Annotated in this window: 60 protein-coding genes and 1 tRNA gene (2 of these 61 only partly in view); 19 read left to right on the top strand and 42 right to left on the bottom strand. The window is 36.2% G+C overall.

Annotation, left to right across the window (positions count from 1 at the left end):
• Positions 1-95, bottom strand: partial view of a BT0820 family HAD-type phosphatase gene (locus ACB104_RS03780; protein WP_370476943.1) — the 5' end (the start) only. Its footprint begins 313 nt before the window's first position; only the first 95 of its 408 coding nucleotides appear in the window; the start codon lies at positions 93-95; its stop codon lies beyond the left edge, outside the window.
• Between the two features lie 39 nt (positions 96-134).
• The gene (gene gpmI, locus ACB104_RS03775; protein WP_370476942.1) at positions 135-1,658 is read right to left on the bottom strand and encodes a 2,3-bisphosphoglycerate-independent phosphoglycerate mutase; all 1,524 of its coding nucleotides are present in this window, start codon (positions 1,656-1,658) and stop codon (positions 135-137) included.
• Between the two features lie 250 nt (positions 1,659-1,908).
• Between gpmI and ACB104_RS03770 the strand changes: the two genes are divergently transcribed.
• Positions 1,909-2,307, top strand: coding sequence for an ankyrin repeat domain-containing protein (locus ACB104_RS03770; protein ID WP_370476941.1), 399 nt, complete (start codon positions 1,909-1,911; stop codon positions 2,305-2,307).
• A 72-nt stretch (positions 2,308-2,379) separates the two neighbouring features.
• On the opposite strand, the gene ACB104_RS03765 is transcribed toward ACB104_RS03770, so the two are convergent.
• Together ACB104_RS03765 and ACB104_RS03760 are read right to left on the bottom strand one after the other, a co-directional pair.
• Positions 2,380-3,147 carry a M48 family metalloprotease gene (locus tag ACB104_RS03765; RefSeq protein WP_370476940.1) on the bottom strand — a complete coding sequence of 256 codons (768 nt, stop codon included), beginning with the start codon at positions 3,145-3,147 and terminating at the stop codon, positions 2,380-2,382.
• Positions 3,148-3,235: 88 nt separating this feature from the next.
• Positions 3,236-3,610: a GNAT family N-acetyltransferase gene (locus tag ACB104_RS03760; protein WP_370476939.1), complete on the bottom strand. Its 375-nt coding sequence runs from the start codon at positions 3,608-3,610 to the stop codon at positions 3,236-3,238.
• A gap of 151 nt (positions 3,611-3,761) precedes the next feature.
• Here ACB104_RS03760 and ACB104_RS03755 point away from each other — a divergent pair, with 151 nt between their 5' ends.
• Both ACB104_RS03755 and ACB104_RS03750 read left to right on the top strand, forming a co-directional pair.
• Entirely contained in the window at positions 3,762-4,190 is a 429-nt protein-coding gene (locus ACB104_RS03755) for a GNAT family N-acetyltransferase (protein ID WP_370476938.1), read from the top strand.
• 51 nt (positions 4,191-4,241) lie between these two features.
• Positions 4,242-4,314, top strand: a tRNA-Gly gene (locus tag ACB104_RS03750).
• 30 nt (positions 4,315-4,344) lie between these two features.
• Here ACB104_RS03750 and pepE read toward each other — a convergent pair.
• Positions 4,345-5,052, bottom strand: a complete 708-nt coding sequence (gene pepE, locus ACB104_RS03745; RefSeq protein ID WP_370476937.1) for a dipeptidase PepE — start codon at positions 5,050-5,052, stop codon at positions 4,345-4,347.
• 117 nt (positions 5,053-5,169) lie between these two features.
• Between pepE and ACB104_RS03740 the strand changes: the two genes are divergently transcribed.
• The 6 genes from ACB104_RS03740 (at position 5,170) to ACB104_RS03715 (ending at position 12,580) form a co-directional block, all read left to right on the top strand.
• Positions 5,170-5,970 (top strand): carboxypeptidase-like regulatory domain-containing protein, encoded by an 801-nt coding sequence (locus ACB104_RS03740; protein ID WP_370476936.1) that lies wholly within the window; start codon positions 5,170-5,172, stop codon positions 5,968-5,970.
• Positions 5,971-6,059: 89 nt separating this feature from the next.
• A complete protein-coding gene (locus ACB104_RS03735; RefSeq protein WP_370476935.1) occupies positions 6,060-6,851 on the top strand; it encodes a carboxypeptidase-like regulatory domain-containing protein in 792 nt (263 codons plus the stop codon).
• A gap of 50 nt (positions 6,852-6,901) precedes the next feature.
• The gene (locus tag ACB104_RS03730) at positions 6,902-7,405 is read left to right on the top strand and encodes a DUF6702 family protein (protein ID WP_370476934.1); all 504 of its coding nucleotides are present in this window, start codon (positions 6,902-6,904) and stop codon (positions 7,403-7,405) included.
• A 111-nt stretch (positions 7,406-7,516) separates the two neighbouring features.
• Positions 7,517-9,823, top strand: a complete 2,307-nt coding sequence (locus tag ACB104_RS03725; protein WP_370476933.1) for a M1 family metallopeptidase — start codon at positions 7,517-7,519, stop codon at positions 9,821-9,823.
• A 78-nt stretch (positions 9,824-9,901) separates the two neighbouring features.
• Complete coding sequence (locus ACB104_RS03720) at positions 9,902-10,189, top strand: Sec-independent protein translocase subunit TatA/TatB (RefSeq protein WP_370476932.1); 288 nt, start codon at positions 9,902-9,904, stop codon at positions 10,187-10,189.
• 129 nt (positions 10,190-10,318) lie between these two features.
• On the top strand, positions 10,319-12,580 hold the full coding sequence (locus tag ACB104_RS03715) for an ATP-binding protein (RefSeq protein ID WP_370476931.1): 2,262 nt from the start codon (positions 10,319-10,321) through the stop codon (positions 12,578-12,580).
• Between the two features lie 10 nt (positions 12,581-12,590).
• Here the strand turns inward: ACB104_RS03715 and ACB104_RS03710 are convergent, their stop codons facing one another.
• From ACB104_RS03710 to kynU, 8 genes are all read right to left on the bottom strand, one after another.
• Positions 12,591-13,235, bottom strand: a complete 645-nt coding sequence (locus ACB104_RS03710; protein WP_370476930.1) for an O-methyltransferase — start codon at positions 13,233-13,235, stop codon at positions 12,591-12,593.
• The gene (locus ACB104_RS03705; RefSeq protein ID WP_370476929.1) at positions 13,235-14,320 is read right to left on the bottom strand and encodes an amidohydrolase family protein; all 1,086 of its coding nucleotides are present in this window, start codon (positions 14,318-14,320) and stop codon (positions 13,235-13,237) included. Before ACB104_RS03705 ends, ACB104_RS03710 begins: the two co-directional genes overlap by 1 nt.
• Positions 14,321-14,412: 92 nt before the next feature.
• On the bottom strand, positions 14,413-14,946 hold the full coding sequence (locus ACB104_RS03700; protein WP_370476928.1) for a 3-hydroxyanthranilate 3,4-dioxygenase: 534 nt from the start codon (positions 14,944-14,946) through the stop codon (positions 14,413-14,415).
• A gap of 117 nt (positions 14,947-15,063) precedes the next feature.
• Positions 15,064-15,846: an SDR family oxidoreductase gene (locus ACB104_RS03695; RefSeq protein ID WP_370476927.1), complete on the bottom strand. Its 783-nt coding sequence runs from the start codon at positions 15,844-15,846 to the stop codon at positions 15,064-15,066.
• Between the two features lie 67 nt (positions 15,847-15,913).
• Positions 15,914-17,353, bottom strand: a complete 1,440-nt coding sequence (locus ACB104_RS03690) for an aldehyde dehydrogenase (RefSeq protein WP_370476926.1) — start codon at positions 17,351-17,353, stop codon at positions 15,914-15,916.
• Positions 17,350-17,748 (bottom strand): RidA family protein, encoded by a 399-nt coding sequence (locus ACB104_RS03685; protein WP_370476925.1) that lies wholly within the window; start codon positions 17,746-17,748, stop codon positions 17,350-17,352. Before ACB104_RS03685 ends, ACB104_RS03690 begins: the two co-directional genes overlap by 4 nt.
• A gap of 4 nt (positions 17,749-17,752) precedes the next feature.
• Positions 17,753-19,153: an FAD-dependent oxidoreductase gene (locus ACB104_RS03680; protein WP_370476924.1), complete on the bottom strand. Its 1,401-nt coding sequence runs from the start codon at positions 19,151-19,153 to the stop codon at positions 17,753-17,755.
• A 454-nt stretch (positions 19,154-19,607) separates the two neighbouring features.
• A complete protein-coding gene (kynU, locus tag ACB104_RS03675) occupies positions 19,608-20,873 on the bottom strand; it encodes a kynureninase (RefSeq protein ID WP_370476923.1) in 1,266 nt (421 codons plus the stop codon).
• Between the two features lie 122 nt (positions 20,874-20,995).
• Between kynU and ACB104_RS03670 the strand changes: the two genes are divergently transcribed.
• Positions 20,996-21,415: a (4Fe-4S)-binding protein gene (locus ACB104_RS03670; RefSeq protein WP_370476922.1), complete on the top strand. Its 420-nt coding sequence runs from the start codon at positions 20,996-20,998 to the stop codon at positions 21,413-21,415.
• A gap of 137 nt (positions 21,416-21,552) precedes the next feature.
• Here ACB104_RS03670 and ACB104_RS03665 read toward each other — a convergent pair whose 3' ends face one another.
• From ACB104_RS03665 to ACB104_RS03650, 4 genes are all read right to left on the bottom strand, one after another.
• A complete protein-coding gene (locus ACB104_RS03665) occupies positions 21,553-22,200 on the bottom strand; it encodes a hypothetical protein (RefSeq protein WP_370476921.1) in 648 nt (215 codons plus the stop codon).
• 88 nt (positions 22,201-22,288) lie between these two features.
• Positions 22,289-22,948, bottom strand: a complete 660-nt coding sequence (gene msrA / locus ACB104_RS03660; protein ID WP_370476920.1) for a peptide-methionine (S)-S-oxide reductase MsrA — start codon at positions 22,946-22,948, stop codon at positions 22,289-22,291.
• Between the two features lie 108 nt (positions 22,949-23,056).
• The gene (locus ACB104_RS03655; protein ID WP_370476919.1) at positions 23,057-23,839 is read right to left on the bottom strand and encodes a zinc ribbon domain-containing protein; all 783 of its coding nucleotides are present in this window, start codon (positions 23,837-23,839) and stop codon (positions 23,057-23,059) included.
• A 3-nt stretch (positions 23,840-23,842) separates the two neighbouring features.
• The gene (locus ACB104_RS03650) at positions 23,843-24,937 is read right to left on the bottom strand and encodes a Nif3-like dinuclear metal center hexameric protein (RefSeq protein WP_370476918.1); all 1,095 of its coding nucleotides are present in this window, start codon (positions 24,935-24,937) and stop codon (positions 23,843-23,845) included.
• Between the two features lie 47 nt (positions 24,938-24,984).
• On the opposite strand from ACB104_RS03650, the gene lpxK reads away from it, so the two are divergent.
• On the top strand, positions 24,985-25,992 hold the full coding sequence (gene lpxK / locus ACB104_RS03645) for a tetraacyldisaccharide 4'-kinase (protein WP_370476917.1): 1,008 nt from the start codon (positions 24,985-24,987) through the stop codon (positions 25,990-25,992).
• On the opposite strand, the gene ACB104_RS03640 is transcribed toward lpxK, so the two are convergent.
• The 7 genes from ACB104_RS03640 to ACB104_RS03610 are packed head-to-tail and all read right to left on the bottom strand — an operon-like array spanning position 25,979 to position 33,266.
• Positions 25,979-28,216 (bottom strand): ATP-binding protein, encoded by a 2,238-nt coding sequence (locus ACB104_RS03640; protein WP_370476916.1) that lies wholly within the window; start codon positions 28,214-28,216, stop codon positions 25,979-25,981. The genes lpxK and ACB104_RS03640 overlap by 14 nt on opposite strands.
• A 27-nt stretch (positions 28,217-28,243) precedes the next feature.
• On the bottom strand, positions 28,244-29,260 hold the full coding sequence (gene gap, locus ACB104_RS03635; RefSeq protein WP_370476915.1) for a type I glyceraldehyde-3-phosphate dehydrogenase: 1,017 nt from the start codon (positions 29,258-29,260) through the stop codon (positions 28,244-28,246).
• 2 nt (positions 29,261-29,262) lie between these two features.
• Positions 29,263-30,141, bottom strand: coding sequence for a lipoyl synthase (lipA, locus tag ACB104_RS03630; protein WP_370476914.1), 879 nt, complete (start codon positions 30,139-30,141; stop codon positions 29,263-29,265).
• Positions 30,142-30,191: 50 nt separating this feature from the next.
• Positions 30,192-31,406 (bottom strand): Nramp family divalent metal transporter, encoded by a 1,215-nt coding sequence (locus ACB104_RS03625; RefSeq protein WP_370476913.1) that lies wholly within the window; start codon positions 31,404-31,406, stop codon positions 30,192-30,194.
• Positions 31,407-31,952 carry an RNA polymerase sigma factor gene (locus ACB104_RS03620; RefSeq protein WP_370476912.1) on the bottom strand — a complete coding sequence of 182 codons (546 nt, stop codon included), beginning with the start codon at positions 31,950-31,952 and terminating at the stop codon, positions 31,407-31,409.
• The gene (locus tag ACB104_RS03615; protein WP_370476911.1) at positions 31,943-33,055 is read right to left on the bottom strand and encodes a glycosyltransferase; all 1,113 of its coding nucleotides are present in this window, start codon (positions 33,053-33,055) and stop codon (positions 31,943-31,945) included. The genes ACB104_RS03620 and ACB104_RS03615 overlap by 10 nt, the downstream gene beginning before the upstream one ends.
• 7 nt (positions 33,056-33,062) lie before the next feature.
• The gene (locus tag ACB104_RS03610; protein ID WP_370476910.1) at positions 33,063-33,266 is read right to left on the bottom strand and encodes a membrane or secreted protein; all 204 of its coding nucleotides are present in this window, start codon (positions 33,264-33,266) and stop codon (positions 33,063-33,065) included.
• Positions 33,267-33,419: 153 nt separating this feature from the next.
• On the opposite strand from ACB104_RS03610, the gene aqpZ reads away from it, so the two are divergent.
• The gene (aqpZ, locus tag ACB104_RS03605; protein ID WP_370476909.1) at positions 33,420-34,106 is read left to right on the top strand and encodes an aquaporin Z; all 687 of its coding nucleotides are present in this window, start codon (positions 33,420-33,422) and stop codon (positions 34,104-34,106) included.
• 72 nt (positions 34,107-34,178) lie between these two features.
• Here the strand turns inward: aqpZ and ACB104_RS03600 are convergent, their stop codons facing one another.
• The 4 genes from ACB104_RS03600 to ACB104_RS03585 all read right to left on the bottom strand — a co-directional run bounded on the left by ACB104_RS03600 (position 34,179) and on the right by ACB104_RS03585 (position 37,780).
• Complete coding sequence (locus ACB104_RS03600) at positions 34,179-34,967, bottom strand: anti-sigma factor (RefSeq protein WP_370476908.1); 789 nt, start codon at positions 34,965-34,967, stop codon at positions 34,179-34,181.
• Positions 34,968-34,975: 8 nt separating this feature from the next.
• On the bottom strand, positions 34,976-35,509 hold the full coding sequence (locus ACB104_RS03595; RefSeq protein WP_370476907.1) for an RNA polymerase sigma factor: 534 nt from the start codon (positions 35,507-35,509) through the stop codon (positions 34,976-34,978).
• Between the two features lie 67 nt (positions 35,510-35,576).
• Positions 35,577-36,590, bottom strand: a complete 1,014-nt coding sequence (gene murB / locus ACB104_RS03590; protein WP_370476906.1) for a UDP-N-acetylmuramate dehydrogenase — start codon at positions 36,588-36,590, stop codon at positions 35,577-35,579.
• Complete coding sequence (locus ACB104_RS03585) at positions 36,590-37,780, bottom strand: pyridoxal phosphate-dependent aminotransferase (protein ID WP_370476905.1); 1,191 nt, start codon at positions 37,778-37,780, stop codon at positions 36,590-36,592. Before ACB104_RS03585 ends, murB begins: the two co-directional genes overlap by 1 nt.
• Positions 37,781-38,072: 292 nt before the next feature.
• Here ACB104_RS03585 and ACB104_RS03580 point away from each other — a divergent pair, with 292 nt between their 5' ends.
• Positions 38,073-39,227, top strand: coding sequence for a PDZ domain-containing protein (locus ACB104_RS03580; RefSeq protein WP_370476904.1), 1,155 nt, complete (start codon positions 38,073-38,075; stop codon positions 39,225-39,227).
• 54 nt (positions 39,228-39,281) lie between these two features.
• Here ACB104_RS03580 and ACB104_RS03575 read toward each other — a convergent pair whose 3' ends face one another.
• The gene (locus ACB104_RS03575; RefSeq protein ID WP_370476903.1) at positions 39,282-39,701 is read right to left on the bottom strand and encodes a DUF1573 domain-containing protein; all 420 of its coding nucleotides are present in this window, start codon (positions 39,699-39,701) and stop codon (positions 39,282-39,284) included.
• 310 nt (positions 39,702-40,011) lie between these two features.
• On the opposite strand from ACB104_RS03575, the gene ACB104_RS03570 reads away from it, so the two are divergent.
• Positions 40,012-42,651 carry a valine--tRNA ligase gene (locus ACB104_RS03570; protein ID WP_370476902.1) on the top strand — a complete coding sequence of 880 codons (2,640 nt, stop codon included), beginning with the start codon at positions 40,012-40,014 and terminating at the stop codon, positions 42,649-42,651.
• Between the two features lie 135 nt (positions 42,652-42,786).
• On the opposite strand, the gene ACB104_RS03565 is transcribed toward ACB104_RS03570, so the two are convergent.
• From ACB104_RS03565 to rsfS, 7 genes are all read right to left on the bottom strand, one after another.
• Positions 42,787-43,575 (bottom strand): hypothetical protein, encoded by a 789-nt coding sequence (locus tag ACB104_RS03565; RefSeq protein WP_370476901.1) that lies wholly within the window; start codon positions 43,573-43,575, stop codon positions 42,787-42,789.
• A 224-nt stretch (positions 43,576-43,799) separates the two neighbouring features.
• Complete coding sequence (locus tag ACB104_RS03560; RefSeq protein WP_370476900.1) at positions 43,800-44,066, bottom strand: acyl-CoA-binding protein; 267 nt, start codon at positions 44,064-44,066, stop codon at positions 43,800-43,802.
• Positions 44,066-44,716 (bottom strand): phosphatidylserine decarboxylase family protein, encoded by a 651-nt coding sequence (locus ACB104_RS03555; RefSeq protein ID WP_370476899.1) that lies wholly within the window; start codon positions 44,714-44,716, stop codon positions 44,066-44,068. The genes ACB104_RS03560 and ACB104_RS03555 overlap by 1 nt, the downstream gene beginning before the upstream one ends.
• Entirely contained in the window at positions 44,706-45,527 is an 822-nt protein-coding gene (locus ACB104_RS03550; RefSeq protein ID WP_370476898.1) for a phosphatidate cytidylyltransferase, read from the bottom strand. The genes ACB104_RS03555 and ACB104_RS03550 overlap by 11 nt, the downstream gene beginning before the upstream one ends.
• A 1-nt stretch (position 45,528) precedes the next feature.
• Complete coding sequence (locus ACB104_RS03545) at positions 45,529-46,137, bottom strand: LUD domain-containing protein (protein ID WP_370476897.1); 609 nt, start codon at positions 46,135-46,137, stop codon at positions 45,529-45,531.
• Between the two features lie 214 nt (positions 46,138-46,351).
• Entirely contained in the window at positions 46,352-48,319 is a 1,968-nt protein-coding gene (gene ftsH, locus ACB104_RS03540) for an ATP-dependent zinc metalloprotease FtsH (protein WP_370476896.1), read from the bottom strand.
• Between the two features lie 9 nt (positions 48,320-48,328).
• The gene (gene rsfS / locus ACB104_RS03535; RefSeq protein WP_370476895.1) at positions 48,329-48,700 is read right to left on the bottom strand and encodes a ribosome silencing factor; all 372 of its coding nucleotides are present in this window, start codon (positions 48,698-48,700) and stop codon (positions 48,329-48,331) included.
• A gap of 93 nt (positions 48,701-48,793) precedes the next feature.
• On the opposite strand from rsfS, the gene ACB104_RS03530 reads away from it, so the two are divergent.
• Positions 48,794-49,525 (top strand): biotin--[acetyl-CoA-carboxylase] ligase, encoded by a 732-nt coding sequence (locus ACB104_RS03530; protein ID WP_370476894.1) that lies wholly within the window; start codon positions 48,794-48,796, stop codon positions 49,523-49,525.
• Here the strand turns inward: ACB104_RS03530 and ACB104_RS03525 are convergent.
• Together ACB104_RS03525 and pyrE are read right to left on the bottom strand one after the other, a co-directional pair.
• On the bottom strand, positions 49,522-49,917 hold the full coding sequence (locus ACB104_RS03525) for an SRPBCC family protein (protein ID WP_370476893.1): 396 nt from the start codon (positions 49,915-49,917) through the stop codon (positions 49,522-49,524). The genes ACB104_RS03530 and ACB104_RS03525 overlap by 4 nt on opposite strands.
• A 74-nt stretch (positions 49,918-49,991) precedes the next feature.
• The gene (gene pyrE, locus ACB104_RS03520; protein ID WP_370476892.1) at positions 49,992-50,636 is read right to left on the bottom strand and encodes an orotate phosphoribosyltransferase; all 645 of its coding nucleotides are present in this window, start codon (positions 50,634-50,636) and stop codon (positions 49,992-49,994) included.
• Positions 50,637-50,771: 135 nt separating this feature from the next.
• Here pyrE and ACB104_RS03515 point away from each other — a divergent pair, with 135 nt between their 5' ends.
• Together ACB104_RS03515 and ACB104_RS03510 are read left to right on the top strand one after the other, a co-directional pair.
• Complete coding sequence (locus tag ACB104_RS03515) at positions 50,772-51,353, top strand: NUDIX hydrolase (protein ID WP_370476891.1); 582 nt, start codon at positions 50,772-50,774, stop codon at positions 51,351-51,353.
• A gap of 80 nt (positions 51,354-51,433) precedes the next feature.
• Entirely contained in the window at positions 51,434-53,047 is a 1,614-nt protein-coding gene (locus ACB104_RS03510) for a SulP family inorganic anion transporter (RefSeq protein WP_370476890.1), read from the top strand.
• Positions 53,048-53,079: 32 nt separating this feature from the next.
• Here the strand turns inward: ACB104_RS03510 and ACB104_RS03505 are convergent, their stop codons facing one another.
• The 3 genes from ACB104_RS03505 to ACB104_RS03495 are packed head-to-tail and all read right to left on the bottom strand — an operon-like array spanning position 53,080 to position 55,030.
• On the bottom strand, positions 53,080-53,526 hold the full coding sequence (locus ACB104_RS03505; RefSeq protein ID WP_370476889.1) for a HEAT repeat domain-containing protein: 447 nt from the start codon (positions 53,524-53,526) through the stop codon (positions 53,080-53,082).
• Between the two features lie 58 nt (positions 53,527-53,584).
• Positions 53,585-54,040 (bottom strand): pantetheine-phosphate adenylyltransferase, encoded by a 456-nt coding sequence (gene coaD / locus ACB104_RS03500; protein WP_370476888.1) that lies wholly within the window; start codon positions 54,038-54,040, stop codon positions 53,585-53,587.
• Between the two features lie 18 nt (positions 54,041-54,058).
• A complete protein-coding gene (locus ACB104_RS03495; protein ID WP_370476887.1) occupies positions 54,059-55,030 on the bottom strand; it encodes a D-alanine--D-alanine ligase in 972 nt (323 codons plus the stop codon).
• 139 nt (positions 55,031-55,169) lie between these two features.
• Here ACB104_RS03495 and ACB104_RS03490 point away from each other — a divergent pair, with 139 nt between their 5' ends.
• A complete protein-coding gene (locus ACB104_RS03490) occupies positions 55,170-55,727 on the top strand; it encodes a PASTA domain-containing protein (protein ID WP_370476886.1) in 558 nt (185 codons plus the stop codon).
• A gap of 2 nt (positions 55,728-55,729) precedes the next feature.
• Complete coding sequence (locus ACB104_RS03485) at positions 55,730-56,770, top strand: RluA family pseudouridine synthase (RefSeq protein ID WP_370476885.1); 1,041 nt, start codon at positions 55,730-55,732, stop codon at positions 56,768-56,770.
• A gap of 12 nt (positions 56,771-56,782) precedes the next feature.
• On the opposite strand, the gene pepT is transcribed toward ACB104_RS03485, so the two are convergent.
• A protein-coding gene (pepT, locus tag ACB104_RS03480) for a peptidase T (RefSeq protein WP_370476884.1) crosses the window boundary here: on the bottom strand, positions 56,783-57,671 show its 3' portion. Its footprint extends 359 nt past the window's final position; only the last 889 of its 1,248 coding nucleotides appear in the window; the start codon falls outside the window, past its right edge; its stop codon occupies positions 56,783-56,785.

Below are 57,671 nucleotides of genomic sequence, written 5' to 3'. Positions count from 1 at the left end.
GCAAAAAGAACGGGCTTCCCTATTTTAGGGTAGGCGTCTTCAACGATGGTACCATCAAAATCGACTGCAATTATGAGTGTATCGTTAAAATTCATTTCGATTTAAGGCGTTAAATTCAATGCAAAGTTAAACTATTATGCTTTAACCAATGCATGTTGGGTCATAGCCGCAGGTTGCTCCACATTTAAAATTTTCAAAATAGTTGGTGCAACGTCACCCAAAATACCATCTTTAATCTCTTTGAGGTCTTTATCTATCAAAATAATAGGCACTGGGTTTGTTGTATGTGCTGTATTTGGAGAGCCATCAGGGTTAATCATAGTTTCGCAGTTGCCGTGGTCGGCAATAAGAAGGGTAGTGTACCCATTTTCCAAACCGGTGGTTACAACATCCTTAACACAGGCATCAACAGCTTCACAAGCTTTAATGGCTGCTTCCATTACGCCAGTGTGGCCAACCATATCACCATTTGCAAAGTTAAGGCAAACAAAATCGGCCTCACCCTTTTCAAGTTCAGGTATTAGGGCATCACGCAATTCATAGGCACTCATTTCTGGTTTTAAATCGTAGGTCGCTACTTTTGGCGAATTTCTCAGAATTCGTTGCTCACCATTAAAAGGGGCTTCGCGTCCACCAGAAAAGAAAAATGTAACATGCGGATACTTTTCAGTTTCAGCAATGCGAATTTGTTTCTTATTGTTTTTCTCTAAAACTTCGCCCAAAGTTTCGGTAAGGTTTTCTTTGTTGAAAATTACTTTGATGTTTTTGTATGTATCGTTATAATTGGTAAGCGTTACATAGTGCAAATCAAGTTTTTTCATGCCAAAATCCGGGAAATCTTCTTGAGATAATACCTCTGTAAGCTCTCTACCACGGTCGGTTCTAAAATTAAAGAAAACAATAACGTCGCCATTTTTTATTGAGGCAACTGGCTCGTTGTTATCGTCTACTGCGATTATTGGTTTTATGAACTCATCGGTAACATCATTGGCATAATTTTTCTCTATTGAGTTTACAAGGTCTTCAGATTTTTCACCAACACTGTTAACAAGTGCATCATACACCAATTTTACACGTTCCCAACGCTTGTCTCTGTCCATGGCATAATAACGTCCAGAAATTGTTGCTATTTTAGTGCTGGTACCTTCTATATGAGATTGAAGCTGTTTTACAAAACCCACTCCGGATTTTGGGTCTACGTCACGGCCATCTGTAAAGGCATGAACATAGGTTTTTTTCAATCCGAAATCATTGGCAGCATCAATTAAGCCTAAAAGGTGATTGATGTGTGAGTGAACGCCACCATCACTTAAAAGACCTAAAAAATGAACATCTTTGTTATTGGTCTTGGCATATTCGAAAGCGTCAACCAATACTTTTTCTTTGTTGAGTGTTTTATTTTGAACGGCTAAATTAACTTTTACTAAATCTTGATAAACAATTCTGCCAGCGCCCAAATTCATGTGGCCAACTTCACTATTTCCCATCTGTCCCTCGGGCAAACCAACATGTAGGCCATCCGTACGTAATGTTGCGAACGGATATTTTTTGTACAAAGAGTCTATAAAAGGTGTGTTGGCATGGTCTATGGCAGAAACTTTTGGATCTGGTGAATTTCCCCATCCATCAAGTATCATTAAAATAACTTTTTTGTTCATTTTTTGTTAAAGTTTTAAGATGTTGCAAAGATAAAGAAGTTTAGCAGAAAATGAGATAAATCGTCTTTCAAATACTACGTTAGATAAGGGTTTTTATGAATTTTTTAAAATGAAAGTGTTCCGTTAATGTTATGCTAATTAAACGTTAAAAATACGTTATAAATACTTTTTTGTGTAACGGGGTCAAAAAATTGTCGTCTCTTTAATAGATCAAAAAACGTAATCATTTAACAAATTAAAATCTTTCATCATGAAAAAAACAATCATCATTTCCGCAATCGCATTATGCTTTTCAGTAGCATTCTTAAATGCAACTCCAGAACATTCAACTAAAAATTACAATGTAGAGGCTTATTTTAAAGTGAACTCTTTTTGTGTCTCAATTGCTAAAGGCGACTTAGAAACTGTTCAAAAACTGATAGCCAGAGGAGCGGATGTAAATGCCAAATCAAATGGAATGACTCCAGTTATGTATGCTGCTAAGTTTAACAGAACCGATATTTTGAGACTTTTAATAACACATGGAGCTGACCTAAACGCAAAGTCTGACAAAAAAATGACGGCTTTGAAATATGCCGAATTACATGGAGCAAAGGATGCTGCAAAAATCATTAAAAAAACATTAGCGAAAGCTGATAAGAAAAAATAATTATAAAACCATTCCATAATTATTTCGAGTTAGTCACTCTTAAAAAGCCCTGAAATTCAGGGCTTTTTCTGTTTATTGGTTTTTATATTTTTCTATAGCTTCTTCTATTTTTTCTATTCTATTGTCCGGATCCGGATGAGTACTCTGAAATTCTGGAACTCGGTTTGGACCAGTCGCTGCTTTTAAAATTTCCATAACACCAATCATCTCCCGTGGGTTATAACCCGCTTTAATCATAAATTTTACGCCCAAGTCATCACTTTCCAACTCGTCACTTCTTCCGTTAGTCAGCAAAGTGTTTTGGCCAATGCCACTTATTAAACCACCCATATCAGCACCTACTGCACCTGCTGTTGTCAGCCCTTGCCAATATTCACTCTCTGCAATGCGTTCGGCACTATGCCGTCCTAAAACATGGCCTATTTCATGCCCCAAAATACCAGCTAGTTGATCTTCGTTCTCTAATTTTGAAAAAAGCGCATAGGTTATAAATATTTGTCCACCGGGAAGAGCATAAGCATTTATGGTATTCTGGTCGTTGAGTAAATGAAACTCATATTTATAAGGTGTTTCTCGTGCTATACTACTGTTTACCAATTTGCTGCCAACATTATCAACCAAAGCTTGATATTGATTGTTGGGATGCAAGCCACCATACTGCTCTGCCATTTGCGGTGCACTTTGTAAGCCAATGGCAATTTCATTTTCAGGCGACATAGAAATAGTTTGCGTTCTACCCGTATATGGGTTAACCTCTTGCTGGCTGCATCTTTTTATCACAAAAAACAATGCAATCACAACACCAATAAGCAGCCTATATTTTAGATTTCTTCCTCTCATTTTACTTGCATTTCAGATACTAAAATTATAAAAATATCACTTACAAATTTATGACACTAATCTATTTGAAATGTCACATTAAAAAAAATTAAAGCACTTTATACATCACAAAATGAAGGCCAATGGTTTCAATATTAAAAGGCTTTCCTGTAATTTCATAACCATTTTTCCTATAAAAGTTTATGGCTACTTCACGCGCATTGCACCAAGCAATTTTAGCGTTTTTCTTTTTTATCATTTGTTCTCCAAAAATTAATATTTGATGCCCCAAACCTTTTCCTTGAAACTCATTTAAAACAGCCATGCCCCTTAGTTGGTATTGCGGGCTTTCAGAAATATTAGGATTGTTCGCTTTAAAAAATGAACAAACACCTAATAATTTTTCTTCACTGAAAATGCCTAAATGAAAAGTGGTGTCCAAATTATCCCCGTCAAAAATGCATGTATGTTTTGGTTTTCCCATTCGTAAAACAGGATGCCTTACTTCATGGGTCTTTTCAGGTCCGATAAGTCTTATGTTATAGTTTATGGCGATGACTTAAATTTTAGAATGATGTATTTCAAACATAAAGAATATTTTATGGAAATACTTACCTTAGAACAAAACTTTTTTTATGTCTATTGAATTTAAAATAATAGAAAAGGAAAAAATTAATTTGGTCATTCCATTGGTTGAAAAATTAAACGATTACAAAGTGCCTTTTGATATTTTGGAACAGCGGTTTTCAGAAATGGTGTTCATTGAAAATTATGAATGTGCTGTTATCTATGATGCAGATAAGATTGTAGGTGTTTCAGGTTTATGGTTCTGCACCAGGCATTATTCCGGAAAGAGTTTGGAAGTTGACCATGTTGTTATACACGAAAACTATAGAGGCCAAGGTCTAGGCAAGGCTTTTTTTGATTGGATTTATGAATATGCCAAAACTAAGGGGTGTGAGGCTGTTGAGCTAAATACCTACGTGAGCAACTTTAAATCGCATAAGTTTTATTTTAATGAAGGCTTTAAAATATTGGGCTATCATTTTTTAAAAAAGTTGTAATTTTTTCTTTTAAAGGAAAGAACAGTTTGTATATATTTGCAGCATGGAAAGGCGGGAGTAGCTCAGTTGGTAGAGCGTCAGCCTTCCAAGCTGAATGTCGCCGGTTCGAACCCGGTCTCCCGCTCTAGAAACCCATCAAAATTTGATGGGTTTTTTATTTTAATTGGTTTAGTGATGTTCCAGTCTCTACCTCATATGGTACTTTGTTGTACTCGAAAATTCTAGCAGATAATTTACCTTTCAAAGTAATTGATTTTCCGGATACATGCAGCCAACTGCCTTCTCTCAATCCAACAACTGGCGGCGTATTGTAAGCATGAAACTCTTTTATTCTTGTTTCTCTAGTTTCGCCCATGTGTTTACTCGACAGATCAGGGTCCAAATAATGTGGGTTAATGTTAAATGGTATGAGCCCCAAAGCATTAAAACTTGGTGGATACACAATGGGCATATCGTTGGTTGTTTTTATGCTTAAGCCACAAATATTGCTTCCGGCGCTCGTTCCCAGATAAGGTGTTCCGCTGTTTACAGCTTCTTTAAGGGAATTTATCAAGTTGTTTTTATAAAGTTGATAAGTTAACACAAAAGTATTGCCGCCACCAACAAAAATGCCTTCAGCATTATTTATGCCTTCAACGGGATTTTCAAATTCGTGCAAACCTTTTACTACTTTACCGATTTTTGAAAAGGCTACTCTCGCTTTTTCTGTATAAGCATCAGGTGAAATTCCGCTTGGTCTTGCATAGGGTATAAAAACAATAGTTTTGGCATTTTTAAAAAACACCCTGAGTTCATCTAAAATATACGCTAAATACCCATTGCCATGAATGGTTGAGGTGCTTGCTATTATAAGGTTTTTCATCCAAATAAGGTTTAAGTGTAAAGCTAATTAAAAATATAGTTTCCGAAATATTTTAATGCCCAATTCTTTAAAAACTGAAAATAAAGTGGTATTTTCAAGAAAGAAAAAATACAAGCTTTGAAAAAAATAATTTTCTTATTGGTACTTTTAGTTTCGGTATCTTCGGTTTCCCAGAACATAAATAGAATTACGGTTTTTGGAAAAATTATAGTTGAGGATAATGATCTAGCAGGCATCACCATTTTTAATGCATCATCCAATACGGGTACGATAACTGATGACAATGGTGAGTTTACTTTACTAGTTGCCTTAAACGATGTAATTGAAGTCAGTGCTTTGCAATATCAAAACATCAGCTTCAAAATTAACGAGGACATCATACAGTCAAAAAAGATGAAGCTTTTTTTGATAGAGGAAATCAATAAATTAGACGAGATTATCATTATTACCAACGAGTTAACGGGTAATCTTAACGTGGATGCAGAAGCGGCCTCCCCATTTAAGCCTAAGTTGGATGCCCTGTATTTTGGGGTGAAAAATAGTAGGGAGTATGATTTTGAAAAAGATTACAAAACCGGAGTGAAAAACGAAGCGATGAATAGTGAAGGTGTTGCGGTGGTTAACGGATTAAATGTAGTGAATGTAGTGGACCAATTGTTGTTGCCGTTGTTCAGGTCTAAAGTGCCAAACAATAAAAAATCTACTGTGCCCGATGTTCCGATAGAATCAATAAAATATTATTTCGGTTCGGAATTTTTGATGGATAATTTTAATATACCCGAACATCGTGTCGAAGATTTTATTCAATATGTACAAGCTGATGACTTCGATTTTTCATTGCTTAATTATGGAAAGGAAATGGAGTTTCTTGATCTTCTAACCAAAAAAAGTAAGGTGTTTTTAGGTGTAGGTAAATAGATCAAAATTTATCTTTAACAAAATATTACAACCCATTTACACTTACCTTAAGATTTGAAATACGTTCTTTATGCTTTTGATTAGAAAAGTTGAAGCAAAAATTACTTTTCGGTTTTGTGTTAATTTCAAATATAGTTAACGCCCAATATGTTGAAATATCGGGACGTGTTAAAAGTGCTTCAGATAACGAAAACATTCATGTTATAAATAAATCGTCACAACAGTTTACAATTACCGATAAGAACGGGAACTTCAAAATTCTGGTAAAACTTAAAGATACCTTATCTCTTTCATCAATTCAGCATAAGCCCAAAGAAGTCCTAATTTCAAAAGATATTCTTGCCATAAAGGCTATCAGAGTACTTTTAGAGGAACGTATTAATGAACTTGATGAAGTGATTGTTGGAAAGGTTTTAACAGGCGATTTAATGGCTGATATAAAAAATGTAGAAGGCAACCCGCCTATAAATTTCTTCGATGTTGGTATTCCAGGCTACACAGGCAAGCCAGCTACACAAAGCGAAAGAAGATTAAGTGAGGCAGGCGAATTTAAACCAAAAATGTTGCTGGGGCTTTTGGGAGGTGGAGTTCCGTTAAATCCTATATTAAATGGTATTTCAGGGAGAACAAAAATGCTTAAAAACAGGGTGGAAATAGAAGAAAAGGAAGCTTTGATGCTAAGGATTAAATCCAAACTTTCAAAGGATTTCTTTGCATCAAATCCTTTGGATGATGATTTAAAAATGGACTTTTTTTATTTCTGCGCAGATGACCAAAATTTTATAAAACGTTGTAAAGGCAAAACCGACTTTGAAGTTTTAATTTTTCTGAGAATGAAATGCCGGCAGTATAAAGAAAACCTGAATATAGCGGAAGAATAATTTCTTTGGAATACTTTTTGAAAAGAGTACATTAGCCTAAATTTTTACAAATGAAATTTTTAAAACCCATAGTTTTAGTTTTTGCTCTGTCATTTTTGTCCTTTTCCACGCTGCACGACTACTACATCAGTGTTACGCAAGTGGAATACGTTGAAGATAAGCAGTCCGTTCAAATAATTTCTAGAATATTTCTTGATGATTTTGAAAGTGCTTTGCGCACGCGTTACAATGAGACCTTTACCTTTGGGGGAGAAACAGAAACAAAGGATTTAGACACATACATTGAACGTTACTTACGAGATAAAATGGCTTTCAAAATTAATGGTCAAAAAGCGGATTTTGTTTATGTAGGAAAAGAATATGATATTGATATTATAAAATGCTACCTTGAAATTGAAGGAGTGGACCATATTGATTCATTGGAAATTACCAATAAGATTTTGTTCGATTTAATTCAAGAACAGCAAAACATGGTTAAAACAAAAATTAATTCCCGCCAAAAAAGCTTTTTGCTTATTCCACAAAAGGACACAGCAGTGTTAAAGTTTAATTAAAACGAAGATTTTTATCTGTACAATTTATTAATTTCGACTTCTTTTTATGATAATTTTCTAATGAAAGTTATCAAAAAGCATATTTTTTTAAACAAAATTTAAAAATAAGTAATGAAACAAATCGCTTATCTCTGCCTCTCGCTTATACTTATGTCATCTGCATTGTTTGCTCAAGAACAAGAAGCAAACGCACTCAAAAAAGGGCATACCAATACCAACAAGTTTAGGCAGTTGTATGATGAATTTTCAACCCCAAACATGTTTAGATCGGCATCTGGTGCACCAGGACCAGCGTATTACCAACAGCAGGCAGATTATAAAATGGATATTGTTTTAGACGACAAAATTTCCAGAATTACAGGCTATGAGACTATTACGTACACTAATAATTCACCAGATGAGTTAAAGTATCTTTGGGTACAACTTGAGCAAAACAAAAGGGCTAAAGATTCCAAATCTCCGTTAATTGAATCTAGTGGGGTGGCACCCGTAATGTTTCCAAATGCCTTTACTAAAGAATTTATGAGTGAGCCTTTGGAACGCGGTTTTAATATTTTGGAAGTCAATGATATCAGCGGAAAGCCTCTTCCGCATACCATTAATAGAACTATGATGCGCGTGGAGTTGCCAAAACCAATGAAGCATGGCGATAAATTTTCATTTTCCGTAAAATGGTGGTACAATATTAATGACCATGTTGTTGAAGACGGTCGTTCTGGTTACGAATACTTCCCAAAAGATGGTAATAAAGCTTATGTAATTGCCCAATTTTTTCCGAGAATGGCTGTTTACAGTGATGTTGAAGGGTGGCAAAATTCTCAGTTTTGGGGGCGTGATGAGTTTGCTCTCCCTTTTGGAAATTATGAAGTTAACATCACGGTACCAGCCGATCATATTTTGGATGGAACAGGAGTATTGACCAACAGAAAAGAAGTTTATACTAAAACGATGTTGGAGCGTTATGAAACTGCCAAAAGATCTTATGATAAACCCGTTTTAATCGTCAATCAAACTGAGGCCGAGGCTGCAGAAAAAGGTTTTTCTGAACAAACAAAAACCTGGAAACTTAAGGCTGAAAATGTTCGCGATTTTGGTTTTGCCACATCAAGAAAATTTATTTTGGATATGATGGCCGTGAAAATTGGTGGTAAAGATGTTATGGCTGTCTCCATGTATCCTAAAGAAGGAAATCCACTTTGGGAGGAATGGTCAACTCGCGTCGTGGCCAGCACTTTAGAATCTTTTTCAAGAATGACTTTTGATTATCCATATCACAAAGCCATATCAGTGCACGCAAAACAGCAGGGTATGGAATATCCCATGATTTGTTGGAACTATGGCCGGCCAGAGGAAGATGGTACTTATAGCGACCGTGTAAAATATGGTATGATGGGAGTTATAACCCACGAAGTTGGGCATAACTTTTTTCCAATGATTGTAAATAGCGATGAGCGTCAGTGGACATGGATGGACGAGGGTTTAAATACATTTGTTCAATATGTAGCAGAACAGGATTTCGGAGAGAAATATCCATCAGCTTTATCACCTCAAGACAAACATTTTCCATCAGACCGAGGACCAGCTAAAATGATTATACCTTATATGGGTGGTGACCAAAATTTTATCGCTCCAATAATGACCAAAGGACTCAATACCTACCAATTTGGTAACAACGCTTATGGTAAGCCAGCCACCGCTCTAAATATATTAAGAGAAACCGTTATGGGGAGGGAGTTGTTTGATTATGCCTTTAAGGAGTATGCAAATAGATGGATGTTTAAACACCCAACTCCAGAGGACTTTTTTAGAACCATGGAAGATGCTTCAGCATTTGATTTGGATTGGTACTGGAGAGGTTGGTTTTATACCACAGATTGGGTTGATATTGGCGTTAAGGAAGTTAAAAAATATTTCGTGTCTGATGAACCAAATGCCTATATGAGAGAATATATGGAAGAGCGCGGTGTAAAAAGAAATCAGTTAAAGCCTTTGGTTTACTTGGTTGAAGAAGGAAGTGAAGACTTTAAGGAAAAGATGAAAACCAAGTCTCTTTTAGAAAACTCCAAACCGCTTCAAGAGTATATTATGGATAATTTCACACCAGAAGAACGAAAATCCATCAAGGAACCAAAGTATTTTTACAATGTAACCTTTGAAAAACCAGGCGGTTTGGTTATGCCAATAATTGTGGAATATACCTATGCAGATGGGACCTCAAATCAAGTAACTTATCCGGCGCAAATATGGAGGTTCAATGATAATGAGGTGAGTAAAGCCATTGCTTCAGATAAGGAAATTGTTAGTATAACTGTAGATCCAAACGAAGAAACAGCCGATATTGACACTTCAAATAACTCATGGCCTCAAAAAATTCAGCAAAGTGATTTTGACCAATTTAAAGAGAAAATTAAAGGTTAAAAACTAAAGCATTGTTAAAGTCGATTTTTAAAATCGGCTTTTTTTTATTGTGACCGAACAACTCATTATATTTGTACCGTGATACAACTAGCTACATTTTTATTTATTAGTGGTGCAGAGATAGCCTTTATACTATTTATTGTCATCATGGTTTTTGGTGCAGATAAATTGCCCGAAATTGCTCGTGGGCTAGGAAAAGGAATGCGTACCCTTAAAGATGCCACCAACGATATTAAGCATGAAATCACCAAAACGACCGAAAAGAATGGCATTGATACAAGCATCACTCAAGATGTAAAAAAAGAACTCGATAAAGTAAAGGATGATTTAGAAGATTTTACGGGTTCAGTTAAACGGAAGTTTTAGCAGTTAGTCATTTCGTCGATGTGCATTTCATCTATTAATCCAATTCTTACGACATTTTAACGAAATTTTAATTTTCATTTTACTTTAAAAAATACCTTCGGAGTCCCGAATCTATAATTTTTATTTAAAATGAAAACGAACCTACTACTCTGTTTTCTTTGTGTTTCCATGTTGGCTTTTGGAAAAAAAGACAGAGAGACTATCAAGATAATTGATGATATCAATTCTTCAGCATTAAGTTTTTATAATAATAAAGAAATTGTAAAATCCTTTAAGGAATTTATAAAAGCTAGGGCGTTATCAGATTCCATTCAAGACCATTATGGCTACGCAATTGCCAATTATAATTTGGGCAATATTTATAGTCTAATGGAAAACTATAAATCTGCAGAAGAGAGTTACAGGACGGTACTAGTAGCTTTGAAGACTGTAAACGACAATGATTTGGTGTCGGGTTCATATTTCAGCTTAGGTAAAATTTACAAGGAAAAGAAGGAACAGGATAAGGCCATTGGGTACTTTGAAGAAGCCTTAAAATATACCTTAATAAACGAGTATCAAATAGGTTCTGAAAACAAGCAAATCCAAAATCTGCTTTTTGATATCCGAATTAATTTAGCCGAGTTGTACATAGATAAAAATAATCTAGAACAAGCTTTAATAAACCTTTTAAAGATTCAGGAATACTTAAAAATCGAGCCTGTAAGCAAAAATATAGAAGGGTGTTTTAAGTACATTTATGGCACATACTATGCCCGTAAAGAACTTTATAATAGTGCCAATACTGAATTTAAAGAAGCCATTGGATTACTGGAAGCAAACAAGGAAAGTATTGATTTATCCCTTTTGAGCAAAATTTATATGCAATTGTCCATTTCTTTGGCTAAATCGGGTAAAAGTGCCGAGGCCTATCTTACATTGTTAGAACACAACAAATATAAAGAGCAACTTATTGATGAAAAGAAGTTGGAACGGGCTGAAATTACAAAATCAAAACTACTTATTGAGGATTATAAAAACAATGCCTCTTTAGCCAATATAGAGAGATTGGAGCAGCTTGAAATTGCCAATAGAATAAAAAAGATTAACGGTATAATCGTCATTTCCCTTATCCTATTGTTGATTTCTGTTGTGACCATTTACATTGGATATGTTTCAAAAAGGAGGTTGAGTAAAACCCTTAAAGAAAGAAACAATGAATTGGAAAAGGCCAAAGATGAAGCCTTAAAATCATCTGATCTTAAAACAAAATTCATTTCTAACGTATCACACGAATTGAGAACGCCACTTTACGGTGTTGTGGGTATAACCTCATTATTATTGGATAGCAGTAACTTGAACAACAGAGATAGAAAGTACCTGAAATCATTAAAATATTCTGGTGATTATCTTTTAAACTTAATAAATGATATTCTGCAAGTTAGTAAAATGGAGTCCAACAAGGTTGAACTTCAAAATGTATCAGTTAATTTGGAACGTTTGTTGGAAGACATTGCAAATTCATTTGAATATAGACTGGTGGAAACAAACAATAAAATTAAAATAACCATTGATAATCATGTGCCCGAACATATCATATGTGATAATGTTAGGCTTTCCCAAGTCTTAATCAATTTAATTGGGAACAGTATCAAGTTCACAACCAATGGAAACATTGATTTAAGGGTAATCCTGTTAAGTTTAGATGCCAAAAATGTAGGATTAAGGTTTGAAGTTGAAGATAATGGCATTGGTATACCCAAAGACAAATTTGATAGTATTTTCGATAATTTTTCGCAACTAAAGGATAGTAATGTGAATTACAAAGGTACTGGTCTTGGACTTTCTATAACTAAAAATTTAGTGGAGCTATTCAACAGTAAAATAAACTTGAAAAGCACTGAAGGTATTGGAACAACGTTTAGTTTCGAGGTGGATTTTGAAATAGAAAAACAAGCAACAACGGTTTCTGATCATGAGAGATCAAGAAATGCTTTGGAAGTGCCTGAGGAAAAGTATGAAATCTTAATAGCCGAAGACAACAAAATAAACCAAGTGGTAACCAAAAATTTGTTGGAGAAAAAGGGTTACTCATGTACCATTGTTCAAAATGGTAAAGAGGCTCTGCAGGAAGTAAGCAGTAAGAATTATGACCTTGTGCTCATGGACATTAATATGCCTGTTATGAGTGGAAATGAGGCTACCCAAGCGATTAGGGAGTTTAACGCTGCCATACCAATTATTGCTTTAACTGCAGCGGATATTGATGAGATTAAAATGATGTACAAAGGTGTAGGTTACACTGATGTGGTTATAAAACCATTTGACAACTATGAGTTTTTCCATGTGATAGCTACCCATATCCAAAACTATAAAGGAGGGGGAAGATTAAATCTTAACATAGCATCATAGTGGATTTTTGCTAAAGTTTTCTACTAATGGTCAAACCATCCCGAATGGGCAAAACAACGGTTTCGACTCTAGGGTCTTCTTTTAATAGTTTGTTGTATTCAATAAGAGCAGGTGTTGAGGTATCGTCTTTCTTAAATTTGGTTTCTAAAACTTTTCCGCTCCAGAGTACATTATCCGATAAAATAATACCGCCAACATTTAGTTTGTTTATGATGGCCTCAAAATAGTTTGAATAGTTTTCTTTATCGGCATCAACAAAAATTAAATCGTACATTTTATTGAGTTTGGGAATAATATCCAAAGCATCACCAACATGTTGGAGGATTTGGTGCCCAAATTCAGATTTTTCAAAATATTTTCTTTGAAAATCAAACAGTTCTTCGTTGATGTCAATAGTGTCCAATTCGCCATTCTTTTGCATACCTTCAGCCAAGCATAATGCAGAATATCCTGTATAAGTGCCTATTTCCAGAATATTTTTTGGATTAACCAATTTTGAAATCATACTCAATAATCGGCCTTGGTAATGCCCACTTAACATGCGTGGTTGCAATATTTTTTGGTAAGTTTCTCTACTTAATTGCTGCAGTAATTCTGGCTCATCTTCAGAATGGGCTACTACATATTCATCTAAATCTTCCGGTAAAAAGTGCATTAACTCAATATTCTGTTGATTAATTTTTCTTTGGCTTTTTGGTCATCACCACAAAGCCATTGTATCACGTTGTCTTCCCAAATGGCATCATAATCATCTTGATTTATTATTTTTCTTTCCAAGGCCAAATCCAATATTTTTCCTGGATAAGACGATTGTTTGGCACTTTCCATTTCACCAAGTGGATAAGGGTCATCCAATCCCATAAGCACTTGTTTTGCTCCTTGATTTTCAATAAGAAGTTTTAACGAACCTGTATCGTGCACCAATGTATCAAAGAATATGTTTTTGTGCCCTACTGCTTTTCTTGGGTGGTGTTTGCCCTCAAACAAATCGGGTCTTCCATCAAAGCCTTGTATGCGCCTGCCCAAGTTAATTTGCGCCAATTGTCCACCATGGGCAAAACATGTGCGCATATTTGGGTATTTTTCTTGGTAGCCATTTAAGGTTAAAAAATGATAGGCGTCCGCACATTGGGCCAGCATCCAAATAAGATGGAAACGCCACGAAGTGTTTTCCAATTTTATGAATTTTTCACCGTCATACGGGTGAATTTCAACAGCCAAATTGTATTTACTCGCCAGCTCAAAAATAGGTTCATTTTCTTCGTCAAAAATACAGCGCCATGTACCAATGGTATCCATGTAATGCGTTGGCAAACATAAAAGTTGCATGCCATGGGTCTCCACACAACGTTCAATTTCCCAACAAGCACTTCTAACAAAACCGGGATGTACCACAAAACCACAGGTGAATTTGCTTGGGTGCTCATGCTGAATACGTGCATTAAAATCGTTTTGAAAGCGAAGTGCTTTTTTCATCTCTTCCACACGCAAACCATTTCCGTACAATTGTGATAGATTCAATACAACGGCATGGTCAATTTTGTAACGCTCCATCCATTCCAATTTTTCGTGAAGAAAGAAACTGGAATCCGTAACCGGTCTGCTCCAGTCTTTTTGAAGCATGAACTTTCGGTCTTTGTCCACCCAAAAAATACCCTTTTCTCGCATATATTCGGGAATTTCCTCGGGATAGGGAAGTAAGTGTGAGTGACCATTTATTCTGAGTTTACGCATTTCCATAGTCATTATTGCGAGGCATTTGCCGTGCAATCTTTATAATTAAATTAAGAGATTACTTCGCCATACAATCTTGTAATTACGAATGTAAATGATTAATCAATTTTAACTTTCTTTGGTGGTTGCATAACCGCCCCACAATTTGGGCAAGTGCGTTTTTCTTGGTCACCATAATATTTATCGAAAATTTTGGGCATATCGGTCTCAATATTGTCCAATGTGAAATCCTCACCGTATAATTTTGTATTGCAGTTTTCACAAAACCAAAGGAGGGCGTCACGCATGCCTTTAGGGCGCTTATATTCAATAACCAACCCAACAGTATTGGCGCCACGCTGTGGGGAATGTGGTACTTTTGGGGGCAATAAATAAATATCGCCTTCTTTGATGTGAACGTCTTTTGGAGTGCCATTATCAATTATTTTAAGAACAATATCACCTTCAATTTGATAGAAAAATTCGGGAGTTTCATTGTAATGATAATCCTTTCTGCTGTTGGGCCCACCAACCACCATAACAATAAAATCGGCATCTTTCCAAACCACTTTATTTCCAACAGGTGGCTTCAAAAGGTGTCTGTTTTCTTCAATCCAATCTTTAAAATTTAATGGAGAAACTAACTTGCTCATAGTTTATTTTTTTGTGCGTTACCACAGGGGTCGGGCTTTACGTTATTAGTTTTGGCTCGATGCTTGCCTCGCCAAAAGCTATCCACTACAATCACTAACGCAGATTAAGATATAAAGTTACAAACTTTTTGTGCGACCACCATCAACCGGAACATTAATTCCGTTCACATAACTAGCAGCCTCACTGGCCAAAAAAGTGATGACATTTGCTGTTTCTTCTGGTTTAGCAAAGCGTTTGGCAGGGGCGTAGCTTTTCATTATTTCGGTCATTTCTTCTATCGTTTTGTCTTCATGAGAGGCCTTAATTTTTATAATTTCAGCCAAACGTTCGGTTTCGGTAAAACCAGGCAGCACATTGTTCACTGTAATGCCAAAGGCTCCAAGTTCTACAGACAATGTTTTGCTCCAATTGCCCACGGCTCCCCTAATGGTATTGCTAACACCCAAACCAGGAATAGGTTCTTTTACAGAAGTAGAAATGATATTAACAATCCGACCAAAACCTTCAGCTTTCATAAATGGAATGGTGGCCTGTGCCAACACATGGTTGCACTTTAAATGCATGGTGAATGCATTGTCAAATTCATCCAAACTCGCCGTCAAAATTTCGCCGCTTCTGGGACCACCTGTGTTATTTATGAGGATATGGAAGCCATGGTTTCTCTCAATAAACTTAATCACTTGTTCTTGCAAATCCCTAGGGTTTGCAAAATCGGCAACAATGTAGCTGTGGTTTTTTGGTTGTGGTAACTCAGCCAAAACTTCTTTTAATTTTTCTCTATTACGGGCAACCAAAGTAACGTTAACGCCTTCAGTAGCCAATGCCATAGCGGTTGCTTTTCCAATACCTTGTGTGCTGCCACATACTAGGGCATTTTTGTTTTTAATATTTAAGTCCATATTTCAGTCATTCCTGCAAAGGCAGTAATCTTTTAGATTTTGTTCAATTTATCAATATAATAGGCTGTCAATATTTTATACAAACATTTTTAGCCTCTGTAAAAAACCGCAAGGCTTCAAAGCCACCTTCACGACCAATGCCACTCGCTTTTATACCACCAAAAGGTGTACGTAAATCACGCATCATCCAAGTATTTACCCAAATGATTCCCACTTGTAATTGGTTGCTCATGCGCATGGTTCGTTTTAAATCGTTCGTCCATAATGTGGCAGACAAACCATATTTTACATCATCGGCCGTTTGTAAAACTTCATCTTCACTCTCAAATGGCATTAGGGTAACTATCGGGCCAAATATTTCTTCTTGGTTTAGCCTACAATCATTGGTTTTTACCTCAATTACGGTTGGTTCAAAATAATAGCCATCTTCAAAACCTTTTAAGGTTACTTTTTGTCCTCCACAAAGCATTTTGTTTCCTTCGTTTTTTGCAATTTCTATATAATCCATGATCTTTTCCAAATGCGGTTTTGAAACCAATGCACCAATATCAGTCGAGTGTTCAGAAGGATGTCCAACTTTTAATAGTTTTACTTTTTCAACAAAATCAACTTTAAACTTATTGTAAATAGTCGATTCCACAAAAATACGACTCCCACACAAACAAATTTGTCCTTGGTTTGAAAACGATGAGCGCAACGTTGTTTCCAGCATATGTTCATAATCGCAATCAGCAAAAATTATGTTTGGATTTTTTCCACCAAGCTCCAACGACAGTTTTTTGAACATTGGCGCAGCCGTTCTTGCTATATGGGCTCCCGTTGCCGTACCTCCGGTAAAACTTATGGCTTTTATGTCGGGATGTTCAACAATAACTTGTCCGGTTGTTGTTCCCAATCCGTGAACAATGTTTAAAACACCCTTTGGTAAGCCTGCTTCATTACAAACTTCTCCTAACAAATAAGCTGTCATAGGGGTAATCTCGCTGGGTTTTGCCACTACGCAATTGCCTGTAGCGATGGCTGGGGCTATTTTCCAAGTAAATAAGTAGAGTGGAAGATTCCAAGGTGAAATACAGCCCACAACCCCAATGGGTTGCCTTAACGTATAATTGATGGCATTTTGACCAACACTTTCGTGACTTTCACTAGCAAATTGCGTGATGGCATTGCCAAAAAAGCGAAAGTTACTTGCTGCCCTTGGAATATCAACAAACTTGGCTAAACTCAAGGGTTTGCCATTGTCTTTGCTTTCAGCTTCTGCAAATCGGTCTAGATTTACTTCTAGGAGTTCAGAGATTTTAATTAAAATCCTATTACGCTCGTCCAATGTGGTTTCAGACCAAATTGGAAATGCAGATTTTGCAGCAATGTATGCGTTTTCAACATCTTCTTTGGAGGAATTTGGTATTTTGCCGTAAACTTCACCATTGGCTGGACAAAAATTGTCAATCCATTCATTGTTTAAAGGATTGTGAAAACTCCCATTTATATAGTTTTGAATGTTCATTTCTTATGGGCAACCACCTTAATCTCCACCAATAAATCAGGATGAGGTAATTGATGTACGGCCACTGTTGTGCGCGTTGGCCCTGTTTCAGCATTAAAAAACTCGGCATAGGCATTATTGTAGCCGGCAAAATCGTTCATATTTACCAAAAATGTAGTAACATCCACAGCGTCTTTTAAACTGGCGCCCACAGTCCGTAAGTTGCTGTTGATGTTTTCCAAAACTTCACGGGTTTGAACTTCAATGTCCAGATGTTTTGTGCCCATGTCGTCAATCATTTTTACCCCAGCAATTGAATTGTCTGGTTGTCTGGAACTAGTGCCAGATACAAAAATAAAATCGCCCACCACTTTTACAGGTGGGTAAGCGCCTCGTGGTTTTACTATATTGCTCATAACGTTATTTTAATCCCGCAATTCTATCATCTTCTAGAATGGCTTCGGTTTCTTTCATTACTTTTTCCAGTGTTGATTTTAAATCATCTTCAAGGCTTATCTCATCATTGGTTAAAAGATTTAAAATGGCCTTGTCTTGGGCTCTTCCACGAAGCATGGCTTCTCTGTAACCTATATTTTCGTTGAAGGTCACTAACGAATATTTTGACGAATACCCATTGGGAAATTCCTTTTCTAAAGCCATTTCTAATTTACGCTTTTTTTGGAAAATAGGGTAAGCAACATGGTCCTTCATTTCATGAAAATTATCGATTGCCAAATCTGCTATTGCATCGGTATTCTTTTTGCGGTTGCTTTCATAGGTTTTAAAAATTTGCTCCCAAGTTTCTAAATTTTGGCCTAAAACTTTGTCAAATTCAACCACGTCCTCAAAGGAAGCATTCATGCCTTGACCATAAAAAGGAACGATGGCATGGGCCGCATCACCCATTAAAAGCGTGTTGCCTTTATAATGCCATGGTGAGCATTTTATGGTGCCCAAAGGGGAGGTCGGATTTTTGAAAAAGTCATCTAAAAGATTGGGCATGAGGGCCAAGGCATCGGGGAATTCTTTTTTGAAAAATTCCAAAACACTTTTTTCGGTATTTAAATTATTAAAATTGTATTCGCCATCTTCATATCTTAGGAACAGGGTGACCGTAAAACTGCCATCCAAATTTGGAAGGGCAATAAGCATAAAATCTTTACGAGGCCAAATATGCAAAGCATTTTTATGGGTTTTAAAATCTCCTTTTTCATCGGGTAAAATACTTAATTCCTTATAGCCATGTGTTAAATAATCTTGCGAAAAACTGAACAAAAACTTTTTGCCTAAATAATAACTTCTGCGCATGGCAGAACCTGCGCCATCGGTGGCAATGATAATATCCGCATCTTCAACAAATTCTTTTTTGGTTTCGTAATCTTGAAATAAAGCCGTTGTTTTTTCAAAATCTACCGATTTACATTTCTGGTTGAAGTAAATATTTACGCTTTTGTGCTTTTCGGCTTCGGTTAAGAGCAAGGCATTCAAATCGCCGCGCGATATTGAATTAATGAATTCGTAATCCCGTCCGCTGTAATTGGATTGAAAAGTGTTCCCGTGAATATCATGAATCATGCGTCCGTTCATGGGAATACAGAGCAACTTGACTTGTTCTTCCAACCCGACAAGTTTCATGGCTTTATTGCCACGGTCTGAAAATGCCAAATTTATAGAGCGCCCAGCACTGATGTTTACTTTACGTAAGTCTGGACGTTTTTCATAAACTGAAACATTGTAACCCCTTTGGCCCAACCGCAATGCCAAAAGACTTCCACAGAGTCCTGCGCCAATAATGATTATATTTTGTTGTTTGTCTGTCATATTTGTCATTCCTGCACAGGCAGGAATCTATTTTAGTTTAAATTATGAATGGATTCCGTAGCACACTTCGACTGCGCTCAGTGGGACAGTGCGGAATGACGAGTCAATTTAAAGTTTTTTTTAATTTTTGAATTTCTTCATATGATAATCTCATACCTCGTAAATTTAACCGTTGTTCTTTCCCTTCATCGTCAAAAAACCAAAGCGAATCATCATTGGAGTTAAATTTGATTTTAGAGAAGTCAGAGTACTTTGAATTTTTAATCAATATATTCTTAATAAGACATACAATTCTCTTGTCGGTTATTAAAAAATAATCTTTGTCTCTATATCGAATGAGATTTATCAATCCAAAAATTGTATTATCCCAAAATCCAGATTCTGAATTTTTGTTAATGAAAAAAATGTTTTTCTCATTTTCAAGAATTGAATTTATATATATGCGGCTGTTCATTTATAAAATTTCTTTCAATTTCTCGACCAATCGGTAAACATCTTCAAATGAATTATAAAGAGGCACGGGCGCACATCTTATAACATCGGGCTCTCGCCAATCACTTATTATACCACTTTCAGTCAATTTTTCATGCAAGGTTTTATCTGCATTTTTCACTTGAATGGAAAGTTGGCAACCGCGCTCTTTAGGATTAATTGGCGTGATAATTCTAATGGTATCTTCGCCCAATTGTTTCAATAAAAACTCAAAATAGCCCGTTAGCTTTTTTGACTTGGCAATGATCTTTTCAATGCCTACCTCATGAAACATATCCAAGGATGCTTTTATGGCCGCCATGGATAAAATAGGCGGATTACTTAACTGCCAACCCTCAGCACCTGGCAATTGATTATATTCGCCACGCATGTTAAAACGTGTTTGTTTGTTGTGACTCCACCAACCGGCAAAACGGTTGAGCTTTTTATTGTAAGCATGCCGTTCGTGCACAAAACACCCAGCCAAACTACCAGGACCGGAATTCAAGTATTTATAGGTACACCATGCGGCAAAATCGGCTCCGGAATCGTGAAGGTTCAATGCTACGTTTCCTGCCCCGTGGGCACAATCAAAACCAACTTTACAGCCGTAATGGTGTCCGAGTTTTGCAATGTGTTTCAAATTGAAAGACTGCCCCGTGTAATAATTGACGCCGCCTACCATAATCAGGGCGATTTCCTGGCCATGATTTTTTAAAATGGCTTCTAAATCTTCATAATTTAAAAGTTCCTCGCCTTTTCTAGGTTTCCAAAGAATTAACCCTTCCTCGTCATCAAACCCATGATGTCTTAACTGCGATTCCACGGCATATTTATCAGACGGAAACGCATCGCTTTCAATCAAAATTTTATAACGGGTATTGGTGGGTTGGTAAAACGATACCATTAAAAAATGAAGGTTCGCCGTAAGGGTGTTCATCACTACAACTTCAATGGGTTTTGCACCCACAACTTCTGCCATGCTATCGGTTAAAAACTCGTGGTAGGGCAACCAAGGTGTTCTGCCTTCGGTGTGACCTTCAACACCTAAATTTGCCCAATCTTCAAGCTCTTGGTTTACGTAGGCTTTTGTGGTTTTTGGCTGAAGACCCAAAGAGTTCCCAGTCATGTAAATCAAATTGTTTCCAGACTTGTCTTTTGGAATATGGAATTGATTTCTAAAGGGCGCCAATTCATCCATTTGGTCTTGTTGTTTGGCAAATTCAAGCCCCAATTTATAGTCGAGCAATGTGAAAAGTTTTTCGGTTTCTTACAAAAATAAGCATTCTAAAGTTACAAACGAAGAGGGAAAAGCAACAGAAAAAAGATGGCATTTTTTTGTATATTTAGTAAAACTTCAACATTATGGCTATGGAAAAAACTAAAGAATACTCAAACGGCGAAGTGACGGTTGTTTGGGAGGCTAAAAAATGCATCCATTCAGGAATTTGCGTTAAAGGGTTGCCCAAGGTATTTAGGCCACAGATGCGTCCATGGGTGAGCATAAATGAGGGCACCACGGAGGATATTATTAACCAGGTAACCCAGTGTCCATCGGGTGCCTTAAGTTATTATATGAACGGACCTGCCAATGACAAAGCGGCCTCCATTGAAGCCAAAGTAGAGCTTTTAAAAGATGGGCCATTGTTGGTGCACGGCATTATCAAGGTCATTGGTGCCGATGGTTCTACCGAGGTAAAAGATAAAACCACGGCTTTTTGCAGATGTGGTGCTTCAAACAATAAACCGTATTGTGATGGTACACACAGAAAAGTTGAATTTAAGGGATAAATTCGCAATTTATAGAAATGAAAAAGCGCTTGGGCCATTGGTCCAAGCGCTTTGATATATATAGGCGCAAATGCGGAATATTTCTTCTGTGATTTAAATACGCATGAACTAAGTCTTTAGATGTTTTTGTTAATAACTTATTCAAAAACCACATGCACGTCAGTAAAACCTAAACTCCAATTATTTTGCGGGTTTTTATGGTCCAGTGCAATTTTAATGCCATTAAAATCTTGGTAGTGTTCAAAAGTGTTTGTTAAAGAAGGTTCTTTTTGGTTGCCTCTTCTAAAAATCCATTCTTTAATGAGGTAATCGTCACCAAAATAAATATCATAGGCATCACCAGGCGTGTAGCCACCTTCGTTGGAGTAGCTCAGGGTAATTTTATTCAGTTCGGTTTTACCAATCGGTGCAATTTCTTTTATCGGTTCCGAAATGGATGCGCTTTTATCCCAAACCAATTGAAACGGAATCAATAGCCAAAATTTATCGTTAATAAAGGCTCTATCGGCATTTAGTGATAGGCTATCTACACTTTTTCTGTTGTAATTGATGGTGTCGCTTGCAGTTATAAGAGTAACGTCGTTTGTTTTAGGGCTCCATGTCCAATGCCGTTTTCCATTGAAATTAAAAGTTATCTCCAAAACATTTTTCCAGTGCTCAAAACCATGGGCTTTGGCAATTTTTTTTTTCACAGGCATTTCTTTTTCAATAGATTGGCGTTCAAGTTTTTGCTTGCATCCTATGAAAAGGAATAGGGCAAAGCCGAGGTAAATGGCATTTTTCATAACTAAAAATTTTATTAAAGATACAATAAATTATACCTTTTGATTTTTACTTTGAAAGCGTCAAAATAAAATTATGGCTACAATAATTTTAACGCTCTTCTTTCAACAACTCTTTAGGGAATTTAGCCTTAAATCGGTTTAGCCTTGGTATGGATACATTTTGTATATAAGGGTTGTTTGGGTGAAGTTTTTCGTAATCTTGATGGTAATCTTCGGCTACCCAAAACTTTTGGAAGGGGTAAACCTCGGCAGCAATGGTGGCATTAAGTTTTTTGGCCAATTCGGCTTTCTTCTTTAAAATGATTTCTTTTTGTGCCTCATTTTGGTAAAAAATTATGGAACGGTATTGTGACCCTCTGTCGTTACCCTGTCCGTTAACCTGTGTTACGTTTTGCGAGGCAAAATACACATCAACCAAAGTTTCAAAACTTACTTTTTCGGGGTCGTAAATCACTTCAACAGCCTCGGCGTGGCCTGTTCTACCTGTGTTGCTGGCCGCATAGGTTGGGTTTTCGGTATGCCCACCAGAATATCCGGAAATAGATTCCTTAACCCCTTTTACGCTTTCGTAAATGGCCTCGACACACCAAAAACATCCACTGGCAAAATAGGCTTTGGTCAAGCCATTTTCCATGGGTACTTGAACGGGTTGGGCATTTGTAATAGCCTCTTGTTTCTTTTTGTTTTGAGCCGAATTCTGGCAACTAAATATTAAGGTTACGATTAAAAGGGTGATTAAATTTTTCATGGGTTTAGATTTCTTGTTCTAAATAGACGAAAAAAGTGTGTAAACCTTAAATAAAAAAGCCTTCAAAATTAATTTTGAAGGCTTTTGATATGTTTTGAAGAAAACCTGTTAGTTTAATTTAGCAAACAGTTTATCCATTTTTTCTTTTTCTTCTTCAGCCAAAACAGGGTCCACTAAAATACGGCCACTGTGTTCGTCTGTTATTACTTTTTTACGAGAAGCAATTTCAACCTGTATTTGCGGTGGAATGGTAAAGAAAGACCCTCCAGAAGCACCTCTTTCAATAGGCACAACGGCCAAACCATTTTTTACATTGGTTCTAATTCTGGTATATGCTGCAATTAAACGGTCTTCAATCTGATCTTTGTACTCTTCAGATTTTTCCAAAAGGGCTTGCTCTTCCTTTTCGGTTTCTGCCAAAATAGCATCCAATTCACCTTTTTTATGTTTTAGGTGGTTTTCACGCTCTTTTAAACGCTCTTTGGTTTCAGCAATAACCTCTTTTTTCTGCTCTATTTGGGCTTTAAATTCCTTAATGTGCTTTTCAGCTAATTCAATTTCTAATTCCTGAAATTCAATTTCTTTGGTCAAAGAGTTGTATTCCCTGTTATTTCTAACATTTTTTTGTTGCTCACCATACTTTTTAATTAAAGCCTTAGATTCTTCAATTAAATTTTTCTTGCTTGCAATATCATGGTCTATGACTTCCAAACCGGCAACCAGTTTTTCCAATCTTATGTTTAATCCAGCAACTTCATCTTCTAAATCGCGAACTTCCAATGGCAGTTCTCCACGAACATTTCTAATTTCATCTATACGGGAATCAATGAGTTGTAAATCGTAAAGCGCCCTTAAACGCTCCTCCACAGTAGCTTCTTTCTTTTTAGCCATACTTTAAAAATACTTAACGGGATTTGTATTTGTCTTTGATAAAATGATTGCAAAATTAGTAATTTTTTTTGTAAGATATGCCACTAAAAGATTTTTTGTGAACTGCTCACTTTCATAATGCCCAATATCGGTTAAAAGAATGGAATTTTCGGCCTGAAAAAAGTCGTGATATTTTAAATCCGCCGTCACAAAAACATCAGCACCAATTGCTTTTGCGGCTTGAATAGCAAAACTGCCAGACCCACCTAACACGGCTATTTTTTTTATTTTTTTACCAAGAAATACTGAATGCCGAATAAGCCTTGTGTTCATTTTTTGTTTTAAGTAATTCAGGAAATCTGCTTCATCCATTGGTTTCTCCAACTCGCCAACCATTCCCATGCCAATATTTTGGTTTTTGTTTTCTAGGGTGGTGACTTCGTATGCCACTTCTTCGTAAGAATGCGCTTCAAAAAGGGTTTTGATGATTTCAGATTCTAAATGTTTGGCAAATGTTACCGTAATTTTGGTCTCGGCTTCAGTGTGAATGGAACCTTTTTGTCCTTTTGTTGGGTTAGAGCTCTCATTGCCGTTAAAAGTGCCGTAACCTTCTACGTTAAAACTGCAATCATCATAATTGCCTATGCTACCGGCACCTGCTTCAAATAAGGCTTTCCGAAGGTTTTCGGCTTCATCTTTTGGTACATAGGTGGTCAATTTTTTTATGGTTTTACTTTGAGGTATTAAAATGCGTTTGTTGGTGAGTTCAAGTTGATTGCAAATCATGTCATTGACGCCCTGTAATGCATTGTCTAAAGCAGTGTGCATGCTGTAAATAGCGATATCATGTTTAAGAGCTTTCATCACCACGCGCTCCACATAGCTTCTTCCCGTGAGTTTTTTTAAACCTTTAAAAATTATGGGGTGAAAGCTCACAATAAGGTTACATCGTTCCTGAATGGCCTCATCTACAACTGTTTCAAGCGTATCTAAAGTGACCAAAACACCTGTGACTTTTGCATTTTTATTGCCCACTAAAAGTCCAACATTGTCAAAATCTTCGGCATAAGCCAAAGGTGCAAGATCTTCCAAATGGTTTATGACGTCTTGTACAATCATAATTATTTAAGTTTTACTTCAAAGATAAAATAATTACTTTCGCTGAGATGAAAATTATCCGATACATATTGCTTCCCGTAGTGCCTATTTATTATTTGGTGACTTGGCTGCGTAATACATTGTACGATTTAGGGATTAAAAAATCTGTTTCTTACGACTTTCCTGTGATTTGTGTCGGGAATTTAAGTGTGGGTGGAACGGGTAAAACCCCTATGATTGAATATTTAGTCAACCTTTTAAAAGATGAACACAACATTGCAACCCTAAGTCGGGGTTACAAACGAAAAACCAAAGGTTTTCAGTTAGCCAATGAAACGTCTACGGTCGAAACTTTAGGCGATGAGCCTTTTCAGTTTTATAACAAATTTAAAGATGATATTTTGGTGGCCGTGGATGCCAACAGAAGAAATGGTGTTGAAAATTTAAAGTCTTTAGAAAATGCGCCAAAAGTTGTTTTGCTAGATGATGCGTATCAGCATCGAAAAGTAAAGGCGGGTTTTAATATTTTGTTGACTACCTATAGCAACCCATATTTTAAAGATTTGGTTTTGCCAACTGGAGACTTAAGGGAGCCAAGAAATGGTGCAAAGCGCGCCAGCATTGTTGTGGTTACAAAATGCCCCGAAAGTTTAAGCGACTCGGAAAAGGCAGATATTATAAACCACATAAATCCTGAAGCGTATCAGCATGTATTTTTTAGTTCTATTGGGTATTCTGAAATCGTTTTTTCCAATGACAAAACACTAAATATTGAAAAACTTAACCGTTTTACCCTTGTAACAGGAATTGCCAATTCTACACCATTAGTTAAGTTTTTAAAGGACAAAAAACTAGATTTTGAACATTTGAATTTTAAAGATCACTATAATTTTACTTCAGGTGATATTGATGAGCTTTGTAAAAAAGATTTGATTTTAACTACCGAAAAGGATTATATGCGTTTGAAACAATACATGTCTTTAAAAGCAAAATTGTTTTATTTGCCCATTCAGGTTGTTATTGATGACAATCTAAAATTTAATAAACTTATTCAGGATTTCGTTAGGCGCTCGTAGAGGTTCCTTTTTTGCCAGCCAAGGCGTTGTAGAGTTTCTTCTCAAACTCCTCCTGTTTAAAGGGTTTTGGAATAATATCGGTAAAACCAGCTTCTTCAAACTCGTGCATTTTATCTTCAATGGTTACTGCCGTGAGTGCAAAAATGGTCAATTCCTTATCAAACGATCGTACAATTTTTGTGGCTTCAATACCACTAATGCCAGGCATGTGAATGTCCATTAAAACAATGTTGTAATTATTGGCTTTTATTTTTTCAACAGCGGCTTCACCATTATCAACAATATCACATTTAAGCTCCATTTTGGTCAAGATTTTCTTGGTAATCATTTGGTTGATTTTATTATCTTCAACCACCAAAATCTTAATATTACTTAAATCTATATCTTCTATGTTGCCATTGAAATAAGTGACTTTGTTTTCTTTACCTTCTTTAATCGTTGATTTTTCAAGAGGTATTTCAAAATAGAAAGTGGTACCTTTTTCCAATTCACTCTTTACGTAAATCTTACCTTTTAAAATATCTATTAAACCTTTAACGATTGAAAGACCAAGTCCTGTGCCGCCATATTTACGGTTAATTTGAATAGAGCCTTGGGAGAAACTCTCAAACATATTGTCTTGTTTTTCTTGGCTGATACCAATACCATTATCCTCTACTTCAAAACGTAAGGTGTAGGTTTTGCCGGCTTCTTCAATTTTGTAAACACGTATCCAGATATCGCCGTCTTTGGTAAATTTGATGGAGTTACCGATTAAATTGATTAGGATTTGGGATATTTTAAGTTGATCTGCAATGAAGTTTTCAGGTAAATCTTTATCGTACTCAAAATGCATTTTAACGCCATTGTCTTGGGCTGAATTGTTCAGCGCCAAAATAATGTTGTTTATTTTCTTTTTTAAGTTGAAAGGCTCTGGCTCAACTTCAACTTTATTGGCTTCAATTTTATTGATTTGAAGGATGTCGTTGATAAATGTAAGTAGATAATCACCAGAAAATTTCAATGATTTTAGATGTTGAATTTGTTCTGGTTTTGGATTTTCATCTAAAAGCATGTTACTTAAACCCGTAACGGCATACAAGGGTGTACGTAATTCGTGCGTTACCGTGGATAAGAAATTTGCTTTAGTTTTTGATGCTAACTCAGCTTTTTCTTTAGCAACAATAAGCTCTGCATTCTTTTTGTGGAGCATGTTGTTGGTTTTTAGCCTAATGTTGTTGTTTTTGTACAATGACAAGGTTAAAAGCGATAAAATAGTAATTAAGGCAACACTTAGAATAGATGTCAGTGTCTGTAAATTATTAGTGTCTTCAGCTTTTTCCAGTTCTTTGGAATAAAATTTGTTTTTTTCAATTTCCTCGCTCAAAAGGTATTGTGCCTCTTGGTTTCTTGGTGAGTTAATTCTCGTTATACTTCTAATGGAATCTGAAAGTTTCACATAAGCCTGTAAATAATCTCTGGAAGCCTTATAATTTTCTTTGTTCTTATAAAGATTGCTCAATACAAAATAGCCGTCATTTAAAATACTGGTGAACTCATTGGTTTTTGCAATTTGAACGCTTTCATGAGCTATTTCCAATGCTCTATCGTTGTTGCCCAATTTCTCATAAATTTTAGCCTGATTGATAAGTGCATTGCTCAATGTTTTTTTGAAATCGTAGTTTTTGGCGATGGCCAAAGATTGTTCAATAACGTCTCTTGCTTTTTTATAATCTTTTAAAGCTTCATAAACCTTGCCTTCTTGAAGTAACGCTTCTGCTAAAAATTCATTGAGGCCTTCTTCTTCAAACTTTGATTTAGCAGCGGTATATGAGTCGAGCGCCGAGTAATAATCTTTTTTGGCTGAATAAACATCGCCAAAAGTTTTGTAAGATGTGCCTAGATTTTTATTGTCATTAATATTTCGCTGAACTTCAATAGCACTGGTTAGAGAATTAATAGCTTGGTCTTCTTCCTCAATGATGAGTTGTAGGCGTCCCTTTAATCCATAAATTAAGCCAATACTTTTTTTAAGGTCAGCTTGTTGGGCTAATTCCAGAGCTTCGTCGAGGTTTTTTTTCGCCTTGAAATAATTAAAATTATCAAGCTCTGCCTGGGCCTCAGCTATGCGGTAGTTGATATTATTTTGCTTTAACTCAGGGTCGTTATCGATGGTTTTTTGCGATAATGCACTAAGGCTGAACAGCAAAATGAGTATATATATGTAGTTCTTAATTTGGGACATAATTCAAACTATTGTGGACAAATATAATTATTTTATCGATAAAACGCACTTTTTTTCCGATAAATTACATATTAAGTCAATAATTCGGCTAGAATAGCCAGTTTCATTGTCATACCAACCTATGATTTTTACCATTTTTCCGATAACGGAGGTCATCTGCGAATCGAAAATACATGAATGGGTATTTCCAACAATATCAATAGAAACAATTGGGTCTTCAGTGTATTCTAAAATGTTTTTAAAGTGATGGGTTGAAGCTTCTTTAAATGTTTGGTTAACTTCTTCTATTGAAACCGTTTTTTTTACGTTGAAGGTAATATCTGTTAAAGACCCATTGATAACCGGCACTCTTATTCCACAGCCTCCAATAACCTCCGACAATTCAGGAAATATTTTTGTGAGCGCTTTGGCAGCACCAGTAGTGGTAGGCACAATGGATTGCCCAGCGGCTCTAGAACGCCTTAAATCTAGATGGGGTTGGTCGTGCAGACTTTGGTCGGTGGTGTAAGAGTGCACCGTTGTTATATAAGCCTGGTCAATGCCACAAAGTTTATTGATGATGTCAATCATAGGTGCGGCATTGTTAGTTGTGCATGATGCATTTGAAATGATGGTTTCTGTTCCATCTAAAATAGTGTCGTTAACTCCTAAAACAATGGTTTTTATGTTGTCATCAATTGGAGGAACACTTAGAATGACCTGTTTTGCTCCATTATTTATATGGTATTGTAAATAGGAAGTTGTTTTAAATTTCCCTGTAGATTCAATAACAAAATCTATATTAAAGGGTTTCCAGTTGATGTCTTTTGGGTGCTTTTCATTCGATAATGCAATTATTTCTTCATTAACGATAAGGTGATTAGCATCATATGTGACTTCACCCTTAAAAATCCCGTGAACACTATCGTATTTCAATAAATGGCTTAGGGTTTTGGCATCCGCCAAATCATTTATGGCAACAACTTTTATGTTCTCATAACTTTGAAGAAGCCTAAAAACACGCCTGCCAATCCTTCCAAAGCCGTTGATAGCAACCCTAATCAAGATTAATGAATGTGTTTTTGTGCATGGTAGGAAGACCTAACCAACGCACTACTCTCTACGTGACGGAAGCCAAGTTCCAAACCAATTTCTTCGTATTCCTTAAATTGGTCTGGATTAATAAATTGCTTAACCGGTAGGTGTTTTTTACTTGGTTGAAGGTATTGGCCAATGGTTACCACGTCAACATTATTGGCTTTTAAATCGTTAAGTGTTTCAATCACTTCTTCCCGTGTTTCTCCCAAACCAAGCATGATTCCCGATTTTGTTCTACGTTGGCCTTGGGCTTTCAAATATTTTAAAACAGCCATGCTTCGGTCGTATTGTGCTTGTATTCTCACTTCGCGGGTCAATCGGCGAACAGTTTCAATATTGTGCGATACCACTTCTGGAGTTACATCAATAATTCTATCGATATGTTTTTCAATGCCCTGAAAGTCTGGAATTAATGTTTCAAGCGTGGTTTCTGGATTCATGCGTCTCACAGCCTTTACCGTTTCCGCCCACATAATGCTACCCATGTCTTTTAAATCATCTCGATCTACACTGGTTAAAACCGCATGTTTAATGTTCATGATCTTTATGGAACGCGCCACTTTTTCGGGTTCATCCCAATCAACAGATTCTGGTCTTCCCGTTTTCACACCACAAAAACCACACGAACGCGTACAAATATTACCTAAAATCATAAAGGTGGCGGTTCCCTCTCCCCAACATTCACCCATATTTGGGCAGCTTCCCGAAGTACATATGGTATTCAGTTTGTATTTATCAACCAATCCGCGCAGTTCAGTGTACTTTTTGCCTGTTGGAAGCTTTACACGAAGCCATTTTGGTTTTGGTTGACGTACTGGTAATATATTTGAAGCTGTTTCCGTGTTCATGTCTCTAAAATATAGGAAGCAAAGATACGAAGTATTCTTTTAAATGAACCCTATAAGGTGGTTAGATACCAAATGCTAAATCCTACTAAGAAAACGATTCCGAGTACACTTAAAACATGAATATATCCTGAAGGTCTCCACGCTTCTGGGGTGTGTTTGCTCGATATTAATTTGTAATTGATAATCGCATAAAATGGAGCTGTGATAAAAGATAATATGGTTGCTATTTGAATTAAAAGGCCCATTTCTGAAGCCAAAAACAGAAAGATGCAAATGGTACCAATGGAAAGCAAGGTTATCCAAAAAGCATAATTGAATTTTGAAGCATTTTTGAACAATAATTGGGTGGTTTTTTCCATGGATCTCGGCGATGCATCTAGAGTGGTTAGTGTTGTACTGAACATGGTTGTAAAAGCTGCAATGCCAATGATAATATAAGCCCAGTCTCCAAGATTTGTGGTGTACATGCCAATTAACTGTCCAGAAAAAACCGAGGCAGAATTGCTGAACGTTTCTCCACTATGATACATAACCAACGTCCCCAAAAGAACAAACCCAACGCCTAAAAAAATGGTGCCCAAATACCCAACGTTAAAATCGAATAATGCTGATTTGGTATTGTATTGCTGCGTTTCCTTGTTTTTTTCTATGGACCATAGTGACTGCCATACTGCAATGTCCAAAGGTGCTGGCATCCATCCCATAAAGGCTATTAAAAATGAAATTTCCAATGTGTTTTCTGGAAGTACTTGATGCAGTGATACTGCATTTTCGTTGTTGAACAATGCAATGCTCACCGCGGCCAATGTGCTAATGGTTAATGTTAGTATGATGATTTTCATTAGTCTGTCCAACAATTTGTATTTTCCGATGATCAGCAATATTAAACAGATAAAAATAATAATAATGGTCCAGGCTTCTATCCCTAAAAAATCACCAAATAGGGAAGAGGCCAACCCTGCAGTTACAATGGTTACGCCAGCCTGAATGGTAAAAATTGTAGCTAAGCTGAGTAAAAAATATGTCATTAAAATACCTTTGCCAAGTTTTTTATAGCCGTCCAGCAAACTTTCACCCGTGGCGGTAGCGTATCGTGGACCAAATTGAAAAAATGGGTATTTAAATAAATTGACTAACAATAAGGCCCAAATAAGGCCCATGCCAAAATCTGCACCAGCCCTTGTAGATTGGACCAAGTGCGATACCCCAATGGCTGCGCCGGCAAACAATAATCCTGGCCCTAAGTTCTTGAGTTTAGCTATCATTTACTTTTCTCTAATAATTTCGGCCAATAGTTTTTTCGCACGAAGCAACTTAACTTTCACGTTGTTTATGGGTTCGTCCAGCTCCTTTGAAATTTCCTTATAGCTCAATTCTTGAAAATAGCGCAGGTTTATAATTTCCTGATAGTGTGGCTTCAACTTTTTAATATCTCGAAGCAATTTCGCTAAATGTTGGTCGGTAATCAACTTATCTTCAGGGGAAGGGGATTCGTCCAAAACCTGAAATACTTCACGTTCATCTTGAGATAGCACCTGCGAAATGGAGTTTTTTTCTTTTCGAAGTAAGTCGATGTGAATGTTTTTTGAAATGGCAATAAGCCATGTTTTAAAGGTATATTGCTCATCAAAAGTTTCAATTTTATCAAATGCTTTAGAGAAAGTTTGAATGGTGATGTCCTCGGCATCGTTTTCGTTTTGGGTCCGTTTCAATTGAAAACCATAAACGTCATCCCAGTACAAATCCAATAAATAATTAAACGCCTTTTGGTCGTTTTTTTTGGCACGTTTAATGGCTTCGATTATTTCCAATGACTGGGCTTTGAGATAAGATTATTTATAAAGATAGTTAATTGTGCCATAATTAGAAAAATTTCAAGGAACGGTAAAAGCAGTAATAAATCACTTTCATTAAGCTTTTTTGATAAACTACCTAAAATGATGTATTGAATGGTGAGTCTGGCCAAAAATAACCCCAAAATGAGCGGCCATTTATATAGTGAAACAAAAAGAATCATCGCGAATAGCCAGAACAAAAGGGTTGAACTGTAAAAAATTGCCAGAAAGGCTTTGTGTTTTAACTTGTAATGTTTTGCTGTTGAAACATGACGGCGTTTTTGTTTAAACCACTCTTTAAATGTGACTTTTGGTGTGGATACCGTAAAACTTCCATTAGGAATGCATATAGCTGTATTTTTGCTAGTGGCCACCTGATTTACAAATAAATCATCGTCTCCAGAGCGCACTTTTATATGGTTTATAAACCCATTGGCTTTAAAAAATTCAGATTTTGAATAGGCCAAATTTCGCCCGACACCCATGTAAGGAGAGCCTGCCAAAGCAAACGAGAAATAATTTCCAGCTGTGATTAAGGTTTCGAACCGAACCAGTTTATTTAGTAAAGATTTCTTGATTTTAGCATAAGCACCGTAGCCCAAAACAACTGATTTTTCAGAATCAAAATGCGCGCACATCTCTTTTATCCAGTATTTTGAAACGGGTTTGCAATCGGCATCGGTAAACAAAAGATAGTCGTTTTTAGCGGCTTTAATTCCAAGTGTTAAAGCGTATTTTTTATTTCCCCAAAAGGCTTCAATACTTTTTACATCAACCACTTTAATGTTGATGTGTGCTTTTGCGAAGTCTTGCATAACCTCCAAAGTATCATCTTTCGAAGAATCATTAATTAAAACAACCTCAAAATCGGGATATTCTTGCTCAATGATTGAAGGGAGAAAACGTCTTAAATTTTCAGCTTCATTTTTAGCACAAATAATAACTGAAACGGCAATGTTTTTTGAAACAGCCTTTTGAGGCTTAAAAAAAGCCAATTTTCCAAAGACGAATACGTAAAAAATGAATTGGATAACAACTACTACGATAAATGTGAAGTAGATAAAACCAAGAAACCCCATAAATTAGTTAGGAATGTTGAGGTTCTTTACAATCGTTAAATTGGTCTGGTGTTCTGCCACAAAAGCCACAAGCTTCACCTTCTTTGTTCAACATGGGGTTTTGACTGGCACATGTACCGGCAAATTTTCCATCTTTTTTTGACCAAATTTTAATTGCAATGCCTGCAAAACCGATTCCTAAAAGTACTATGGTTATTAAAAGAAGTTTCATAAGGGTGTAAATCTTTTTACAAAGATAATGTTTTTGATCCTAAATTTTATGAAGAAGAAAATAAATGGAGCAAGTGACCAATTTATTTTTAGGTGTCTAATTATTAAATAATTACTTTAGTGAAATTCTAATCAATTAATAAACTATTTAGTCATGAAAAAATTATTTGCAGAGTTTTTTGGAACATTTTGGCTCGTTTTTGGTGGTTGTGGAAGCGCCATTTTTGCTGCTGGTTACCCAGAATTGGGTATCGGCTTTGTTGGAGTGGCTTTAGCCTTTGGATTAACTGTTTTAACTATGGCTTATGCTGTTGGCCATATTTCGGGAGCACATTTTAACCCAGCGGTATCATTGGGATTATGGGCTGGTGGAAAGTTTGAGGCCAAGGATTTGTTGGGGTATATTATTGCTCAGGTTGTTGGTGCCATTGCAGCTGCGGGTGCATTGTACCTTATTGTAACGGGTAAGTCCGATTTTGTTGATATTGGTGGATTTGCGGCCAATGGATATGGCGATTTGTCTCCTGGGGGTTATGGTATGACATCGGTTTTAATCGTGGAGTTTTTATTGACTATGTTTTTCTTATTGATTATTTTGGGTAGTACTTATGTTAAGGCGCCTGAAGGTTTTGCAGGAATAGCTATTGGTTTGGCTTTAACATTAATTCACTTAATAAGTATTCCCATTTCGAATACATCAGTTAACCCTGCCAGATCAACCAGTCAAGCGTTATTTGCGGGTGGAGAGTTTACTTCACAATTGTGGCTGTTTTGGGTAGCGCCTATTGCTGGTGCCATTGTGGGTGGATTTATTCATAAAACATTTTTCAGTAAGGAATAAAATTTACTTTATTCCATTAAAAAAGCCTCATTTTAACATTAAAATGAGGCTTTTTGTATTACTACTATTAATCTATTGTAAATTAATTTCTGCAACAGAATTCTCGGTTGATGCTACACTATTACCCCCTTTAGGCTCTATGGTAATGTTAAGTGCAAGTGCGTCTTCCATGTAAGGAATATTTTTAAGTTTTCTGTCTGCTTTGTCCAAAATACCCAAACTCACCATTTTTCCTTGCAACTCAGCCCATATTTGGTAGCATTGTTCTTCCGGTAATTCGGGTAAAGAAACTACATCAATCATCGATGTTTTTTCTTTAGGATTAATGTAAGCCACAGTTTTTAAGTCTTTGGCACGTTCATTTCCATTAATGATGTACTTTTCAGTTTCTGGGTTGTTAAGCCTTAAAAGCTGACGCATTACATTGTCAAGCATTGCGTTGTTTTTGGCAATGTCACTTCGTAAATCAAATATTTCATCTACAACTACCTGATTCTCTTTTGAGAGTTTTTGGTTTTGATTGTAGAAAATATAGGAAGTGCCGGCAAAAAGCAGCGCTGCAACACTTGCCGCAATACTGAATTTATACCATTTTTTATAAGACCTCTTTACATTTAATTCGACGACAGGAGCTTCGTCAAGTTCATCTAAAATATTATTTAAGATACCTTGTGGAGCTTCAACAGCATTCATTTTGGCAACCACTTCTAGGTTGTGTTGCAATGTGTTGTAGGCATTCTGTACTTCTGGGTATTTTGATATAAAAGACTCAACTTTTTCTGTTTCCACAGAAGTAGTTTCACCTAATAGATATTTTTCTAATAGGCCAGAATTTAAAAAAGTAGTTATTTTCGCATTCATGACGTTTTTTATTCAGGATTGTAGATTTTTTTTAATTCCCGCAATCCTATTTTTAATCTCGATTTTATAGTTCCTAACGGAATATCCAGTTCCTCACTGGCTTCTTGTTGGGTCATGCCCTCAAAAAAGAGCGCATTTATTACTATTTGGTACTTTTCATCCAAACTATTTAGATGTTTTTTTATGTCTAAAACATCTTGATTAAGTTCATCTGAATTTAATTTATATACGTTAGAAGTTTCAATTTGGACTTCGTTGCCGCTTTTGTTCTTTTGTGACCTTACCTTATCAATAGCCGTGTTGTATGCAATCCTGTATAGCCAAGTGAACAATTTGGCCTTGCTAGAATCGTATTTTTTTGAATAACGCCAAATTTTTACAAAACTCTCTTGAAGAACATCTTGGGCAGTGTCATCATCTGAAATGATTTTTTTTATGACCCCAAAAAGTGCATCGGCATAGTATTCGTACAATAACTTAATGGCTTTTTTATCGCCATTTTGTAATAATGAAACTATTTCTTTTTCTATTGCTGATACCAATTTGGCTAGTTTTGTTTAGATGTACAATGGTTGTTCATAATATCAAAGTTAGAAATTTCTTTTGAGACTATAGGATATTTACTTCGGCTTCAATGGCAATGCCAAAAAGGCGTTCTACTGTTTTCTGGATTAATTTTGAAAGATCTAAAATATCCGAACCTTTGGCTTCACCATAATTTACCAACACCAAAGCTTGTTTTTTGTGCACACCGTAATTGCCGAATCGTTTTCCCTTAAAGCCCGCTTTTTCAATGAGCCAGCCTGCAGGCACCTTAACTTCGTTATCTGAAACCGGGTATGAAGGTATATCTGAGAAGTTTTTTAAGAGGCTGTCAAAATGCGATTTTGAGATAACAGGGTTTTTAAAAAAACTACCGCTATTGCCTATTTCTTTTGGATTTGGAAGTTTGCTTTCGCGAATGGCAATGACCGCTTTTGAAATATCTTTTATTGTTGGATTTTTAATACCTTGATTTTCTAACTCAGATATAATAGTGCCATAATTTACATGACGTTTATGGCTGTGTTTGGTCAATCTAAAATCAACACTCGTGATGATAAATTTGCCTTTGGCATCTTGCTTAAAAATGGAGTTTCTATAACCAAAATTACAATCGGTTTTCGTGAACGTTTTTATGGTTTTAGATTCTAGGGGTATGGCTTCGCAAGATTCAAAAACATCTTTAAGTTCCACGCCATAGGCGCCAATATTTTGAATTGGAGCAGTACCCACGTTGCCTGGAATTAAAGAGAGATTTTCAACGCCCCCAAAATCATTATTGATACACCAAAGCACAAACTCATGCCAATTTTCACCGGCTTGGGCCCTAACCGTTACAAAGTTATCATCTTCGGATAAAACCTCAATCCCTTTTAAATTGATATGGATGACCAAACCATCAAAATTTTTAGTCAATAGCATATTACTGCCACCTCCTAAAATCAATTTGTTCGGATAATTTTGCAGCGATATAACCTCATTAAGGGCTTCAATGGTATCAACAGAAACAAAATGTTTCGCGATAACATCAATGCCAAAGGTGTTGTAAGGTTTTAAGGATATATTCTGCTTAATCTGCACTAGTCTTTGTAAACTTTAAGGGCTTCTTTTAAAATATTTACGGCTTTGATTAAACTTTCTTTGTTTAAAACATATGCAATCCGAATCTGGTTCAAACCAACTCCGGGAGTGGAATAAAATCCTCCTGCCGGTGCAACCATTACCGTTTCGCCATCAATATCAAAATCTTCTAAAAGCCATTGGGCAAAATCATCAGAATTTTTAATTGGTAATTCTGCAATGCAATAAAAGGCGCCTTTTGGGGTTGCAACTTTAATACCTTCAATTTTTTGTAATTCGGCAATTAAGGTATCTCTTCTTTCTACATATTCCTTTATTACATCATCAAAATAGCTTTGAGGTGTATCCAATGCGGCTTCACTTGCGATTTGTGCATAGGTTGGTGGACTCAATCTTGCTTGGGCAAATTTAAGTACCGTTTGCATAACCGTTTTGTTTTTTGATACCAAACAGCCAACGCGTGCACCACACATGCTATAACGTTTGGAAACAGAGTCTATTATGACAGCATGTTGATCTATACCATCTACCTGTAAAATGGAGTAATGTGAGTTTCCGTCGTAAACAAATTCTCTGTAAACCTCGTCGGCTACTAAAAATAAATCATGTTTTAAAGCCAATGCAGCTAGTTGTTCAATTTCTTCCTTGGAATATAAATAACCCGTTGGATTTCCAGGGTTGCAAATTAAAATAGCCTTTGTTTTAGGTGTAATTAACTTTTCAAAAGTCTCAATAGGGGGTAAGGCAAAATTGTCGTCAATATCACAAATAGCAGGAACAACATTAACGCCTGTGGCTGTTGAAAATGCAATATAATTGGCGTAAAATGGCTCGGAAATAATAACCTCGTCCTCAGGATCCATGATGCTACTGAACAAAAAAAGCAGCGCCTCACTTGCGCCAGTGGTAACAATTATATCCGTACGAGAAACCTCAATATCATGTTTTTTGTAGTACTTTGCAAGTTTTTCGCGGTATTCATCAGAACCTTCCGATCTAGAATATGAAAGGATGTCTATATCGTTCTCTTTAACAGCTTTTAAGGCTACTTCGGGGGTCTTTATGTCTGGTTGTCCAATATTCAAATAATAGATGCTTTTCCCTTTTTCAATGGCTTGTTCCGCATACGGAACAAGTTTTCGAATGGGTGAAGCGGGCATGTCATGTCCTTTTTTAGAAATCGTTGGCATTAAATCTGTTTTAGGCTGCAAAAATGAGAAAATTATCTTAAAGTTTTTTTAAAAAACGGGCTTAAATTCTTAAGCCATGATAAAGATTCGTAAATTGAATAAGCCATTATTACATGCTTCAATGAAGTTTCGCATTATCTGCATATTACTATTTTTTTGTTTTAACCTGTATGGGTTTTCCCAAGCTAAATTTGTCATTCAGAATAAACGCAAGTCGGACAAAATAAAGTTCAAACTTATAAATAATTTAATAGTAATCCCTGTTGAGGTTAATGGTGTTAAGCTTTCATTTTTGCTGGATACAGGAGTTAGTAAGCCCATTATTTTTAATTTCTTAAATGTTTCGGACACTTTGGAAATCAAGAAAACCGAAACCATATTTTTACGTGGTTTGGGCGAGGGGCAAATGGTTGAAGCCTCAAAATCTGAAAATAATATTTTTAAAATAGGTGATGCCATAAAGCTAAATCAAGATCTCTACGCAGTTTATGGTGAGAAATTAAATTTGGCGCCAAGATTGGGAATCCCCATTCATGGGATACTTGGGTTTGATTTGTTTCGAGATTTGGTAGTTGATATTAATTACTCCGCGGGATATTTAAGATTGACAGAACCTGAACATTTTACTTATAAAGAATGCAAAAACTGCGAACGATTTAATTTAGAATTTTACAACGGTAAGCCCTACATCAATTTAAATGTTGCCATTGAAAACGAAAACATTCCTGTAAAACTTTTGGTAGATACGGGTGGAAGCGATGCCCTATGGCTTTTTGAAAACGACTCTTTAGGTGTTGGCTTAGGTGATAAACGTTTTTACCATGATTTTCTCGGACATGGACTTAATGGTAGTGTTTATGGAAAAAGAGCGAAAGTAAATGAGATTACTTTGAAAAGTTTTGTTTTAAAAAATGCCAATGTTGCTTTTCCAGATTCATCAGCAGTACTATTTGCCCAAAAAATAAGGAACAGGAATGGCAGTTTGTCAGGAAACATTTTAAAACGGTTTAATATTGTTTTCGACTACCAAAAGGCACGGATGGTTTTAAAAAAGAACAAATATTTTAATGAAAAGTTCACATACAACAAAAGTGGAATAGAACTGGCCCATGATGGCATGAGGTTGGTTAGAGCAGCCGATGATAAGATTTCGAAGCAGAGGGATCAGGGCTTCAATAGAACGAAGATTAACATTGATACGCAGTACAAGCTTTTACTTAAACCAGCCTACGCCATTGTTGAACTTAGGAAAGGCTCCCCTGCCCATGCGTCAGGTTTGAAAATAGGAGACGTGCTAATGAGCATAAATGGTAAACATGCCTTTTATTATTCTTTACAAGAAATAATGAACATGTTTCATGGAGATACTGGAAAAAAGATAAAGCTGAAAGTAGAACGGGATGGCAGGCCTTTGTATTGCACCTTTGAACTTAAAGAACTATTATAAAAAAAGAGCTTGAAAATTTCCTCAAGCTCTTTTTAATTATACGGTTTACTCTTTTTATTGCTGCTGAACAATACTTTTGTCCTTTTTATCCAGTAGGCTTACTTTGCTTGGATCAATAACTTCACCTTTAATTTTTAGCGCCACTGTTGGTGTTTCGGCATTTGAAATTACAGTTATTGTTTTTCTAATTGGATTTACTCTATTGGTATCGTATTTCACCTCAATCTGTCCTGTTTTTCCAGGTAAAATAGGGTCTTCAGGTTTTTTAGGAATGGTACATCCACAGCTTGAAGTTACTTTAGATATAATAAGAGGCTCATTGCCCGTATTTGTAAACTCAAAAGTTCTAACACCATTAGATCCTTTTTCAATGGTTCCATAATCAATGGTTTCAGATTTAAATTCAATTTTAGCCTGTGCATTCACGGCAAAACTGATTAATCCGATAAATAAAATTGTAATTAATTGTTTCATAATTTTAAGTTTTATTGTTCAATTTTGGGTATTCTTATTAATTGCAAGCAGTGTTAAAAACTGCCTTATCTTCTGTTTTTGATTAAGTCAAACATAGTCACTTTTTCCACAACCTGCAAAAATAATGGATGAAATACATGTTAATTTATTCATTAGTTCCTATTAAAAGTAACTTAAATTACCATTCAATTTAAAATTTTAGGGTATAAAAACAGCTATAAAATTGCTTCACCTAAAAGCTTATATAGTTTTTATAGAATAAGAAATATAAGTACTTTTGCACATCATTATTCAAAAACTATTCCAAAGCATGCAAATTCCATCAAAATATGATGCAAGTCAGGTAGAAAACAAGTGGTATAACTACTGGATGAAACATAATTACTTTCATTCAGAGCCCGATGAAAGAGAGCCTTACACCATTGTCATTCCACCGCCTAATGTAACAGGGGTACTTCATATGGGGCACATGCTGAACAATACCATTCAGGATGTTTTGATTCGCCGTGCGCGTTTGTTGGGCAAAAATGCATGTTGGGTGCCTGGTACAGACCATGCATCTATTGCTACCGAGGCAAAAGTGGTGGCAAAGTTGAAGGAGCAGGGTATTGATAAAAATGATTTGTCTCGCGAAGAATTTTTAAAACATGCTTGGGAATGGACGCACGAATACGGTGGCGTAATTTTAGAACAGCTAAAAAAACTGGGCTGTTCCTGCGATTGGGAAAGAACCAAATTCACTATGGATGATGATATGAGTGAAGCCGTAATTCAGGTTTTTGTGGATTTATATAACAAAGGCTTGATTTACCGTGGTTACCGAATGGTAAATTGGGATCCTGAAGCCAAAACAACATTGTCCGACGAAGAGGTGATTTATGAAGAAAAACAAGGACAATTATACTACCTAAATTACAAAATTGATGGTAGTGACAATACGTTGACCATTGCTACTACGCGTCCTGAAACCATTTTTGGTGATACCGCCATTTGTATAAATCCTAACGATGAGCGTTTTACACACTTACGTGGAAAAAAAGCTATTGTGCCCATTTGCAATCGGGTTGTACCTATAATTGAAGATGAGTATGTAGATGTTGAGTTTGGTACGGGGTGTTTGAAGGTAACTCCCGCGCATGACGAAAACGACAAAATGCTGGGAGATAAACATAACCTTGAAGTTGTTGATATTTTTAACGAAGATGCCTCTTTAAATAGCTACGGCTTGCATTACGAAGGCAAGGATAGATTCGTGGTTAGAAAGGAAATTGTTATGGAGTTGGAGGAAAAGGGCTTTTTGTTAAAGACCGAAAACTACATTAATAAAGTTGGAACTTCCGAACGCACCAAGGCGGTTATCGAACCACGATTAAGCGACCAATGGTTTCTTAAAATGGAAGAATTGGTAAAACCTGCCATAAAAGCAGTTTTGGGCGAAAATCCAGAGATTAAGTTAGTGCCTAAAAAGTTTGAAAACACTTATCGCCATTGGATGGAAAATATTCGCGATTGGAATATTTCCCGTCAACTCATGTGGGGACAACAAATTCCGGCGTACTATTATGGCGCCGGAAAAGAGGACTTTGTAGTAGCCGAGAATATTGAGAAAGCTTTAGAACTGGCGAAACAAAAAACCAACAACCCACAACTAACAACTAACAATTTACGTCAAGACAAAGATGCACTCGATACTTGGTTTTCGTCTTGGTTGTGGCCTATGTCGGTTTTTGATGGCATAAGAAATCCGGAAAACGACGATATAAACTATTACTACCCAACCAACGATTTGGTTACAGGACCAGATATTCTGTTCTTTTGGGTGGCACGTATGATTATTGCCGGTTACAAATATAAAGGCGAAAAACCTTTTAATAATGTGTATTTAACGGGCTTGGTTCGTGATAAGCAACGCCGAAAAATGAGCAAAAGTTTGGGTAACTCGCCAGATGCTTTAAAGCTTATTGAAGAATACAGTGCCGATGGTGTGCGTGTTGGTCTGTTGTTGAGCAGTGCGGCGGGTAATGATTTATTGTTTGACGAGGCCCTGTGCCAACAAGGTAAAGGTTTTGGAAATAAAATTTGGAATGCCTTTAGATTGATTGAAGGTTGGGAAATTGATAAAACTATTCCGCAACCAGAAACTTCCAAAATAGGGTTGGAGTGGTACGAAGCCAAATTACAAAAGGCTTTATTTGAGATTGAAGACCATTTTAGGAAATACCGTTTAAGTGATGCATTAATGACCATTTACAAATTAATCATGGACGATTTTTCGTCGTGGTTATTGGAAATCATTAAGCCAGCCTACCAAAAGCCCATTGATGCCAAAACGCATAAAGCCGTAATTGAAGCTTTAGAAAATAATTTAAAAATCTTGCATCCGTTTATGCCATTTTTAACCGAGGAAATTTGGCAATATATTACCGAAAGAACACCAGAACAAGCTTTAATTATTGCAAAATGGCCTAAAGCAAAATCGGTTAATCAAGAGTTGATTTCTGAATTTGAATTTGCTTCAGAAGTTATTTCGGGCATTAGAAATATTAGAAAGCAAAAGAACATTGCTTTTAAGGATGCTGTTGGTTTTTCGGTAATAAATAACGAAAACATTAAATCTACTTTTGATGGTGTTATTGCTAAATTGGGCAATTTAGAAAGCATTGATTATGTAACCGAGGCCATTGAAGGTGCGTTGACCTTTAGAATAAAAGCCAATGAGTATTTTATACCCATGGCCGGTGCCATTGATGTTGAGGCCGAAATTAAAAAACTGACCGACGAGCTTAATTATACCGAGGGCTTTTTAAAATCGGTGCAAAAGAAACTCTCAAACGAGCGTTTTGTAGCTGGTGCCCCAGAGCAAGTGGTGGCCAGCGAAAAGAAAAAAGAAGCTGATGCGTTAGCTAAAATAGAAACCCTTAAGGCTAGTTTAGCGAGTTTGGATGCTTAGGTTTTGGTTCGCCTTACGGTTCGTATAACCGTAGTTACAGTTTAATATGTGGTAATTTTCGTCTTGGCACAGACGTTAGCAATTCCGAGTGGATTCGGACGTAGTCGAATCCGCCGTAATTGCGGTTATACATTGTTAGGCAACGTAATTTTCTTTCCAACTATTAGTTTTAGCAATCAATTCAGGATACAAACAAGATGAGTTTCCGTCTTGTGAAACCAAAATTTTAATTGAATCTCCAATTGATTTGTTATTTGTCAAAGCAAAATTATTAGTCCTTGATTTCACAACGTTATTCCCATATTCATAATGTACATCCATTGATGAACCAAATTTTGAAAATGTGAAACCTTTATAATGGCTTATTGAGATTATTTTTCCTTCCATAATTCTGCCAGTTTTATATAATGAGATTTCCTTATTTATTCGCGAGTATAGAATAAAGCAAAGTATTAGTCCAATTGAAAAAACAACTCCAGCTATGTAATACACAAAATCAATACTAAACGAATATTGCTTAAATTCAGTTGGAATTGATTCTCCGCTCAAATGTTTAATTGAAATTATATCTCCAATTTTTAAATTATCCGTTTTTTCAGGTTCAAAAACACTAAATTTTGATTCCGTTTTCTCTCCGTTGTTGTCAAATTCATAAGTCAAAATTTGAGGGTTATTCCCATTGATAGTTATGTTGTCAATTCCTTTAATTCCAGTTATAGTAGCATTCGATTTTATTCCATCAGATTTAATTTTTTCAGCGTTTTCAACAAATGGTAAGCTATTTCCCAATGAATTCATCATTAAGGCCATTGGAAGAAAAAGAAGTAATGCAAATCCAATTCCTTGAAATGCAAAGAGTAGTAGAATTGGTCTGATTTTGGCTCTTTGCCAGATGGTTTTGAAATTAATCTTTCTATTTGTCAATATCGTTTGTCTTTATGTTGCCTGACAGTTGGATAAACGCAATTGCGTTTATCTATACTATATTCATTCCGTTAAATATACATAATATTCTTACAAATAAATGCTTTTCTTTTAAGAGATAGTTTTTTCGCCTATTAATGAGCAGTTAATGGATTTAAGCAAATCAGTTTTGTAGGGCAGTGCGGTAGCCTTAAATTGGAGACCAATTTTTTTCAAAATAACCCTTATTTCCGGTATAAAAAGTAATTGTTTACCAAATCAATGTAGTTCTGTTTGGCTTCTTCTTGGGTTAGCCCTTTTACCTGAAAAAGGGCGTTGGTTTTAAAGGCGTTTATTATGGGCTTTTTGCTACGGGGTTTGCCGTAATCGTTCGTGGCTTTTTTGTAGAAGGCGTAGAGTTTTAAAAGCGTATCGGCAGGAAATGGGGCGGTGTGTGCGTTTACCCGTTCCACAGCTTCTTCAAACTCTATTTCCAGTTTGGTTTTACCCATTACGATTCAGCAATAATAGTTTCTCCCCCTCGAACTTTTTGGTTCAATGTTACTTTAATGTTGGTATCGAGCGGTAAAAACAGATCTACTCGTGATCCAAATTTTATAAACCCAGATTCACCACCTTGTTCCACTTGGTCATTCACTTTGGCGTAATTAACAATTCGTTTTGCCAATGCTCCTGCGATTTGTCTGTGTAATACCTTGCCATAGGTGTCGTTTGCAACAACAACAGTGGTGCGCTCATTTTCCTCACTGGCTTTTGGGTGCCATGCAACCAAATATTTACCCGGATGATATTTGCTAAAAATGACTTTTCCACTAATCGGGTAGCGTGTTACGTGCACATTTACGGGTGACATAAATACACTTACCTGCAAGCGCTTTTCTTTAAAATATTCTTTTTCAAAAACTTCTTCAATTACTACTACCTTGCCATCAACGGGAGATACCACTTGTTTGCCATTTACTGAAGTTTTTCTTTTTGGGTTTCTAAAAAACTGAAGAATAATGATTAAGAAAGCCAATAACAGAATCATTATAGCGGTTCGTAACCAAGTAATGTCTATATAACTATCCACCAATAAAATACCAGCAACAACAATACCGAACGTTACGAATATTATTTTATGACCTTCTTTATGAAACATAATGCAAAATTCTTAAAAATAAATAAATAATAGGCGCGGCGAAAATGATGCTGTCCAACCTATCAAGTAGCCCACCATGGCCGGGCATAATTATTCCACTATCTTTTGCGTTGGCCTGCCTTTTAAATTTCGATTCAATTAAATCGCCCAAAGTGCCAAATACACTTACGATGATGCTTAAAATTAGCCAATCTGTAAAACCTAAGGTTTCTGTAAAGGTAGCAATAAAATAACTTGCTATACAGGCAAAAAACAACCCACCTAGAAATCCTTCAACCGTTTTTTTAGGCGATATTTTTTCGAAAAGCTTTTGTTTGCCAAAGTTTTTGCCGACCAAAAATGCAAATGAATCATTAACCCAAACCAAAATAAAGGAACCTAAAAGGATATTTGGGTTGTAACGTTCATGGTGATTACCAATTAACACCAAAAAAACAAATGCACTTGTTAGATAAAATGTGGTAAGGATAAACCTTTTGGAATGAAACAGTGGAATGGTTTTTTCTGAAAATAAATCTTTGATAAGAAATAGTTGAACAAAAATGGTAAGTACCATGAGTATTTGAACAACTTCGTTAAACCCATCTTCCGTTTTAAAAATACTTTCCCAATAGCCAAAAACACCATAAAGGACAACAAAAATGATGTAGGGCACATAATTTTTTAATTGTATGAGCTTTTTAAATTCGCCCAAACAAATTAATCCGAAAACAAAAAATAGTGCCATAAGTGCCTGCTCAAAGAACAAGCATGTAATAAGTAATGTAATGTATAATAAACCTGAAAGCGACCTAACAAGAATTTCCTTCATACTATAAATCTTCTAAAAGAAGTAGGTATAGGTTTTTTGCACTGCTACCATAACTTAGAAAATCTTTTTCATCGTTTGATTTAAAGTGCTTAATGGTGGTGATGTTAGTAGGTATTTTTTGTCTGTTTTTTGATTTTATACCGCGCAAGCCCTCACCAATATTTTCAACAATTTGGCTTGTGGTTGCAAAAACTATGAAGTTCAGTGGTAATTCGGGCAATTTTTTTTCAAAGATTTGTTTTGAGGAAATTAACAGTGAACCGTCGTTGGCAATCAAGTTTTCACAGGTGGTTAAAAAGAATGTAGACTCGTTAATTTTTGTTGTTGGATTTAAACTCGTTTTTTTGAATTTATCCTCCAAGTTTTCGTCAATTACCAAAGCTTTTTTTTCTTTCCAATTATTTTCGGAAATGATGTTTTCAAGATTTCGGTAAATTTCATTTAAATCTTCGCAATACAAAAACTTACCACCATTAGCTTTAAAGTTTATGGTAAACCTTTCGTCTATAGGTAGTTTTATTTCCGGCATGTATTTGCCTCTATCATCAGATTTTAATTCGTCGTCTGTACGTTCAGATTTAGAACCAAAAAGTTTTCTAAAAAGACTCATTTAATGTATTGCTATTAACCGTAAACTATAAGAGGTTATTCAAATATAAAAAATCTTAAATTAACCCTACGACTAATTTAAGATTTTTACTCGATAATCGAGATTTAAGTGTTCCAAGGTATGATTGAAATCAAAATTTTGTTCCTTAAAATGGCTTGTTGTCCTAACCAAGAGTAATTTACCAAAACCATAACAAAATAAATGCCCACGGTGCTTACTCTTCCTCCTTAGTGTCTTCTTGGGTTTTTGCTGCTATGGTTTCCTCTTTTTCAAAGGCTCGTTTTCCAAATATTTTTTCAAGGTTATCTTTAAAAATAACCTCCTTTTCTAGCAGCACTGTTGCCAGTTCTGTTAACTTGTCTTTGTGATCTTCAAGTAATTTAACGGCACGTTGGTACTGTTCTTCAATAATTCTCGAAATTTCTTTGTCTATCAGCTCTGCGGTTTCCTCACTGTAAGGTTTAGTAAAACCATACTCATTTTGCCCTGAAGAGTCGTAATAGGTTAAATTTCCAATTTTATCACTCAAGCCATAAACGGTAACCATGGCCCTTGCTTGTTTGGTTACTTTCTCAAGATCGCTAAGCGCACCGGTTGAAATTTTATTGAAAACAACTTTTTCCGCAGCACGTCCTCCAAGGGCAGCGCACATTTCGTCAAGCATTTGCTCTGGGTGAACAATCAATCGCTCTTCTGGTAAATACCAAGCAGCACCCAATGAACGTCCACGAGGTACAATGGTTACTTTTACAAGTGGCGCAGCATGTTCCAACATCCAGCTCACCACGGCATGTCCAGCTTCATGGAAGGCCACAGCTCTTTTTTCGCTTGGTGTAATGATTTTATTTTTCTTTTCAAGACCACCAATTATTCTATCAACAGCATCTAGGAAATCTTGTTTATCGACTTCTTTTTTACCATTTCTGGCAGCGATCAACGCCGCCTCATTACACACGTTGGCGATATCAGCACCAGAAAAACCAGGAGTTTGTTTTGAAAGGAAATCTAAATCTAAATCTTTAGCTTTTTTTAGTGGACGTAGATGAACCTCAAAAATCTCTTTACGCTCTCGTACATCGGGTAAATCCACAAAAATTTGACGGTCAAATCGTCCCGCACGCATTAACGCCTTATCTAAAATATCTGCCCTGTTGGTTGCTGCTAAAACAATAACGTTTGTGTTTGTACCGAAACCGTCCATTTCGGTCAATAATTGGTTAAGAGTATTTTCGCGCTCATCGTTACTTCCAGACATGGCATTTTTACCTCTGGCACGACCAATGGCATCAATTTCATCTATGAAAATAATTGACGGCGATTTTTCCTTGGCTTGTTTGAACAAATCTCGAACGCGGGATGCTCCAACGCCAACAAACATTTCCACAAAATCTGATCCAGATAAAGAAAAGAAAGGCACTTTAGCTTCACCAGCTACAGCTTTAGCTAACAAGGTTTTACCTGTACCAGGAGGACCTACCAATAAGGCGCCTTTTGGTATTTTGCCACCCAAAGTGGTATATTTTTCAGGATACTTAAGAAAATCAACAATTTCTTGTACCTCTTCTTTGGCACCTTCAAGCCCAGCCACATCTTTAAAACTGGTTTTTACTTCAGTGTTTTGATCAAATAGTTTGGCCTTAGATTTTCCAATGTTAAATATTTGTCCGCCGGCACCTCCACCAGCACCTCCAGACATACGGCGCATGATGAATATCCAAACGGCAATTAAAAGAATAAAAGGTAAAATACCCATTAAAAGATTCCCCCAATTATCAGTTTCCTTATCGAAGTCTATTCGAGGTTTGGTGGATAAGTCTTTTGTTACGTCATCTAAATCTTGTTCAAACTTTTCAAGACTCCCAAATTCGAAAGTGTAATTCGGTAATTTGTTGGTTGTTGGAAGAAATGTTTGCGGTTTCGATTTTCGGTGAACATCCTTACTTTCGGCTTCCTTTGTTAAATAAACCTTTGCAACCCTCGTGTTTGTTATGATGTCAACCTGCTCAATATCTCCATCTTCTAAATATCTAAAAAAGTCAGATTTTGTAATTTTATTCCCATCTTGGTAGCTTCCACTTCCAAATAACTGAAATCCTAGAAAAATAGCTATGAGTATACCATAAATCCAATACGGACTGAATTTAGGTTTCTTGTCTTTTGTGTTTTTATTATCGTTTGCCATTGCAATTTTTTAGTAACTCGTTTCTATAACTGTTGTTTTTGCATCTCCCCAGAGACTTTCAATATCATAAAATTCCCTGATGTGCTTTTGGAACACGTGCACAACAACGTTAACATAATCAATTAATACCCATTCGGCATTATCGGCTCCTTCTGTATGCCATGGGTTGTCTTTTAGTTCCTTACTAACTTTTTTTTGGATGGAGTTAACTATGGCGTTTACTTGCGTGTTTGAAGTACCTTCGCATATAATGAAATAATCACAAACCGTGTTTTCGATATCCCTTAAATCCAGTATACTAATTTCCTTTCCTTTAACGTCCTCAATACCGCTTATAATGACTGATATTAATTGGTCTGTGCTTATTTTTTCTTTCGCCATTAATTTTAATTAATTTGTGCAAAGTTATTATTTTTTTGGTTCTTTATACTTTAAAATAATCATAAGATTTGATACTTCTTTAATAACCTGCAAATGCGTATAATCAAACTTAATGCCATCGATTCAACAAATAGCTATTTGCGCCATTTGAGTGCCAAGGATAAGCTGGATGATTATACCGTTGTAATTGCCAAAAAGCAAACAAGTGGCCGTGGGCAAATGGGTACGGTATGGGAATCTGAAACGTCTAGAAACCTAACGTTTAGCGTATTCAAGAACTTTTCTGGTCTTTCAATTGAGCAACCATTTTTTATAAGTATGGTTACTGCTTTGGCAATTTTAAAAACGCTTAAAGGGTTTTCAATTCCGCGTTTGAGTATTAAATGGCCAAACGACATTTTGTCAGAACATAAGAAAATTTGTGGTATTTTAATTGAAAATGTCATTAAGCAAAATTCACTCCATGCATCCATTATCGGTATTGGTTTAAATGTTAATCAAGCTACATTTGAAAACTTGCCACAGGCTTCCTCATTAAAAATTATTACAGGGCAGCTTTATAATCCCGATGAAATCGCATTAAATATTCTAAAGCATTTAAAAGCGTACTTTAAACTTTTGCAAAAAGGTAAATTTGATGAGTTGAAAGAAGCTTATGAAAGTTATCTGTTTCGGAAAAACAAACCGTCAACCTTCAAGGATCTTGAGGGTTTTATGTTTTCAGGATTCATAAAGGGTGTGTCTGATTCTGGAAATCTTCAAGTGTTGTTGGAAGACAATATTTTGAAAGAATTCGATTTAAAAGAAATAACACTTTTGTATTAAATAGCCGTTTGAATATTGGTTGCCAAGGTTTCTATGAATTTTGATATCGGCTTTTTTATCATCATGGACATCATCGGGTTAAAGTCTCCAGTAAATTCCAAATGAACTTCACTTGAAGCCACATCCTTAGGTAATATATGCCCGGTAAGTGAGAAATCTATTTTGCCACCGGCAGCACCAAAAACAATTTTGTTTGGGGGTATTACTTCTTTCTTTTTAAGGGTTATTTCTGGCATGCCCGCCAAAGCAAAAATAAAAGTGTCCTCATCTAAAACTTCAAACTTACTTGTGTTTTCAGGCATCAGGGATTTAAAGTTTTTAACATCAGCTAAAAAGTTAACGATGTCTTCAGGAGATTTTTCCACCCTTATTTTTGGGGATTCTAAATTCATTATAATTAAGTTGTTTTTTTATTTAGTTGCCTAGTTTTTCGACTTAACAGCTTAATAGCGAGCATTAAAGTATATCAATTAGCGTTCCATTCACTTGGATTGGAATTCCATTCAGACAAAGTTACCACTTCCTTTTGCGAGATATAATTGGTTTCCAAAGCTTCTTCCAGTAAACTTTCGTAATTGCTCAAAGTGTGAAGCAAAACATTTTCCTTTTTAAAGTTTTCGGCAGCTACATCAAAACCGTAAGTAAAAATCGCAACCATACCTTTTACCTTTATACCTGCATCTTTAAGCGCTTTTACAGCATTCAAGCTACTTTTTCCGGTGCTAATCAAATCTTCAACCACAACAACATTTTGCCCGCTTTCAATAAAGCCTTCAATTTGATTCTTACGACCGTGACCTTTGGCATCGGGGCGAACATAAATGAATGGCAATCCTAAATATTCAGCAACCAACATACCTATGCCAATAGCTCCAGTGGCAACACCGGCAATAGCATCAGGTTTCCCATATTGTCTTTCAATATGTTTACCCATGGTTTCACGAATGTAATTTCGAATAGGAGGAAAGGATAATACAATTCTATTGTCACAATAAATTGGCGATTTCCACCCGGAAGCCCAAGTAAAAGGTTCTTTAGGACTGAGTTTTATGGCATTGATTTGCAATAAAACTTCGGCAGTTTTTTTGGCTGTTTCTTTGTTAAAAATCATGTGGGTAAAATTAAGCATTAATTTAATTTTATGATGTAGTAAAAGGTTGAATTAAAAAATAATTTTTTAACAGTGCACAGTTTGAACCTAAAAATGATATTTTTACCCTATTGAATGCGATAACAGATAGCGAACATGTACAAAGTTTTTGTAGGAGATAAGCCAATAGTTTTAACTACAGAAGTAGAAAAGGAAACTAACTTTAAAAACTATTTGCTTAAAACAGTAAATCTGAGGAGGGTTATAAGGAAGTTGAATAATGGGTCATTAGAGGAGATTCGCCTTATTCATAAAAACAAAGATAAATTATTAAAAAGGTTTTTAAAGAAGTTGCCCAATGTGGTTGCTGGAGGGGGCAAGGTTTATAATTCTCGTGGGGAAGTGCTGTTCATCTACAGAAATGATAAATGGGATTTGCCAAAAGGAAAGGCCGAGCGTCGCGAAAGCATTGAAAAGACTGCTATAAGGGAAGTGACTGAAGAAACAGGCGTTGCTGGTTTGGAGATAACAAAACCTTTGGAAACTACTTATCATATTTTTAAGCGCAATGGACGCTACAAAATAAAAATAACCTATTGGTTTGAAATGAAAACCAGTTTTGATGGCAACCTATACGCCCAAGAAGAAGAAGGTATTACCAAGGTAGAATGGCTTAATACTGCCCAGATTGAAGATGCACTTGAAAATTCTTATGCCAACATCAAACTTCTTATTTAAAATTATAGACGCTTAATTTTCCATGGTTAATCTTGTGGGGCAATATATTAACTGTAAATTTGCACCTTCAAAAAAATACCATGACTGATTTTATTAGAAAGCGTGCCGCCAATGCCAAAGACGATATTTTAAGTGGAATTACAGTTGCCTTAGCGCTTGTTCCTGAGGCAGTTGCATTTGCTTTTGTTGCAGGTGTAGATCCGTTGGTTGGATTATATGCTGCTTTTATGATTGGCTTGATTACGTCAATTTTTGGTGGTCGTCCAGGTATGATTAGCGGTGCCACAGGAGCTCTTGCTGTAGTTATGGTAAATTTAGTGGCAGAAGGTAATGCTATGGGTGAACCCAATGAGCAATTAGGTCTATATTATCTATTCGCAACAGTAATTCTCATGGGGGTTATCCAAATGATGGCGGGTGTTTTTAAGTTGGGTAAGTTTGTTAGATTAATTCCGCATCCTGTAATGATGGGCTTTGTAAATGGGTTAGCCATTGTTATATTTCTATCCCAATTGAATATGTTTAAAGATGCCATTGGCGATTGGTTTTCAGGCACCCAATTATGGACGATGCTTGGTCTAGTTGCCTTAACCATGGGAATCATGTTCGGGTTGCCAAAACTTAATAAAAAGTTGCCGGAGGCATTAATAGGTATTCTCGTGGTTTCTGCTATTGTGATTTTTGGAAAGTTGGATGTGGCAACGGTGGGCAGTTTTATTCGTGATGGTGGTGGTTCTGGATTGGAAGGTGGTTTGCCTCAATTCCAAACAGACATTTTTAGCAAAGTACCTTTTAATATGGAAACCTTATCGTTTATTGGTCCCTATGCCTTAATACTTGCTGCCATTGGTTTAATAGAATCTCTAATGACCTTAAATTTGGTAGATGAGCTAACCGAAACCCGAGGTAATGCCAATAGAGAATGTCTGGCTCAAGGAGGTGCAAATATTGTTACTGGTTTTTTTGGTGGAATGGGTGGTTGCGCCATGATTGGCCAATCTTTAATCAATATTAAATCGGGCGGTAGAACCAGACTATCCGGAATAGTTGCAGCGGTTTTACTTTTAATGTTCATTCTTTTTGCGTCAACCTATATTGAGCAAGTACCTATTGCAGCATTGGTTGGTGTGATGTTTATGGTGGTTATTGGCACATTTGCTTGGAGTAGTTTTAGAATTTTGAATAAAATCCCATTAAGCGATGTTATTGTTTTGGTTGCTGTTTCAGCTTTAACGGTTGTTTTCGATCTGGCCATTGCTGTAATTGCTGGTGTCATTATTAGTGCTTTAGTGTTTTCTTGGGAAAACGCAAAACGAATTCGTGCAAGAAAACGCATGAAAGAAGATGGTACTAAGGTTTATGAAATTTGGGGACCATTATTTTTTGGTTCTATAATAGCTTTTAATGAAAAGTTTGATGTTAAAAACGACCCCGACAAAGTTGAAGTTGATTTTGTTGAATCTAGGGTTAGCGACCATTCGGCCATTGAAGCCATTTTTAATTTGGTGAATAAATACGAAGAAGCAGGTAAGCAAATCAAATTAAAACACTTGAGCGAAGATTGCAAGGTGTTGCTTTATAAATCAAGTCCGAAATTTAGGGAAGTGATTGTTGAAGATATTGATGACCCACGCTATCATTTGGTCGAAAACCCAGAAGCGTTTACTAAAGGGCTTTCGGAATATAAGTTTTAGCTTTTTAGTTGTTGGTCACTAACTACTAGCAACTAGCGGATCGGTTTTTTGAGTTGTTCCTTAACGCGATCAAACGATTTTTTGCTGGCTCGTTCCCAACGGTAAATATTGTATTTTCGGCCTTTACTGGCTTCAAACTTGGCTTGTTTTTTACGTACTTCGTTCGCCCAATTAAATCGTTTTTTCAGAACGGTTTTTATAAGTTCATTCTCCGCTCCAATACTTTCCAAAGTATTTAGGGCTGCAATAGAAACGTTTTGAACTTTGTCATCAATACATTTTAGTAACACAGGAATGGAGGAAGCTTTGCCAACAACTTCTAAGCCTTCAGCAGCCAATTTTCTGGTTTTGTAATTGCCGTTAGTTACTGCATATTCAAGTTTTTCAACATGCCCATAATGAGTCCAAAAGTTTATGGTACTTTCAGAAGGCTGAATAAGGTTCAGTTTAAAAAGTAAATATGTAATTTGGTGGAACATAAAGAAGAATTGTAACCTATATATAGGTATGTCATACCTTAAAAATGTTACAATCAAATTACTTTACCCTAACACTACCAGGAACCAACTTGGTGTAATCACCATTATTTCTAATAACATCCCGAACAATGGAAGACGCTATATAAGACGTTTTTGCCGAGGTTAAGAGAAATACGGTTTCAATTTCCGAAAGGCTTCTGTTGGTATGTGCAATAGCTTTTTCAAACTCAAAATCTGCCGGATTTCTTAGTCCCCGTAGAATAAATTGAACACCGATGTTTTTGCAGAAATCAACGGTTAAGCCTTCATAGGCCATAACTTTAACATTGGGTTCTTCTTTAAAAGCATCTTCAATGAATTGCTGCCTTTCCTCAAGCGAAAACATGTATTTTTTATCTGCATTAATACCAATAGCCACGATGATTTCATCAAAAAGCGTTATACCACGTTTTATGATATCGTAGTGCCCCAAGGTTAATGGGTCAAAAGACCCAGGAAATATCGCGCGTTTCATAATTTAAAATTACAACTTTTATTTCAAAGCTTCATCAATGGCATTATTGAATAATTCTACCAAAGTAATGTTTGCGGCTGCTGCTTGTTGCGGTAAAATACTTTCTCGTGTTAATCCAGGAACGGTATTTACTTCCAGTAAGTGTGGCTCTCCATTTTTAAAAATAAACTCGCTTCGGCTAAAGCCTTTCATTTTCAAAACTTTGTAAACTTTTTTGGCTTCGGCGGTTACTTTAACTTCTTGCTCTTTGGTCAATCTAGCAGGCGTTATTTCTTGCGATTTTCCAAAATACTTGGCTTCATAATCGAAAAAATCATTTTCAGAAACTATTTCAGTAATCGGCAACACCTTGGTTTTACCTTTATAGGTTATAACACCAACAGAAACTTCGGTACCGTCTAAAAACGACTCAATTATAATTTCATCATCCTCTTTGAAAGCAACATTTATGGCATTTTGAAGATCCTCCTTTTTATGCACTTTGCTAACACCAAAACTACTACCTGCTTTATTGGCTTTAACAAAGCACGGTAGGCCTACTTTGGCAATAATGTTGTCCTCATTCACTTCGTCTCCTAAATTCAAATAAAAAGATTCTGCCGTTTTTATGCCATATGGTTTTAAAACGCTCAAGCAGTCACGTTTGTTGAAGGTTAAACTAGCTTGGTACATGTCGCAACTGGTATGTGGAATATTCAATAATTTGAAATAGCCCTGCATAAAACCATCTTCACCGGGAGAACCGTGGATGGCATTAAACACACAATCGAAAGTGATTTTTTGGTTGTCTACGCTAACTGAAAAATCGTTTCTGTCAATCGGGTATTCATTCTCATTTTCATCAACATACACCCATTTATGTTTAAAAATATGAATTCGGTAAGCTTTGTATTTTGAGGTATCAAGGGTTTCGTAAACCACATTTCCGCTTTTCAGTGATATCTGGAATTCACTGGAATAGCCTCCCATTATAATGGCAATATTCTTCATTTAAAATTTTGTAATTCTAAAACCAACAATAAAACGTGTCTATACTTAGTTAATAATAACTTAAGCTAAAATATCATATATATTGCAAAAGAAAAAACAGTTCTGTTTTTATATATTTGCCTAATCGAAAATACGTCAAATGAGCATCATAAAATTCCTTACCAGTAAAACTTTTTTGAAACAAATTTTATTGGCCGTTGTGGCTACTGTGGTTTTAGGTTTTTTTATTTTGAAATGGTTAAACATTACCACTAATCACGGTGAATTTGAAACGGTGCCCGATTTAAAGGGAAAATCTATTAATGTGGCAGAAATTGAATTGGAGCAGAACAATTTGGTCATGAAAATTCAAGATTCAGCCAATTATAACCCCGATTACCCCAAGTTTTCGGTAATAGAGCAGGAGCCTTTGGCAGGTACAAAAGTTAAGGAAGACCGAAAAATATATATTACCTTAAATCCATCGGGCTATCGAAAAATAAGGGTTCCTGATGGTTTAATAGACCAAACATTTAGGCAAGTAAAGCCAACTTTGGAAGCTTTGGGTTTTAAGGTGGGTAAAATAAGCTACGAGGACAACATTGGAAAGGATATGGTGCTTAAGCTTTACCACGAGGGTAAAAGAATTGAAGCTGGTGATAAATTGGCCAAAACCTCAAAGATAGATTTGGTGCTTGGTAATGGAAATAGACCATAAAAATGGAGGACTACACGCCTGAATTACCAGATGAAGAAAGCGACCTCTATGAGCATCATGCCTTTACCGTAGAAAAGGGACAAAAGCCACTTCGCATTGATAAATATTTGATGAATTTTGTTGAAAATGCCACACGAAACAAAATTCAGGCAGCGGCTAAAAATGGAAGTGTTTTTGTGAACGGTACACCCGTAAAATCAAACTACAAGGTAAAACCGAACGATGATATTAGGGTACTGTTCGCCCATCCACCACATGAAAATTTATTGGTTGGCGAAAACATTGATATTGATGTGGTTTATGAAGATGACCAACTCTTGGTTGTTAACAAACCTGCGGGAATGGTGGTACACCCAGGTCATGGAAATTATTCTGGAACATTGATAAACGGACTGATTTACAGATTTGATAATCTTCCAAACAATTCAAGCGAGCGCCCCGGATTGGTGCACAGAATTGATAAGGACACTAGCGGACTTTTGGTGGTGGCCAAAACCGAACATGCCATGAACCGTTTGTCTTTGCAGTTTGCTGAAAAGACTAGTGAGCGCGAATACGTTGCTTTGGTATGGGGAAATATTGAAGAAGACCAAGGTAAGGTTGAAGGCAACATTGGGCGCCATCCTAAAAACCGATTACAAAACACCGTTTTTTTAGATGATGAGTCCGATAAAGGCAAACCTGCCGTAACCCATTATAAAGTTTTGGAGCGTTTGGGCTATGTTACGCTGGTTTCTTGTAAATTGGAAACAGGTCGTACCCATCAAATACGTGTGCACATGAAGCATATTGGGCATACCCTTTTTAATGACGAACGATATGGCGGTGACAAAGTTTTAAAGGGAACCACCTTCACCAAATACAAACAGTTTGTAGAAAATTGTTTTAAGGTCTTGCCACGTCAAGCGTTACATGCCAAAACATTGGGTTTTACGCACCCCAAAACAGGTAAGTTTATGTCTTTTGAAACCCCAATTCCCGAGGACATGCTGGAATGCATTGAAAAATGGCGAAACTATGCCAAACACCAAGACATGGAGTAGCTTTTGGTTTAATTAATCATCCAAATTTATTAATGCTGTCAACTCAGCAATTTTACAAATCACTTCGGTAGCCTTAATCATACTTTCAACGGACACATATTCATATCGGCCATGAAAATTATGTCCGCCCGCAAAAATATTGGGGCATGGTAAACCTTTATAACTTAATTGGGAGCCATCCGTTCCACCACGTATGGCTTTTATAATGGGTTCAACAGCAACAGCTTTCATGGCTTGTTCCGCAATGTCAACAATATGCATAACGGGTTCTATTTTTTCACGCATGTTGTAATATTGGTCCTTAATTTCGGTTGCAATAATTTCCATGCCATATTGTGAGTTTAACTCAGCGGTCAATTTTTCCATAACCTCTTTCCGGGCCTCAAAGTGACCTTTGTCATGGTCTCGTATAATGTAGTGCAAAGTCGTTTCTTCTACATCACCTTTTATATTATGTAAGTGGAAAAAACCTTGGTAACCTTCAGTATGCTCTGGAGTTTCCATTCTTGGCAATGAATTGATGAATTCTGTAGCGATGTACATCGAGTTTATCATTTTTCCTTTGGCGTACCCAGGGTGCACAATCTTTCCTTTAATTTTAACCACCGCACTTGCGGCATTAAAATTTTCATATTCCAATTCCCCAATTTGGCTGCCATCCATGGTATAGGCCCAATCCGCTCCAAATTTTTCAACGTCAAAATGATGCGCACCACGCCCAATTTCCTCATCGGGTGTAAATCCAACCTTTATTTTCCCGTGTTTTATTTCTGGGTGATTGATTAAATATTCCATAGCTGAAACAATTTCACAAATTCCGGCTTTATCGTCCGCTCCTAAAAGTGTGGTGCCATCGGTAGTGATTAGGGTTTGCCCTTTGTACAGCAATAAATCCTCAAAA

It is taken from the genome of Tamlana flava (assembly GCF_041287255.1).
In the GTDB taxonomy this organism is placed as follows: Bacteria; Bacteroidota; Bacteroidia; order Flavobacteriales; family Flavobacteriaceae; genus Tamlana; species Tamlana flava.
This window is presented reverse-complemented; position numbering and strand designations above follow the sequence as displayed.

Excerpts from the sequence above, each read along its gene's own strand:
- gpmI (WP_370476942.1), bottom strand. The coding sequence starts at position 1,658 with ATGAACAAAAAAGTTATTTTAATGATACTTGATGGATGGGGAAATTCA.
- ACB104_RS03770 (WP_370476941.1), top strand. The coding sequence starts at position 1,909 with ATGAAAAAAACAATCATCATTTCCGCAATCGCATTATGCTTTTCAGTA.
- ACB104_RS03765 (WP_370476940.1), bottom strand. The coding sequence starts at position 3,147 with ATGAGAGGAAGAAATCTAAAATATAGGCTGCTTATTGGTGTTGTGATT.
- ACB104_RS03760 (WP_370476939.1), bottom strand. The coding sequence starts at position 3,610 with ATGGGAAAACCAAAACATACATGCATTTTTGACGGGGATAATTTGGAC.
- ACB104_RS03755 (WP_370476938.1), top strand. The coding sequence starts at position 3,762 with ATGTCTATTGAATTTAAAATAATAGAAAAGGAAAAAATTAATTTGGTC.
- pepE (WP_370476937.1), bottom strand. The coding sequence starts at position 5,052 with ATGAAAAACCTTATAATAGCAAGCACCTCAACCATTCATGGCAATGGG.
- ACB104_RS03730 (WP_370476934.1), top strand. The coding sequence starts at position 6,902 with ATGAAATTTTTAAAACCCATAGTTTTAGTTTTTGCTCTGTCATTTTTG.
- ACB104_RS03725 (WP_370476933.1), top strand. The coding sequence starts at position 7,517 with ATGAAACAAATCGCTTATCTCTGCCTCTCGCTTATACTTATGTCATCT.
- ACB104_RS03715 (WP_370476931.1), top strand. The coding sequence starts at position 10,319 with ATGAAAACGAACCTACTACTCTGTTTTCTTTGTGTTTCCATGTTGGCT.
- ACB104_RS03710 (WP_370476930.1), bottom strand. The coding sequence starts at position 13,235 with ATGCACTTTTTACCGGAAGATTTAGATGAATATGTAGTAGCCCATTCT.
- ACB104_RS03705 (WP_370476929.1), bottom strand. The coding sequence starts at position 14,320 with ATGGAAATGCGTAAACTCAGAATAAATGGTCACTCACACTTACTTCCC.
- ACB104_RS03700 (WP_370476928.1), bottom strand. The coding sequence starts at position 14,946 with ATGAGCAAGTTAGTTTCTCCATTAAATTTTAAAGATTGGATTGAAGAA.
- ACB104_RS03695 (WP_370476927.1), bottom strand. The coding sequence starts at position 15,846 with ATGGACTTAAATATTAAAAACAAAAATGCCCTAGTATGTGGCAGCACA.
- ACB104_RS03690 (WP_370476926.1), bottom strand. The coding sequence starts at position 17,353 with ATGAACATTCAAAACTATATAAATGGGAGTTTTCACAATCCTTTAAAC.
- ACB104_RS03685 (WP_370476925.1), bottom strand. The coding sequence starts at position 17,748 with ATGAGCAATATAGTAAAACCACGAGGCGCTTACCCACCTGTAAAAGTG.
- ACB104_RS03680 (WP_370476924.1), bottom strand. The coding sequence starts at position 19,153 with ATGACAGACAAACAACAAAATATAATCATTATTGGCGCAGGACTCTGT.
- ACB104_RS03670 (WP_370476922.1), top strand. The coding sequence starts at position 20,996 with ATGGAAAAAACTAAAGAATACTCAAACGGCGAAGTGACGGTTGTTTGG.
- ACB104_RS03665 (WP_370476921.1), bottom strand. The coding sequence starts at position 22,200 with ATGAAAAATGCCATTTACCTCGGCTTTGCCCTATTCCTTTTCATAGGA.
- msrA (WP_370476920.1), bottom strand. The coding sequence starts at position 22,948 with ATGAAAAATTTAATCACCCTTTTAATCGTAACCTTAATATTTAGTTGC.
- ACB104_RS03655 (WP_370476919.1), bottom strand. The coding sequence starts at position 23,839 with ATGGCTAAAAAGAAAGAAGCTACTGTGGAGGAGCGTTTAAGGGCGCTT.
- ACB104_RS03650 (WP_370476918.1), bottom strand. The coding sequence starts at position 24,937 with ATGATTGTACAAGACGTCATAAACCATTTGGAAGATCTTGCACCTTTG.
- lpxK (WP_370476917.1), top strand. The coding sequence starts at position 24,985 with ATGAAAATTATCCGATACATATTGCTTCCCGTAGTGCCTATTTATTAT.
- ACB104_RS03640 (WP_370476916.1), bottom strand. The coding sequence starts at position 28,216 with ATGTCCCAAATTAAGAACTACATATATATACTCATTTTGCTGTTCAGC.
- lipA (WP_370476914.1), bottom strand. The coding sequence starts at position 30,141 with ATGAACACGGAAACAGCTTCAAATATATTACCAGTACGTCAACCAAAA.
- ACB104_RS03625 (WP_370476913.1), bottom strand. The coding sequence starts at position 31,406 with ATGATAGCTAAACTCAAGAACTTAGGGCCAGGATTATTGTTTGCCGGC.
- ACB104_RS03615 (WP_370476911.1), bottom strand. The coding sequence starts at position 33,055 with ATGGGGTTTCTTGGTTTTATCTACTTCACATTTATCGTAGTAGTTGTT.
- ACB104_RS03610 (WP_370476910.1), bottom strand. The coding sequence starts at position 33,266 with ATGAAACTTCTTTTAATAACCATAGTACTTTTAGGAATCGGTTTTGCA.
- aqpZ (WP_370476909.1), top strand. The coding sequence starts at position 33,420 with ATGAAAAAATTATTTGCAGAGTTTTTTGGAACATTTTGGCTCGTTTTT.
- ACB104_RS03600 (WP_370476908.1), bottom strand. The coding sequence starts at position 34,967 with ATGAATGCGAAAATAACTACTTTTTTAAATTCTGGCCTATTAGAAAAA.
- ACB104_RS03585 (WP_370476905.1), bottom strand. The coding sequence starts at position 37,780 with ATGCCAACGATTTCTAAAAAAGGACATGACATGCCCGCTTCACCCATT.
- ACB104_RS03575 (WP_370476903.1), bottom strand. The coding sequence starts at position 39,701 with ATGAAACAATTAATTACAATTTTATTTATCGGATTAATCAGTTTTGCC.
- ACB104_RS03570 (WP_370476902.1), top strand. The coding sequence starts at position 40,012 with ATGCAAATTCCATCAAAATATGATGCAAGTCAGGTAGAAAACAAGTGG.
- ACB104_RS03560 (WP_370476900.1), bottom strand. The coding sequence starts at position 44,066 with ATGGGTAAAACCAAACTGGAAATAGAGTTTGAAGAAGCTGTGGAACGG.
- ACB104_RS03555 (WP_370476899.1), bottom strand. The coding sequence starts at position 44,716 with ATGTTTCATAAAGAAGGTCATAAAATAATATTCGTAACGTTCGGTATT.
- ACB104_RS03550 (WP_370476898.1), bottom strand. The coding sequence starts at position 45,527 with ATGAAGGAAATTCTTGTTAGGTCGCTTTCAGGTTTATTATACATTACA.
- ACB104_RS03545 (WP_370476897.1), bottom strand. The coding sequence starts at position 46,137 with ATGAGTCTTTTTAGAAAACTTTTTGGTTCTAAATCTGAACGTACAGAC.
- ftsH (WP_370476896.1), bottom strand. The coding sequence starts at position 48,319 with ATGGCAAACGATAATAAAAACACAAAAGACAAGAAACCTAAATTCAGT.
- rsfS (WP_370476895.1), bottom strand. The coding sequence starts at position 48,700 with ATGGCGAAAGAAAAAATAAGCACAGACCAATTAATATCAGTCATTATA.
- ACB104_RS03530 (WP_370476894.1), top strand. The coding sequence starts at position 48,794 with ATGCGTATAATCAAACTTAATGCCATCGATTCAACAAATAGCTATTTG.
- ACB104_RS03525 (WP_370476893.1), bottom strand. The coding sequence starts at position 49,917 with ATGAATTTAGAATCCCCAAAAATAAGGGTGGAAAAATCTCCTGAAGAC.
- pyrE (WP_370476892.1), bottom strand. The coding sequence starts at position 50,636 with ATGATTTTTAACAAAGAAACAGCCAAAAAAACTGCCGAAGTTTTATTG.
- ACB104_RS03515 (WP_370476891.1), top strand. The coding sequence starts at position 50,772 with ATGTACAAAGTTTTTGTAGGAGATAAGCCAATAGTTTTAACTACAGAA.
- ACB104_RS03510 (WP_370476890.1), top strand. The coding sequence starts at position 51,434 with ATGACTGATTTTATTAGAAAGCGTGCCGCCAATGCCAAAGACGATATT.
- ACB104_RS03505 (WP_370476889.1), bottom strand. The coding sequence starts at position 53,526 with ATGTTCCACCAAATTACATATTTACTTTTTAAACTGAACCTTATTCAG.
- coaD (WP_370476888.1), bottom strand. The coding sequence starts at position 54,040 with ATGAAACGCGCGATATTTCCTGGGTCTTTTGACCCATTAACCTTGGGG.
- ACB104_RS03495 (WP_370476887.1), bottom strand. The coding sequence starts at position 55,030 with ATGAAGAATATTGCCATTATAATGGGAGGCTATTCCAGTGAATTCCAG.
- ACB104_RS03490 (WP_370476886.1), top strand. The coding sequence starts at position 55,170 with ATGAGCATCATAAAATTCCTTACCAGTAAAACTTTTTTGAAACAAATT.
- ACB104_RS03485 (WP_370476885.1), top strand. The coding sequence starts at position 55,730 with ATGGAGGACTACACGCCTGAATTACCAGATGAAGAAAGCGACCTCTAT.